The sequence below is a fragment of the Pseudomonas sp. IT-P2 genome (assembly GCF_949767575.1).
GTDB classification, from domain to species: Bacteria; Pseudomonadota; Gammaproteobacteria; order Pseudomonadales; family Pseudomonadaceae; genus Aquipseudomonas; species Aquipseudomonas pharyngis.
The window spans coordinates 1-56101 of the sequence record NZ_CATKQA010000006.1 but is presented as its reverse complement, the minus strand read 5'-3'; the positions used below and the strand labels follow the sequence as shown (position 1 = coordinate 56101).

Here is a 56101-nt window from a genome sequence, read left to right as displayed (position 1 = left end):
GGAGGACAGCAATCGCGCCTTCACCCAGGTCCTGCGAGAGCTTTTGGGCTGACACAAAACCTCTGTTACTGATCGTTCCCACGCTCTGCGTGGGAATGCAGCCCGGGACGCTCCGCGTCCCAAAAGCGGACGCAGAGCGTCCATTGAGGCACTCCCACGCGGAGCGTGGGAACGATCAGAACAGGAGAAGTCAGTTGGACGTTTTGGCCATCTGCTGATCCGACGCCCGCCAGATCAGACGCGTGGTGTCATAACCCTGCTGGCGCGCCTTGCTCAGCAGTTCCTCACGCACCACACCGTTGACGGTCGGCGTGCGGGACAACAGCCACAGGTAGCGACGACTCGGGTCGCCCACGAGGGCGGTCTTGTAGTCATCGCTGACGTACAGCACCCAGTATTGACCCTTCGCCACACCCGGAATCAGGCGCGAGAACCAGGTATCGAACTCGACCCACAGCTTGTCGGTCTTGCCCGGCACCTGTGGATAAGCCGTGCCTTTGACCTCTTCCCACTTCCAGTCTGCCGTCAGACAGCGGTTGTACACCGCGATATTGCCGTCGGGCTTGAGCGAGTAACGGGCTTCGGATTGCGCGCAATTGCGCTGGAAATACATCGGCAGACGCGCCAGCTCGTACCAGGTGCCCTGGTAACGCTTGAGATTGACACTGTTGACCGTCTTCGGCGCCAGCGGATCTTCACCGGACGTGGCGCAGCCAGCCAATACCAGGCCGGCAAAAAGGACAAGCAATAACCGCTTCATTGTTTTTCTCCCGTGGGCGCGAAGCCCCGGTTTACTTCAGGCCTTGGCCGGAAAACATCAGCACTTTGTCACCGGCGTACTGCACGCTGATAAAGCTGTTCTTGTCGCCCCAGGTGCAACTGGACATGCCCAGCGCGCCCGAGCAATCGGTGGGCTTGCCGAGCAGCGTCTCGACTTCGGCCTTGGCCATGCCGGCCGAGAGCTTCGAATAGTTTTCCTGATTGACCTTGCTGCATGCGGCCAACAGCACGCAAAACGACAGAAGGGCGATAGATCGCAGCGACATGGTGTAACTCCTGGAGCGGAAGGGGGATGGCCTGGCGCCAACCAGAAGCTTAGAAGAGAAAACCCCTGTCTGGTTCCCTGGCAGACCGGCTATTTGTTCGCCCGCTCGTCCGGCATTCATCGGTAAATCAGACACTTTGTGGGGCTATTGAGCATTTCGTCGACTTTCACAAAAGCCGCCTAATCTTTGGCGCGCCACGGTCGAAATAAGAGCAGCGCAAAGCCCGATAGTGTGGCAAATTGCCGCCCTTTCTTGACCAGCCCCTTCGCGGTAGCTCTCTTAATGACCAGAAACATGAAATTCAGCCACAAGATCTTGTTGGCTGCCGCCCTTGTGGTGGCCGTTGCATTCGCCTGTTTCATTTTGTTCAACGACTATCGCCAGCGCGAAGCCCTGCAAAGCAGCACCGAAGCGTCGATGCAGGAACTGGGCAGCCTGACCACCAGCAACATCCAGACCTGGCTGGAAAGCCGCATCCAGTTGCTGCAATCGATGGCGCAACAGGTTGTCGCCGACGGCAACGCCCCGGCCAGCCTGAAACGCATCATCGACCTGCCCGCCTACACCGGCAATTTCCAGCTCAGCTACTTCGGCGGCGCCGACGGTGTGATGTTCTCGGTCCCGGCCGGCAACCGCGCACCGGATTACGATCCGCGCGCCCGTGGCTGGTACAAGGCCGCCAACGCTGCGCAACAGACCATCGTCACCGAACCGTACATCGCCGCCTCGTCGGGCAAACTGGTCATCACCGTCGCCACCCCGGTGCAGCGCCAGGGCCAGATGATCGGTGTGGCCGGCGCCGACATTGATCTGTCGAGCGTCAGTGCGATCATCAACTCGCTGAACTTCGGCGGCCACGGTCACGCGTTCATCGTCGGTGCCGACGGCAAGATCCTGATCCACCCGGACAGCAAGCTGGTGCTCAAGACCCTGGCCGAGGCCTACCCCAACGGCGCGCCGAAAGTCAGCCCGGGTCTGAAAGAAGTCGAGTTCGACGGCAAGACCCAACTGATCTCCTTCACCCGCGTCAACGGCGTGCCGTCGGCCGACTGGTACGTGGCGCTGGTGCTGGACAAGGACACCGCGTTCTCGATGCTCAGCGAATTCCGCACCTCGGCGCTGATCGCGATGGTCATTGCCGTAGTGATCATCATCGCCCTGCTCGGCATGCTGATCCGCGTCCTGATGCAGCCGCTGCTGACCATGGGCCGTGCCATGCACGACATCGCCGAAGGCGAAGGTGACCTGACCAAACGCCTGACCATCCACGGCCACGATGAATTCGGTGCGCTGGGGCTGTCGTTCAACCGTTTCGTCGAGCGCATCCACACTTCCATCCGCGAAGTGTCGTCGGCCACCGGCCAGGTCAACGAAGTCGCCCTGCGCGTGGTCGCGGCGTCGAACTCGTCGATGTTCAACTCCGACCAACAGGCCTCGCGCACCAACAGCGTGGCCGCCGCGATCAACCAGCTCGGCGCCGCCGCTCAGGAAATCGCCCAGAACGCCGCCCTCGCCTCGCAACATTCCAGCGATGCGCGCAGCCTGGCCGAAGACGGCCAGCAGGTGGTGGATAAAACCATCCACGCGATGCAGCAGCTGTCGGCGAAGATCAGCGACTCCTGCGGCAACATCGAAACCCTGAACAGCAACACCGTGAACATCGGGCAGATTCTGGAAGTGATCACCAGCATCTCCCAGCAGACCAACCTGCTGGCGCTCAACGCCGCGATCGAAGCGGCCCGTGCCGGTGAGGCCGGTCGCGGTTTCGCCGTGGTCGCCGACGAAGTCCGTAACCTGGCGCACCGCACCCAGGATTCGGCGCAGCAAGTGCAGAAGATGATCGAAGAACTGCAAGTCGGCGCACGTCAGGCGGTCGGCATCATGACCGAGAGCCAGCGCGAGAGCGAAAGCAGCGTCGGCATCGCCAACCAGGCCGGCGAACGCCTGGGCAGCGTGACCCAGCGCATCGGCGAGATCGACGGCATGAACCAGTCGGTGGCGACCGCGACGGAAGAGCAGACGGCGGTGGTTGAATCGATCAACGTTGATATCAATGAGATCAACACGCTGAACCAGGAAGGGGTGGAAAACTTGCAGGCTACTTTGCGGGCTTGTGCGGATCTGGAGCAGCAGGCTGCGCGGTTGAAGCAGTTGGTTGGCAGCTTCCGAATCTAAGTCGTTCGAAGCCGTCTTCGCGCTTGAACCCGCGAAGACGGAACAACGCTAGACACGCTTGTCACCTCAGACTGACTCAGGACTGAATTAAGACTAAACTCAGTCCTAGTCCACTCAGCGAGGCGCAGCCCGTGAAGCTTTCATCCCAGATCAAACCCATCAGCTACCTGAAAAGCCATACCGCCGAAATCGTCAAAACGATTAGCGAAAGCCGTGAGCCGCTGGTGATTACCCAGAACGGCGAAGCGAAGCTTGTAGTCATGGACGTCAAAAGTTTTGAAGAGCAGGAAGAAACAATGGCTCTGCTCAAACTGCTTGCCATGGGAAATCGAGAAATTGAGGAAGGCAAGTACAGGGACGTTGAAGACGTTTTCGCAGAGTTGGACAGGATCGACCCCCAATGAGTTTGAAGGTCGTTATTCTTCAGTCCGCCGAAACAGATCTCAAAGATCTTCGCACCTACCTCATCAAACAGTTCTCACCTCAAACCTGGCATAGCACTTATGCCAGCTTGAAGATCGCTATTCGCAGTCTCGCATCCTTACCCTATTCAGGTTCCATTCCCGAAGAAATAGAAAGGCTGAACCTTGGTCAATATCGACAAGTCATCTCTGGCTTGAATCGCATCATTTATGAAGTCCGAGAGCAAACCATCTATATCCATATCATCGCCGATACGAGAAAAAACCTGCCTGCACTCTTGATGAAGCGTTTGCTTCAAGGCAATCCGTGAGTCTGATGCAGCTTCAGAAACTCGACCCCGGCTGCGAAAGAAACTCCAGCTCCTCAACCGTAGACTCCCGCCCCAACACCGCATTGCGATGCGGAAACCGCCCAAACCGCGCAATCACCTTCTGATGCCGCTCGGCATAATCCAGGTTGTCGGCAAACACCCCACGCTCCGCCTCCGGCTGCTCAGCCACCAGTTCGATGAATCGCGAGACCGCTTCATTCTGCACCGCGAGGTTTTCGCAGTGTTCGAAGACGAGGTAAATGAAGAGTCGCTGGATCGGTTTCAACTGCCGATCGAAGTCTGCGGCAATCCCCTGAGCCACCAGTTTCTGGGCCCGTAGATCACCGGAAAAAGCCTTGGGCGTATCGCGAAAGATCATTCGCGGGAGTTGGTCGAGCAGCAGCACCAGCGCCAGCCAACCTTCGGGATGTTGCGTCCACTCGGTCAATTCGCCAGCGAGGGCCTGATCGACAAAGACCCCGAAACGCTCACGCGCTTCGAGGTCCTGGCTGTCTTTCTTGCCAAACCACAACTTGCCCTTTTCAGCCGTTACATCCTTTGCCGATTCGGACTGACCGAACCACCAATCGAGCAACGGCTGCCAGGGCGCGGTCATGGTTTATTCCTTGTGGTAAGCCGTGGCGCGGGCGACTTCTTCTTTCGAGCCGAGGAACACCGCTACGCGCTGGTGCAGGCCTTCAGGCTTGATGTCGAGAATGCGCTGGTGGCCGTCGGTGGAAGCGCCGCCCGCCTGTTCCACCAGGAACGACATCGGGTTGGCTTCGTACATCAGGCGCAGTTTGCCCGGTTTGGACGGCTCGCGGCTGTCGCGCGGGTACATGAACAGACCGCCACGGGTCAGGATGCGGTGTACGTCGGCAACCATCGCCGCGACCCAACGCATGTTGTAGTTCTTTTTCAGCGGGCCTTCTTCACCGGCCAGCAGCTCCGAAACGTAGCGCTGTACCGGAGCTTCCCAGTGACGCTGGTTGGACATGTTGATGGCGAATTCCTGGGTGGATTCAGGAATGGTGATGTCTTCGTGGGTCAGCACGAAGCTGCCCATTTCGCGGTCCAGGGTGAAGCCTTTCACACCGTGGCCCAGGGTCAGCACCAGCATGGTTTGCGGGCCGTAGATGGCGTAACCGGCGGCAACCTGCTGAGTGCCTGGCTGCAGGAAGGCCTTTTCATCCAGCGCTTCGTTCTGGCTCAGGTATTCGTTCGGGCAGCGCAGCACGGAGAAGATGGTGCCGACCGGGGCGTTGATGTCGATGTTCGACGAACCGTCCAGCGGGTCGAATACCAACAGGTAGGCGCCTTTCGGGTATTTGCCCGGGATCTGGTAGGCGTTGTCCATTTCTTCGGACGCCATGCCGGCCAGGTGACCGCCCCACTCGTTGGCTTCGAGCAGGATTTCGTTCGACAGCACGTCGAGCTTCTTCTGCACTTCGCCTTGCACGTTTTCCGTGCCCATGCTGCCCAGAACGCCGCCCAGGGCGCCTTTGGACACGGCGTGGCTGATTTCTTTACAGGCGCGCGCCACCACTTCGATCAGGAAACGCAGATCGGCAGGAGTGTTGTTGCTGCGGGTCTGCTCAATCAAATAGCGACTCAGGGTAACGCGGGACATGGACGGCTCCGGTGGAATGGGGGGCTAAAAACCCGCGCAGTTTACAGGGAGTCTGAAACCGTAGCGAGCAATGACGCCGGTAACGTGCGTCGGGTGCAATTCCTGCTATCAGACGTGATCGAACCGAGAGAGTTCAGGCACCGGATTCAGCGTAGATGCAAACCCGACGGGTGTGGAGGTCACACCCGTCATATTCAGGACTTGGCCGACGGCTTGCGCAGCAGACTGAAGGCCATCGCCGCCAGAAACAGCACGCTGAGCAGCAGCACCGCCCACAGGCCGAACTTCTTCCAGTTGGTGTCCGCCGTGGCCGAGGTGGTGGCCGTCGAAGTCTGGGTCGCCAACGCTTCGCCCTGCACCGTGGCCTTGCCCAGCGTGGCCAGTTTTTCCGGTTTGAAATCGGGGATCAGCGTGGTCAACGGCAAGTTCGCCGCTTTCACGGTCGGATTGCCCAGCGCCAGGCTGTACGGTCCGTCGCCGCGCGCGAGGAAAATGACCTGAGTGGCGCGCACCGCGTATTTCACGCTCGGTGCCTGTTCGCCGAGACCGCCGCCGCGTTCGTCGACCGTCAGTTTCAACTGCTGCACGGTCTGGCCGTAGAGCTGCAATTCGTTCTGCACCACGTCCTGGCCATTCTGGGTCAGGCGATAGAGCAAGCCGCTGCTCAACGGTTGCCACGGCATACTGCTTTCGCGACGCCCCGACAGTGTCACTGGCGCCAGGCTGTTGGCCTGCTTCAGTTCGACCTGCACCCGCTCGATGTTCAGCCCCATCGGCAACTGCCAGGTGTATTCGCCGGCCTTGCCGCTGCTGCCGGCCAGTGCCGGCGACCAGACCAATGGCAGCGGCAGGTTGCGCGGGTCGCTGCTTTTCAGTTGCGCCGACGTCAGGACCGGCGCCGAAGCCGGCGAATCCCACAGCAGACGCAGATAGCGCGCCGATTGCCCGGGCAGCGCCACTTCATGCTGCTCGACCCGTTCGTCGGCAAAGGTCAGGCGCGCCACCTGGCCCTCGCCCCAGGCTTGCCAGTGCTGCAAGTCGTCGCTGGCCTCGATGCTGAAACGCTGGAAACCGTCGCGCTCGCTGGTCCAGTCGAGGATCAGTTGCTGCAACGGCGCCTTGATCGCACTCGCGTCGAGCAGCCAGCCACGCAGCACTTCCTCGCCCGCTTCCAGTTGGCTGGACGGCTGCACCTCCACCAGCGTGCCGGTGGTGGTGGATTGCACGCGCACACTCGGCGCGCGCTCGGTGGCATCCGCCGAGTTGTACAGCGGGAACCACTTCACCTCATGCAACTGGCCGTCATCGCGGGTCTGCGCTGACTCCCGGGCCAGCGCATAGGCCTGAGGCTCTCCGGCGGCGTTGAACACCCGCAGGTCGCTGAGATCAGTCTGGCGCGCCTGCAACTGCACGCTCAGCGGCAGTTCGAGTCGATACCACGGGCCTGCGCCACTGACCGACAACGGCACCTGCGCGACGAAGTCCGCCGGTTTTTCCTGGGCGCCGGCCGCCATGGCCACGCCCAGCAACAGCCACCCGAGATTAAGCTTGCGACTCAAGACGACACTCCTTCGGTTTCCGGGGCCGGTTGGTCCGACACCGGTGCAGCTTCAACGCGTTTGGGCGGCAGCGGCGCAAAATAGCCCACCACCAGCAACAACACACCAACGCCGATAAACGAGACGATCCGGGCCAGTCCGCCACGGTTGCTCAATTCGACAAAAATCAGTTTGGCCACCACCAGCGCAATCAGCGCCGCGCCGATCAGCCACACTTCGCGGCGATGGCGCAGGTGCCCGCCGATCATCAGCCCGAGCGCCATCAGCGTCCAGACGATGGACAGACCGGCCTGCACCAGCATCGAGTCGAGCAGCAGATCCAGCTCGAACGGAATCCCCGCCCAATGGTGCGCAGCGCGGGTGACCAGCGCAGTGCAGAACGCGAACAGCGAAACGCCGGCAATCAGTTGCGTAACGTATGCCGCGTAATCCTGGCGAATCGAAAGCTCGGCCACGGCGCTGCGCGACCAGACGTAGACACCGAACAACGCAAACAGCAGACCCAGCTCCAGTGGGTTGAGCAGCGGAACGTAAGGCAGCGGCTCGGCGTTGCCATCACTCACGCCATTAGCCAGCCAGAACCAGACCAGCATCAACACCGCCAACGGCGCCGCCGCGTACAGGCGGTATTGGCGAGGGAACGCTGCCACCGGCCATGGCCACTGACGCGGTGCGGCCATCAGCAACAGATACACGCTCGGCAGAATCGCCCAGCCCAGCCAGCGCCAGGCGTTGTACTGCTCGGACAACAGCAGCAGGCCGTAGCGCAACTCCAGCGCCAGCACGCCGATCAGCAGCCAGCAACCGAGCACATGGGCCGTGCTCAAGGCCCGCGCCGGCAGCATCGGTGCCAGACGTCGCAGGCTGATGAAATGCACAACGAACACCGCCGCCCACGCCAGCCAGCCGAAATCCGCCGCCGGGTGATAACGCGAATGCCACGAGACCAACAACACCAGCCCGGCCACCGGAATCAGCAAGGTGCAGAGTAGACCGAGCGACGGCCATTTCAGGCGCAAGGCCAACACCGCCCACAACGCGACCATCAACGCGGCGACCAGCAGCAATAGCGATTTTTCCAGATTCACCGGCGCAAACCGCAGCACTTCGCTGAACCACGCCAGCGCCCACCAACCGGCGCCCCACACCAGCAACACGTCGGACAGTCGCTGCAGGCTCAGCACATCGAACGCCGAAGCGTGATTGCCCAATTGCAGGCGCCACGCCCCGATCATCGCCGCCAGGCCCAGCACCAGTGGCGTCCAGAATCCGCCATGGGCCAGCGGTCGCAGCCCCTCGCTGGACAGCGGCCCCAACAACTCGGGGCCGGCAAGCAGAAACGCCGCGCCGCCGATCAGTTGCAACAGCAGACCGAACACAAAACTCACGCGCTGCTTGAGGTACAGACTGAGCCAGATGATCAGCAAACCACTGGCCGCCCACACCGCACTCGCGGTCTGCCATGGCAGCACGAACAACACCGCCAGATTGATCAGCACCAGACCCGCCAGCAGCACCACCGACAAACCGCGCAGCAGCCGCACATCGCTGCGCACCATCTCGTCGCGCGCCGCCAGCAGCATGCCGGCGATCAGCGCCAGACCGATCAACGAGGCGCTGAGCAGACCGCTCCAACCGGCGCTGAACACGGCCGCCGAATCCTCGCCCGCCCCTTGCAGGCGCAACAGGAACAACGCCCCGCCGAGCAGTTGCACGGCAAACGCGGTGAACAGGAACGTGCGCGATTGCAGGCGCAAGCCGACGAACAAGGTCGCCAGCCCGGCCAATGCCCAACTGATCGCCGTGCCCTGAATGAAGAAGAACAGCGGCGCCAGCAGATACAGGAAGGTCAGCCCCAGGCACGCCAGCACTGGCAAGCCCTGACGCTCCCACAGCGAGGTTTGCTCCGGCGACGCCTTGCGCAATTGATAGAAGCTGAACAACAACGCCGCGCCGAGCATCAATGCCCCCAGCGGCGCGCCGTCGAGCAGGCTGCTTTCGCCGACACGTAACTGGCTGAGAAACGCCAGCGCCGAGCCCAGTTGCAGCAGCAATGCGAAGGCCCGTGCCAACGGCCGTTGCTGACGCAAACCGAGCCAGAAAATCCCCGCGCCCTCCACCGCCCAGGCAGCGGACGTCCAGCGCGCATCCAGCCCCAGCGGAATCGCCAGGCTGGCGAAAATCACCCCGAGCGCCAGGCAAGTCTCGCCCAGCAACATCGCCCGGCCACCCATCAGCACTTTGGCCAGGGCCATGTAGATCATGCCCAGCGCCAGCGCACTGAACGCGGCAGCGAATTCCAGATGCTGGACCAGCGCGAATTGCAGGCCGAAACCCACCAGCGGCGGACCGAACAGCATCGTCCCGTCGACGTAATCGCCCTTGCGCGCCGACCAGTGCAGCAGCGCCTCGCGATCGTCGTCCGCCGGGGCATCCGGCATGTCCAGCAACTTGCGCCGGGCGAACAGCAGGCCAATGGCGAGGTACATCAGGAAGAACAGAATCAGGAACGGTTCGGTACTCCACAGCAGCTCCGGCGTGTACGAACGCAGGCCCCAGGCGAAACCGATGCCGAAGGTGCCCACAAAGCCGATCAGGTTGAGCAGACGCCAGGCCTTGAACCAGGCGATGGCCAGAATGCCGGCGTTGAGCAGCGCGAAATAACTGAACAGCGCGACGTGGTTGCCGGCGCCGGTGGAGGTCAGGATCGGCGCGGCGAAACCGCCCAGTGCGGCGACGCAGGCCAGGGCCAGGGAATCCTGGGTGATGGCCAGAATGGCCGAAAACACCGTCACCGCCACCAGCAAGCCCAGCGCAGCAGACGGATCGAGCAGCGGGTGCAAACGCATCGCCGCAAACACCGTCAGGTACAACACCGCGATCCCGGTGCCCTGCAGCATCAAGGCGTAACTGTTGTTGCGATGGCGCAACCACCAACCCAGCGCCAGCAAGCCCAGCGCTGCTGCCGCGACCCCGGCGTAACGCAATTCGATCGGCACCACCATGCCTTCGGTGGCGTAGCGCAGCAGAAAGGCCAGACCGAAGAACAACAGCACCACGCCGACCCGCAGCACGGTGTTGCCACCGAACAGCCAGTTGCGCGCAGCGCTGATGCCGCGCTCGATGAGGTTCGGGCCACGAGGTTCGGCGGGTTGTCGGGGTTCAGGTTCAGGCGTAACGGCGTCCAGACGCCAGACATCGACCGGCAGCGGCTGACTGGATTCGCTGGCGGCGACGGCAACAGGTTCGAGTTCGGGTGGCAGTTCCCAGACCAGCTCGGGTTCAGCGGCAGAGGGTTGTTCAACTACCGTGACGGGCTCAACGACCGTTGCGCTGGCCGGGGCGACACTCGGTGGCGCTGGCGAATGCGCTGGAGCACCCTCCAGCAGAAACAGTCGCTGTTCGACGCCCTGCAACGCGATCTTCGCGTGATCCAGCTGACGCTGTTGCTCGGCGGCTTGTGAACCGAGCCGCGCGATACGCATCGCCTGGCCGATGGCGAGCCCCAGCAACGCGCCCAACAGCGCATCGCTGAACGACTCGTCGAGCAGCCAGCCGAGCAGCAGCCCGATCAACATGAACATCCATTGCATGGTCGATATCCCTGAGCAGCCCCGTGGCGGGGCGGAACCAAGGCTCAGTATATCGGCCCGGCCCAACAATCGTGGGGCCGGGCGCACATTTGTCGCTAAAAGTTACTCCAGGGCCTTCCAGATATCCGTGGCGTACTCGCGGATCGTCCGGTCGGACGAGAACCAGCCCATGCGCGAGGTGTTCAGCACCGCCGAGCGCCACCAGTTATTGGCGTCGTGCCAGAGCGCATCGACGCGCATCTGCGCCTCCCAGTAGGAGTCGAAATCGGCGCAGACGAAGAACCGGTCGTAATCCACCAGCGAATCGATCAGCCCGGTGTAGCGCGACGTATCGTCCGGCGAAAACACCCCGCTGCGAATCGCCTGCAACACATCGTTGAGGCGATGGGACGCGGCAATGTCCGGCACCGCGCTGAACTCGTGGTTCTGCTTGCGCGCTTCGACCTGCTGGGCACTGAGGCCAAAGATAAACATGTGCTCCGCGCCGATGCTCTCGCACATTTCCACGTTGGCGCCGTCGAGGGTGCCGATGGTCAGCGCGCCGTTCAGGCCGAACTTCATGTTGCTGGTGCCCGAGGCTTCGAAACCGGCGGTGGAGATCTGCTCCGACAGGTCCGCCGCCGGAATGATGCTCTCCGCCAGGCTGACGTTGTAGTTGGGCAGGAACACCACTTTGAGCAGGCCACGCACGGTCGGGTCGTTGTTCACCACCCGGGCGATGTCGTTGGTCAGTTTGATGATCAGCTTGGCCTGGTGATAACTCGCCGCAGCCTTGCCGGCGAAGATTTTCACCCGCGGCACCCAGTCGATTTCCGGCTCGGCGCGGATCGCCTGATACAGCGCGACGGTGTGCATCAAATTGAGCAACTGACGTTTGTATTCATGGATCCGTTTGACCTGCACGTCGAACATCGCCGCCGGGTTGACCGCGATCCCCAGCCGTTCATGGATCAGGTAAGCGAGGGCCTTTTTGCTGTGCAGACGCTGTTCGGCGAAGGCTTTGCGGAACGCTGGTTTTTCGGCGAACGGCTCAAGATCGAGCAGACGCTCTTCAGGGTTGTCCAGCACGTCGGCGCCAAGGGCATCGACCAACATCGACGTCAGCTCCGGGTTGGCCTGATACAGCCAGCGGCGGAAGGTGATGCCGTTGGTCTTGTTGTTGATCCGCTCCGGATACAGCTTGTGCAGTTCAGCGAACACGGTTTTGCGCATCAGCTGCGTGTGCAGCCCGGACACACCGTTGACGCTGTGAGAACCGAGGAACGCCAGGTTGCCCATGCGCACCCGGCGGCCGTTGTCTTCCTCGATCAGCGACACCGCGCGCAGCACGTCGAAATCGTGGATGCCCTTGGCCCGCAGCGAATCGATGTGCTGGGCGTTGATCAGATAAATGATCTGCATATGCCGCGGCAGCATGCGTTCCATCAGCCCCACCGGCCAGGTTTCCAGCGCTTCGGGCAGCAGCGTGTGGTTGGTGTACGACAGCGTGTCGACGGTGACTTGCCACGCCGCGTCCCAGGCCACGTCGTAGACGTCGACCAGTTGGCGCATCAGTTCGGCGACGGCGATCGAAGGGTGGGTGTCGTTGAGCTGGATCGCCGCATGATCGCCCAGGGTCAGCACCGAGGTATGCATGTTGCGGTGACGGCGCAGCAGATCCTGAAGCGAGGCGGCGACGAAGAAGTATTCCTGACGCAGGCGCAATTCCTGCCCGGCTTCGGTGCTGTCCGCCGGGTAAAGCACGCGGGAGATACTTTCGGCCCGGGCCACTTCGGCGACGGCACCGAGATGGTCACCGGCGTTGAAGCGCTCCAGATGCAGGTCTTCCATGGCCCTCGCCCGCCACAGGCGCAAGGTGTTGACGCTCGCCCCGCGCCAGCCGACCACCGGTGTGTCATAGGCAATCGCCCGGACGGTTTCCGCCGGGTGCCAGACTTGCCGGGACTTGCCGCTGGCGTCGGTGACTGTCTCGACGCTGCCGCCAAAGCCGATCGGGTAGACCACCTCTGGCCGCTCGAACTCCCAGGGGTTGCCGAAATCCAGCCAGTGCTCGGTCTGTTCCTGCTGCCAGCCGTCGACGATGGCCTGACGGAACAACCCGTGCTCATAACGAATGCCGTAGCCGTGGCCGGCGATACCGAGGGTCGACATGCTTTCCATGAAGCACGCCGCCAGCCGTCCGAGGCCACCGTTGCCCAGCGCCGCATCCGGCTCCAGGATGCGGATGCGCTCGAGATCGACGCCCAGTTCGGTCAAGGCTTCACGGGCGACGTCCAGCAAACCGAGGTTGCTCAGGCTGTCGTACAGCAAACGGCCGATGAGAAATTCCAGCGAGAGGTAATACACCCGCTTCTGGCCTTTGCGGTAAATCTGCCGGGTGTGGTCCATCCAGTGCTCGACCATGTGATCGCGCGCCGCCAGGGCGATGGCTTCGAACCAGTCATGGTCGAAGGCGTGATCCGGGTCTTTGCCCACCGCATAGGTGAGTTTGGTCAGGACGGCGTCGCGGAATGCGGCCACCTCTGCTTCGCGAACTAGTGGTTCTTGAGTCATCGATAGGACCTCGAGCGAGCGGGGAGTTGTCAGAGCCTAGACGGTCTGACCGACGGTAAGGGCTCTGGTTCGGCAGTTTTTACCGAGAGTGTGAGATCGACCGGCAATACTCTGGCGAATGCCTCAATGAATGCAGGGGCCGTGCCGAATTGTCGGACGATGTGCGCGCATGAAGAAAAAATCTGGCGAAAGGTTGTTCAAAAATCCACCAGTCCCGGTATGATCGCGCGCCCTGATGCACACGCCTGGTAAACACCGATGATGAAGCCCAACCTGATCGCCGCAGCCGAGATCGACCGTCTCGATACCTGGGCCAAATATTCGGCCCCGATGTGCGGCTCGTGCGTTTCCAGCTGCTGCACGCTGCCGGTCGAGGTCAAGATCAAGGATCTGGTGCGTATCGGTGTGGTCGACGAGTTCGAACTGGGCGACCCGCCGAAGAACATCGCCAAGCGTCTGCAAAAGGAAGGGCTGGTCGAGCGCTTCAACCAGAAGTCGGGGATTTTCACCCTGCAGCGCATGAGCAACAACGATTGCTACTACCTGGATCGTAAGAGCCGCCTGTGCACCATTTATGACAAGCGCCCGGACACCTGCCGCAACCACCCTAAGATCGGCCCGCGCCCGGGTTACTGCGCGTACAAGCCGAAGGAAGTGGAGCGGGTGCAGAATTCGCGGTCGATCGAGCGGTTCTGATCCCGACGCCTGATTGATCGTTCCCACGCTCTGCGTGGGAACGCAGCCCGGGACGCTCCGCGTCCCAAGAGCCTAACGCGGAGCGTCCGCTGAGGCATTCCCACGCAGACGGTTCGACGCCTCGACGTGGGAACGAGACTTTCGAAAGCCAGACAAACAAAAACGCCCCCGATCTCTCGACCGGGGGCGTTTTTTTCAGCCTTGGCTAAATCTTACGCCTTGGCTTTCTTGGCAGCGCGGGTACGCTCGCTTTCGTCCAGGATCTTCTTGCGAAGACGGATGGACTTAGGAGTGACTTCGCACAGCTCGTCTTCCTGGATGTATTCCAGAGCCTGTTCCAGGGTGAAGCGAACAGGTGGGACCAGAGCGATGGTTTCGTCTTTACCCGAAGCACGCATGTTGTCGAGCTTCTTGCCTTTGGTCGGGTTCACACCCAGGTCGTTGTCGCGGGAGTTCTGACCAACGATCTGACCGTTGTAGATCTCCTGGCCGTGTTCTACGAACAGCTTGCCACGAGCCTGCAGGGTTTCCAGGGAGTAGGTCAGTGCCTTGCCGGTTTCAACCGAAACCAGAACGCCGTTCTGACGGCCGGACATGTGGCCCGACTTCACTGGAGCGTAACGGTCGAAGATCGAGGTCAGGATGCCAGCACCGTTGGTCAGGGTCAGGAACTGGTTACGGAAACCGATCAGACCGCGAGCAGGGATGTTGTATTCCAGACGAACACGGCCCTTGCCATCCGGCACCATGTTGCTCAGGTCGCCTTTACGCAGACCCATCTCTTCCATGACCTTGCCCTGGGATTCTTCAGGGATGTCGATGGTCACGTTTTCGAACGGTTCCTGCTTCACGCCGTCAACTTCACGGATGATCACTTCAGGACGGCCCAGGGCCAGCTCGAAGCCTTCGCGACGCATGGTTTCGATCAGTACCGAGAGGTGCAGCTCACCACGGCCGGAAACCTTGAACTTGTCAGCCGAGTCGCCTTCTTCAACGCGCAGTGCAACGTTGTACAGCAGCTCTTTGTCCAGACGATCCTTGATGTTACGGGAGGTCACGAACTTGCCTTCTTTACCGCAGAATGGCGAGTCGTTTACCTGGAAGGTCATGGAAACGGTTGGCTCGTCAACGGTCAGAGGCTTCATCGCCTCGACGTTGTTGATGTCGCACAGAGTGTCGGAGATGAACAGCTCGTCGAAACCGCTGATGCAGACGATGTCGCCGGCTGCAGCTTCTTCAACGTCAACGCGGTGCAGACCGTGGTGACCCATCAGCTTCAGGATACGACCGTTGCGGCGCTTGCCGTCGGCGCTGATAGCGACAACCGGGGTGTTCGGCTTGACGCGACCACGAGCGATACGGCCAACACCGATAACACCCAGGAAGCTGTTGTAGTCCAGCGCGGAGATCTGCATCTGGAACGGACCGTCACGGTCAACAGCCGGAGGCGGAACGTGGTCGACTACCGCCTGGTACAGCGCGGTCATGTCTTCGCCCATGGCGGTGTGGTCCAGACCGGCGATGCCGTTCAGGGCCGAAGCGTAAACAACCTGGAAGTCCAGTTGTTCTTCGGTGGCGCCCAGGTTGTCGAACAGATCGAAGATCTGGTCCAGAACCCAGTCAGGACGCGCGCCCGGACGGTCAACCTTGTTGATGACCACGATTGGACGCAGGCCGGCTTCGAAAGCCTTCTTGGTCACGAAACGGGTTTGCGGCATAGGGCCGTCCTGGGCGTCGACCAGCAGCAGCACGGAGTCAACCATGGACATAACGCGCTCGACTTCGCCGCCGAAGTCGGCGTGGCCCGGGGTGTCCACGATGTTGATGTGGTAGCCGTTCCAGTTGATGGCGGTGTTTTTCGCCAGAATGGTAATGCCGCGCTCTTTTTCCTGGTCGTTGGAGTCCATCACGCGCTCGTCGTTGAGCTCGTTGCGCTCCAGGGTGCCGGATTGACGCAGGAGTTTGTCTACCAGGGTGGTCTTACCATGGTCAACGTGGGCAATGATGGCGATGTTGCGTAGATTTTCGATCACTTGTGTATCTCGATCAGAGGATTCGGTTTGCTGACAAGTCTTGGCAGCGATTGACAGTAGTGTCCGGCATGGCCGTTACAGCTTGACGGCGGTGTCGGGGGGCCGGTGACGCAGGCCACAGGCAAACAGCCCCGGGCACTTAGCTCGGTCGATAAACGCGCACATTGGCATGCCCCTCACTGAGCAAATGGTGGGCATGCAGGCGACTCATCACGCCTTTGTCGCAATACAGCAGGTACTGGCGAGTAGGGTCCAGTTCCTTGAAACGAGCGTTCACTGCGTAGAACGGCATCGTCTGTACCTCTATGCCGACGAGCTCCAGCGGGTCATCCTCGGCAGCATCCGGATGACGGATGTCGATGACGATCTGACCGGCCAGCGCTTCGCTGACTTCTTCGATCTGCAAGTCCTGGCCCAACTCGTCGATCACCCGATCGATCGGCACCAGTCTGGCGTTTGCGAGCGCACGCTCGAGCACCGCCATGTCGAATTCCTGCTCTTCGTGCTCGACCCGGCCACGCTTGGCGGCGGTCTTCGGGTTGACCGAGATGACGCCGCAGTATTCCGGCATGTGCCGGGCGAAATCACCGGTACCGATCTGGTCGGCCGTGTCGATGATGTCCTGCTTGTGGGCGACGATCAGCGGCCGCAGGACCAGTTTGTCGGTGACGCAATCGATGACCGACAGATTCGGCAGCGTCTGGCTCGACACCTGGGAAATCGCTTCACCGGTGACCAGCGCATCGATGTGCAGGCGTTCGGCAATGCTCGACGCTGCGCGCAACATCATACGCTTCAATACGACGCCCATATGACTGTCGTCGACCTTGCCGAGAATTTCGCCCAAGACTTCTTCGAACGGAACACTGACAAATAGCACGCGTTGCGAGCTGCCGTACTTCTTCCAGATGAAATGCGCGACTTCCATTACGCCCAATTCGTGGGCACGACCGCCCAGATTGAAGAAGCAGAAGTGCGTCATCAGGCCGCGACGAAGGATCTGGTACGCGGCAACGGTCGAGTCAAATCCGCCGGACATCAGCACCAGCGTTTGCTCCAGCGCACCGAGCGGGTAGCCGCCGATGCCATTGTGCTGGCTGTGAATCACGAACAACCGTTTGTCGCGAACTTCGATGCGGACTTCGATTTCCGGCTGCTTCAGGTCGATTCCGGCGGCACCGCACTCACGGCGCAGCTTGCTGCCGACGTATTTTTCGATGTCCATCGAGCTGAACGCATGCTTGCCCGCACGCTTGCAGCGCACCGAAAAGATCTTCCCGGCCAATGCATCGCCGTAGTGCTGCTTGCACTTTTCGGTGATGTCGTCGAAGTCGCCCAGCGGGTACTCATCGATCTGCAGAAAGTGCGCGATGCCCGGCATGCAGGTCAGGCGCTCGCCCATCTCTTTCAGGGCCTTGGGGTCAGTGACGCGGGTTTCCAGCTCGAGGTTGTCCCACACACCGTTCACCACCACGGCCGGGTCCAGGTCGCGGAGCACGGTGCGGATGTTCTTGGCCAACTGGCGGATGAATTTCGTCCGGACAGGTCGGCTTTTGATAGTGATCTCGGGGAAGACTTTTACGATTAGTTTCATGAAAACAGCGCGCGCTGGGCCAGCCGAAAAAGGGGGGCGCGGATTATAGCGGAAATTGCTCAAGGTTTAACCAGTTAATGTGCAGAAGGTTTTGCACGCACCAAAACGGGTCATTTTTCGATTTGAGCGCTACATTAAAGGGCGAGATTTCCGCCTTTAAGGCGCTTTCGACCTTTAGAAGCGTGAATTTGGGGCAAAAAACCCATGCTGGGGCACTGGCATGCAATTTGCTCCCTTGTGAGGCAGGTTGCCTTGGCAGAGTATTCGCGCCGGCATCACCACTATTAAGGGCATCCACTACCCGCCCTAATTCACCCGGAGGACACTATGTCGAAGTCGGTTCAACTCATCAAAGATCATGACGTCAAGTGGATTGATCTGCGCTTCACGGACACCAAAGGCACTCAGCACCACGTGACCATGCCGGCTCGCGATGCGCTGGAAGACGACTTCTTCGAAGTTGGCAAGATGTTCGACGGTTCCTCCATCGCTGGCTGGAAAGGCATCGAAGCCTCCGACATGATCCTGCTGCCGGACGACGAAACCGCCGTTCTGGACCCGTTCACCGAAGAGCCGACCCTGATTCTGGTCTGCGACATCATCGAACCTTCGACCATGCAAGGTTACGATCGCGACCCGCGCGCCATCGCCCGCCGCGCCGAGGAATACCTGAAGACCACCGGTATCGGTGACACCGTATTCGCCGGTCCAGAGCCAGAGTTCTTCATCTTCGACGAAGTGAAGTTCAAGTCCGACATCTCCGGTTCGATGTTCAAGATCTACTCCGAGCAAGGCTCGTGGATGTCCGACCAGGACGTGGAAGGCGGCAACAAAGGCCACCGTCCAGGCGTGAAAGGTGGCTACTTCCCGGTTCCGCCGTTCGACCACGACCACGAAATCCGTACCTCCATGTGCAACGCACTGGAAGAAATGGGCCTGACCGTTGAAGTTCACCACCACGAAGTGGCAACTGCCGGCCAGAACGAAATCGGCGTCAAGTTCAACACCCTGGTGAAGAAAGCCGACGAAACCCAGACCCTGAAGTACGTTGTACACAACGTTGCCGACGCCTACGGCCGTACCGCGACCTTCATGCCGAAGCCTCTGTACGGCGACAACGGTTCGGGCATGCACGTTCACATGTCCATCTCCAAAGATGGCAAGAACACCTTCGCGGGTGAAGGTTATGCCGGCCTGTCCGACACCGCCCTGTACTTCATCGGCGGCATCATCAAGCACGGTAAGGCCCTGAACGGCTTCACCAACCCGGCCACCAACTCCTACAAGCGTCTGGTGCCAGGCTTTGAAGCTCCGGTAATGCTGGCCTACTCGGCTCGCAACCGTTCCGCCTCGATCCGTATTCCTTACGTCAACAGCCCGAAAGGCCGTCGTATCGAAGCCCGCTTCCCGGATCCGGCTGCCAACCCGTACCTGGCGTTCGCAGCACTGCTGATGGCCGGTCTGGACGGTATCCAGAACAAGATCCACCCAGGCGATGCTGCCGACAAGAACCTGTACGACCTGCCGCCTGAAGAGGCGAAAGAAATCCCGCAAGTTTGCGGCAGCCTGAAAGAAGCTCTGGAAGAGCTGGACAAGGGCCGTGCGTTCCTGACCAAGGGCGGCGTGTTCTCCGACGACTTCATCGACGCTTACATCGCGCTGAAATCCGAAGAAGAAATCAAGGTCCGCACCTTCGTACACCCACTGGAATATGAGCTGTACTACAGCTGCTGATCCGGTAGCGCCGCGCTACGCGGCGTGACAAAAAGAGGCCTCCTTCGGGAGGCCTTTTTTGTGCCCGCAATTTATCGCCTCTGATCGTTCCCACGCTCTGCGTGGGAACGCCTCAAGGGATGCTCCGCGTCCGGTGACGCGGAGTGTCACGGGCTGCATTCCCACGCAGAGCCTGGGAACGATCAACCGAATAATCTCTGGATGTGTGCAGGGTTGGGCCAACCGCCGCGACTGGCCTATGCTGCAACCCATCGTTTTCGTTTCCGGTCGATTTCATGGGTCGCACCCTTCTCTGTATTTTGCTGCTGATCGCCCTGCCCGCTGCCGCGCAGATCTACAAGTACACCGATGCCAGCGGCAACACGGTGTACAGCGATCACGCGCCGGACGGCGTGCAGGCGCAGCCGGTGGAGTTGCCGCCGCTCAACAGCGTCCAGCCTCAGGCACCGAGCGCGCCCTCTTCAGACACCTCCAGTAGTGAGCCTGCGCGCAATGCCTATGAAGTGCTGGAGCTGACCGGTCTGCCCACCGAGGAAGCCCTGCGCGCCAACAACGGCACCTTCACGATCAGCGTGCTGATCAAGCCGCGCCTGCAACCGCCGCATCAATTGCGTCTGCTGCTGGATGATGCGCCTTATGGCCAGCCGAGCAATGTACCGATCCTGCAACTGGTGAACGTCGACCGGGGCGAGCATCGGCTGGCGGTGCAGGTGATCAATGGCGAGGCGATCATTCAGCAGAGTCCGGCGCTGGTGTTCACCGTGCAGCGGGTGCACAAGCCATGACACGGGGATTGATTGCCTTGTGCCTGTCGCTGATCGCGTCTGGCGCATCGGCCGAGGTGTTCACTTACATCGACGCACAGGGCAATCGGGTCTACACCGATCAACCACGGGGCAACGCCAAGCGTGTACCGCTGGCCACCAGCAATCGCATGGCCTCGAACCCGACAGCTGCACCGGTCACGCCTTCGAACAAATCAGCAGAGCCGCCGCTGTTCCACTACGACATGTTGCGGGTGCTGATCCCCGAGCCGGACGCGACCATTCGCAGCAGCGCCGGAGAGCTGATCGTCAGCGTCACCAGCGAGCCGGGCCTGCAAAAAGGTCATTTGTATCGCCTGCTACTGGATGGCCAGGCCGTCGGCGAACCCGGCCTGAGCCCGGTGTTCCCGCTGAGCAACATCGATCGAGGCAGCCACAACCTGTCGGTGAAGATCCTCGACGCTCAGGGCCGAACCGTGGAGAAAACCGCCAACCAGCCGTTCCACATGCAGCGTATTTCCCTGGCGCAGAAACGTCAGGTCAAACCGTGCGTCAGCGCCGACTATGGCGTGCGCCCGGAATGCCCGCTGAAAGACAAACCCGCCGAACCGAAAAATCCTTTCCTGCGTTTCTTCTGACGTCGTTCAGCTTTGCGCACTATATTGGTGCAATACGCTGCACCGTACTCACATTCCAACCCATTTTGGTTCGAAAGTACCCGCCAGAGCGGTTTGACTGCCACGCAAACGAGCGTCAAACGCCCGTTTCAGGGGTTGAACGCTTCTTTTCGGAGCCTTGGTTTGGTTTTTGCATTTTCCTCGCATCAGCGCTGTATCCCTGCGCGCGCCATGCTCCAAAAGAGGTCCTCATGACCATCAGTGACGCACTGCATCGCTTGCTACTCGACAACCTGACCACCGCCACCATCCTGCTCGACAGCGAATTGCGCCTCGAGTACATGAACCCGGCGGCGGAGATGCTGCTGGCCATCAGCGGTCAGCGCAGCCATGGGCAGTTCATCAGCGAGCTGTTCACCGAGTCCACCGAGGCGCTCAATTCGTTGCGCCAGGCGGTGGAGCAGGCGCACCCGTTCACCAAGCGCGAAGCGATGCTCACCGCCCTCACCGGCCAGACCCTGACCGTGGATTACGCGGTGACGCCAATCCTCAGCAACGGCGCGACCCTGCTTTTGCTGGAAGTGCATCCCCGTGATCGCCTGTTGCGCATCACCAAGGAAGAGGCGCAACTGTCGAAACAGGAAACCAGCAAGATGCTGGTGCGCGGCCTGGCCCACGAGATCAAGAACCCGCTCGGCGGCATTCGTGGCGCCGCGCAACTGCTGGCCCGGGAACTGCCGGAAGACAGCCTGCGCGATTACACCAACGTCATCATCGAAGAGGCCGACCGCCTGCGCAATCTGGTCGACCGCATGCTCGGTTCGAACAAACTGCCGTCGCTGGCCCTGTGCAACGTCCACGAAGTGCTGGAGCGGGTCTGCCAACTGGTCGAGGCCGAAAGCCAGGGCTGCATCACACTGGTGCGCGATTACGACCCGAGCATCCCCGATGTCCTGATCGATCGTGAACAAATGATTCAGGCGGTGCTGAACATCGTGCGCAACGCGATGCAGGCCATCAGCAGCCAGAACGAGCTGCGCCTGGGCCGCATCAGCCTGCGCACCCGAGCCATGCGCCAGTTCACCATCGGCCACGTCCGTCATCGCCTGGTGACCAAGATCGAGATCATCGACAACGGTCCGGGCATTCCGGCGGAACTGCAGGAAACCATCTTCTTTCCCATGGTCAGCGGCCGTCCGGACGGTACCGGGCTCGGCCTGGCCATCACCCAGAACATCATCAGCCAGCACCAGGGCCTGATCGAGTGTGACAGCCATCCAGGCCACACCACGTTCTCGATCTTTCTGCCACTGGAACAAGGAGCCACATCGACATGAGCCGTAGTGAAACCGTGTGGATCGTCGATGACGACCGTTCTATCCGTTGGGTTCTGGAAAAAGCCCTGCAACAGGAAGGCATGACCACCCAGAGCTTCGACAGCGCCGATGGCGTGATGAGCCGCCTCGCGCGCCAGCAGCCGGACGTGATCATCTCCGACATCCGCATGCCCGGCGCCAGTGGCCTGGACCTGCTGGCACGGATCCGCGAGCAGCACCCGCGGCTGCCGGTGATCATCATGACCGCTCATTCCGATCTGGACAGCGCTGTCGCCTCCTATCAGGGTGGCGCGTTCGAATACCTGCCCAAGCCGTTCGATGTCGACGAAGCCGTGTCACTGGTCAAACGTGCCAATCAGCACGCCCAGGAGCAGCAAGGCCTGGAAGTCGCCCCGACCCTGACCCGCACCCCGGAAATCATCGGCGAAGCGCCGGCGATGCAGGAAGTGTTTCGCGCCATCGGGCGCTTGAGCCACTCCAACATCACCGTGCTGATCAACGGCGAATCCGGCACCGGTAAAGAACTGGTGGCCCACGCCCTGCACCGCCACAGCCCGCGTGCGGCCTCGCCGTTCATCGCGCTGAACATGGCGGCGATCCCGAAAGACCTGATGGAATCCGAACTGTTCGGCCACGAAAAAGGCGCGTTCACCGGTGCGGCCAACCTGCGTCGCGGCCGTTTCGAACAGGCCGACGGCGGCACGCTGTTCCTCGATGAAATCGGCGACATGCCGGCGGACACCCAGACTCGCCTGCTGCGGGTACTGGCCGATGGCGAGTTCTATCGCGTCGGCGGACATGTGCCGGTCAAGGTCGATGTACGGATCATCGCGGCGACCCACCAGAATCTGGAAACCCTGGTTCACGCCGGGAAATTCCGTGAGGACTTGTTCCACCGCCTCAACGTGATCCGCATCCACATCCCGCGCCTGTCGGACCGTCGCGAAGACATCCCGACCCTGGCCAAGCATTTCCTCAGCCGCGCCGCGCAAGAGCTGGCGGTGGAGCCGAAGCTGCTGAAAAGCGAGACCGAGGAATACCTGAAGAACCTGCCGTGGCCAGGCAACGTGCGCCAGCTGGAAAACACCTGCCGCTGGATCACCGTGATGGCGTCCGGGCGCGAGGTGCATATCAGCGACCTGCCGCCGGAACTGCTGAGCCTGCCGCAGGACTCGGCGCCAGTGACCAACTGGGAACAGGCGCTGCGCCAATGGGCCGATCAGGCCCTGGCACGCGGGCAGTCGAGCCTGCTCGACAGCGCGGTGCCGGCGTTCGAGCGAATCATGATCGAAACGGCTCTGAAGCACACCGCCGGGCGTCGTCGCGACGCTGCGGTGCTGCTGGGCTGGGGCCGGAACACCCTGACCCGCAAGATCAAGGAACTCGGCATGAAGGTCGATGGCGGGGATGATGACGAGGGCGATGAAGGCTGAGATTCAGCGCCAACCTGCACCGCCGCAAGGCACCGTGACCCTTAATCGGGCACGGTCACCGGTCCGGGCTTGCACTGTAAACCGCTGAAAATCCCAACCTGTAAAAAGACGAAGGCCCCGTACTACGGGGCCTTCGTCATTGTGTGGGGCTTTTTTGTTTCAAAACGAGAAAAACTGGCACGCCCCCTGCAATAACTCCATCAGGTGATTCGATTCACCCACCCTTTCGGGGGCCTTGGTACAGGCAGGCCGGGGATTCCCCTCTTTACACCGGACTCATCGAGTCCACCCTTTTGGGGCCCTTGATACAGGCAGGTCAGGGGTTCCTTCTTTACACCGGCTCAGAACGCGATGCGATGAGCCCGCCCGTTTCGGGAACCTTGGTACAGGCAGGCCGGGGATTCCCTCTTTTATTGCTCCCGGAGATGGATCTCCAGCCGCCAGCGGTCATCGACCGCCTGGCCGGCCCAGTCGCCCTGCAGCGGCCGCGCCGCCACCAGCGTCAGCAACAATCCACCGTCACTCAAGCGCGTCCGCCAGTTCACGTCCTTGCCGTTGAACTTGAGCCGGCCTTTCTGCGCCTGGCCTTCGGCCTCGAACAGCAACGCGAGGCTGCCATCGACGATCTCGCCGTGCAGCTTCGGCTCGTTGTTGAACCACACCGCCAGACCGCCATCGATCACCTCGACCTGCTGCAAAACGGTCGGGTCAGGCGTGGTCAAACGGCCGATCATCATCCCGACCATCACACCGACGATCGCCAGTGAGGCCATCACCCGCGGGAATAGTTTCGAACGCGGATCCGCTTGCGGCGTAGAATGCGCGTCATCTTTACCTTCGGAGCCGTGCATGTTTCACGTCATCCTTTTTCAACCGGAAATTCCGCCGAACACCGGCAACGTTATCAGGCTGTGCGCCAACAGCGGCTGCCACCTGCATTTGATCGAACCGCTGGGTTTCGAGATGGACGACAAGCGCTTGCGCCGCGCCGGTCTCGACTACCACGAGTATGCCACCTTGCAGCGCCATGCCGACCTCGCCAGTTGCCTCGAAAGCCTCGGTCATCCACGGCTGTTCGCCTTCACCACCAAGGGTTCGCGGCCGTTTCACGATGCCGCGTTCGTCCCCGGCGATGCGTTCATCTTCGGCCCGGAAAGCCGTGGCCTGCCGCCGGAAGTGCTCGACGCCCTGCCCGGCGAACAGCGCTTGCGCCTGCCGATGCGCGAAGGCTGCCGAAGCCTGAACCTGTCCAATACCGTGGCAGTGGCCGTTTATGAAGCGTGGCGGCAGAACGACTTCAAATAACACCCTTGGATTGATCGTTCCCACGCTCTGCGTGGGAATGCAGCCCGTGACGCTCCGCGTCACTGGACGCGGAGCGTCCCTTGAGGCATTCCCGCGCGGACGGTTCGACGCCTCGACGTGGGAACGATCAGCCAAGAAAAAAGCGCCTGTAACGGCGCTTTTTTCGGTGTTGCATCGACCGCTTACTGAACAGTCGGAGTTTCGCCGGATTCCTGCATGCGCTGCAGCTCTTGCGCGTACAGGGCGTCGAAGTTCACCGGGGCCAGCATCAGGGCCGGGAACGAACCGCGGGTCACCAGGCTGTCCAGGGTTTCGCGCGCGTACGGGAACAGGATGTTCGGGCAGAACGCACCCAGGGTGTGGCTCATGGAAGCCGCGTCCAGGTTCTTGATCAGGAAGATACCGGCCTGTTGCACTTCAGCGATGAAGGCCACTTCTTCACCGTTTTTCACGGTGACGGACAGGGTCAGCACGACTTCGTAGAAATCACCTTCCAGGGCTTTCTGGCGGGTGTTCAGATCCAGAGAGACCGCCGGATCCCACTGCTGGCGGAAGATCGCCGGGCTTTTCGGGGCTTCGAAGGACAGGTCGCGTACGTAGATGCGCTGCAAGGAGAATTGCGGTGCAGTTTCTTCTTCGCTGGCTGCAGTGTTCTGTTGGTCAGTCATCTCAGATCCTTTCTGATCTTGGGTCTTTTAGGGTTCTTTACGTGTGCAGCAGGTCAGGCCTTGAGCAGCGCGTCGAGCTTGCCGGCGCGCTCCAGGGCATACAAATCATCACATCCGCCGACGTGGGTATCGCCGATCCAGATTTGCGGCACGGACGTGCGTCCGGCCTTCTGGGCCATGGCGGCGCGCACCTGCGGCTTGCCATCGACCTTGATCTCTTCGAAGGCCACGCCTTTGTTCGCGAGCAGGTACTTGGCGCGCGAGCAGTAAGGGCAGTAATCGCTGGAGTAGACGATGACGTTGCTCATGTCACTTCACCAACGGCAGGTTGTCGCCTTTCCAGCTGGAAATCCCGCCGGACAGCTTGGCAGCGGTAAAGCCGGCCTTCATCAGCTCGCGGGCGTGGGTGCCGGCGGTCTGGCCCAGCGCGTCGACCAGAATGATGGTCTTGGCCTTGTGTTTTTCCAGCTCGCCGATGCGGGCGGCCAGTTTGTCCTGGGGAATGTTCACCGCGCCAACGATGTGACCGGCGGCGTAGTCCTTGCTCGGACGGATGTCCACCACCACGCCGGCTTCCTTGTTGACCAGTGCGGTCAGCTCGCCCGTGCTCAGGCTTTTACCGCCGCCCTGCACCGTATGCGCCAGCAGCAAAGCCAGCAGTACGACGAAGATACCGACAAGAATGTAGTGGTTAGTGGCAAATTCAATCAGGTGAGCAACCATCGAAGGAGGTTCCAGGGCGTTAAAATGTCGGCCAGTATACACAGCCACTATGGTCGGCCAAACCCCGTCCGGCGGTGACGCCGCCGGAACTTCGCTTTAAACTCCAACTCCCTTTTCCATCGCCCTCTTCTTATTAGCCACGAGTGGATTCCATGACTACCACGCCTAAACCTTTGGTCCTGATGATTCTCGACGGCTTCGGTCACAGCGACAGCCCCGAATCCAACGCCGTCTATGCGGCCAAAAAGCCTGTGCTGGATCGCCTGTGGGCCACCGTGCCGAATGGCTTGATCTCGGGCAGCGGCATGGACGTCGGTCTGCCGGACGGCCAGATGGGCAACTCTGAAGTCGGCCACATGAACCTCGGCGCCGGCCGCGTGGTGTATCAGGACTTCACCCGTGTGACCAAAGCGATCCGCGACGGCGAGTTCTTCGAGAACCCGACCATCTGCGCCGCCGTGGACAAGGCCGTGGCCGCCGGCAAGGCCGTGCACTTCATGGGCCTGCTGTCGGATGGCGGCGTTCACAGCCACCAGGATCACCTGATCGCCATGGCCGAACTGGCCTTCAAGCGCGGCGCCGAAAAGATCTACCTGCACGCCTTCCTCGACGGCCGTGACACGCCGCCGAAAAGCGCCGCCTCGTCGATCGAACTGCTCGATGCGACCTTCCAGGCCCTCGGCAAGGGCCGCATCGCCAGCCTGATTGGTCGCTACTACGCCATGGATCGCGACAACCGTTGGGATCGCGTGGCCCAGGCCTACAATCTGATCGTTGACGGCAAGGGCGAATTCAACGCCGCCACCGCCCAGGAAGGGCTGGAAGCCGCTTACGCCCGTGGCGAGAGCGACGAATTCGTCAAGGCCACCAGCATCGGTGAGCCGGTGAAAGTCGAAGACGGCGATGCCGTGGTGTTCATGAACTTCCGCGCCGACCGCGCCCGCGAGCTGAGCCGCGTGTTTGTCGAAGACGGTTTCCAGGAATTCGAGCGCGCACGCCAGCCAAAAGTGCAGTACGTGGGACTGACCCAGTACGCCGCCAGCATCCCGGCCCCCGCAGCCTTTGCCCCGGGCAGCCTGGAAAACGTGCTCGGCGACTATCTGGCGAAAAACGGCAAGACCCAACTGCGCATCGCCGAAACCGAGAAGTACGCCCACGTGACCTTCTTCTTCTCCGGCGGCCGCGAAGAACCGTTCCCGGGCGAAGAGCGCATCCTGATCCCGTCGCCAAAAGTCGCCACGTATGACTTGCAGCCGGAAATGAGCGCTCCGGAAGTCACTGATCGCATCGTCGAGGCCATCGAGAACCAGCGCTACGACGTGATCGTGGTCAACTACGCCAACGGCGACATGGTCGGCCATAGCGGCGTGTTCGAAGCCGCAGTGAAAGCCGTGGAATGCCTGGACACCTGCGTCGGCCGCATCGTCGAAGCCCTGGAAAAAGTCGGCGGCGAAGCGCTGATCACCGCCGACCACGGCAACGTCGAGCAGATGGCCGACGAATCCACCGGGCAAGCGCATACCGCGCACACCACCGAACCGGTGCCGTTCATCTATGTCGGCAAGCGTGACCTGAAAGTCCGCGAAGGCGGCGTGCTGGCGGACGTGGCGCCAACCATGCTGAAACTGTTGGGCCTGGAAAAACCGGCGGAAATGACTGGCACTTCGATTCTGGTCTGATATCAAAAACGCCCTGTAATCAGCCTGAAACGGCTTTTTATGACGAACGCCTCAAAGCAGTTGGCTTTGAGGCGTTTTTTTTGCCGCGTCGGGCGGGCATACTAGGCCGTCCCTTACCCTGGTGCCGCCCGCCTCTATGCTTCGCGTCCTGATCGCCCTCGCTCTGACATGCCTGCTCCAACCGGCCTTCGCGGATGAGCGCGCGCAAACCCAACAGCAACTGGACGCCACGCGCCAGGACATTGCCGAGCTGAAAAAACTGCTGGGCAAGCTCCAGGAGGAAAAATCCGGGGTACAAAAGGAGCTCAAGGGCACCGAAACCGAGATGGGCAAGCTCGAGAAGCAGGTCGAAGCCTTGCAGAAAGAGCTCAAGAAGAGCGAGTCCGAGCTGCAGCGGCTCGATGCGGAGAAAAAAAAACTCCAGAGCGCGCGCACTGAACAGCAGCGACTGATCGCCATCCAGGCCCGCGCCGCCTACCAGAACGGTCGCCAGGAATACCTCAAGCTGCTGCTCAACCAGCAGAATCCCGAGAAATTCGCCCGCACCCTCACCTATTACGACTACCTGAGCCAGGCTCGCCTGGAACAGCTGAAGAGCTTCAACGAAACCTTGCGCCAACTGGCCAATGTCGAAAAGGACATCGGCGTGCAGCAGGCGCAGTTGCTGGCGCAGCAAAGCGATCTCGACACTCGGCGCGAAGCGCTCGACAAGGTCCGCAAGGAGCGCCAGCAGGCCCTTGCCAAGCTCAATGACGACGTGAAAGCCCGAGACCAGAAACTGGCCGCCCGCGAGCAGGATCAGGCAGACCTGTCTAAAGTCCTTAAAACCATTGAAGAAACCCTGGCCCGCCAGGCTCGTGAGGCAGAAGAAGCGCGACAGAAAGCGCTCATCGCCCAGCAGGAAGCCGAAAAAAAGCGCTTGCGTGAGGCCGAGGCGGAAAACTCCGACGCCCCACGCAAGCCGGTCAGATCGACACCCGGCGCCCTGGTATCCAGCGGCGGCGAGACCTTCGGTGGCCCTTTTGCATCAAGTCGGGGAAAACTTCCATGGCCGGTTGATGGTCGACTGCTGGCACGCTTCGGCGAAACCCGTGGCGACGATGCCCGCACCAAGTGGGACGGCGTGATGATCAGCGCCTCCGCCGGCAGCCAGGTGCATGCCGTACACGGCGGGCGCGTGGTGTTCGCCGACTGGCTGCGCGGTGCCGGGCTGCTGGTGATCCTCGATCACGGCAACGGTTTTCTGAGTCTTTACGGTCACAACCAGACGCTACTGAAGTCGGCAGGTGACGTGGTAAAAGCCGGCGAGTCCATCTCCACTGTGGGTAACAGTGGCGGCCAGGACACACCAGCGCTGTATTTCGCAATTCGTCAGCAGGGTCACCCGAGTGATCCGGCGCAATGGTGCCGTGCGCAAGGATAAGCACGCCATCTAATTCAGGAGTTCGTTCGACATGCTGCATTTGTCCCGCCTTACCTCGCTGGCCCTGACGATCGCCCTGGTGATCGGCGCGCCTCTGGCGTTTGCCGCTCAACCGGCTCCGGCCGTCGCTCCGGCAGGTACTGCCGCGACTTCCAAGGCGCCGTTGCCGCTGGAAGAGCTGCGCACCTTTGCCGAGGTCATGGACCGGATCAAGGCCGCCTATGTCGAACCGGTGGACGACAAGACCCTGCTGGAAAACGCGATCAAGGGCATGCTCAGCAACCTTGATCCGCACTCCGCCTACCTGGGCCCTGAAGACTTCGCCGAGTTGCAGGAAAGCACCAGCGGTGAGTTCGGTGGTCTGGGCATCGAGGTCGGCGCCGAAGACGGCTTCATCAAGGTCGTGTCGCCAATCGACGACACTCCGGCGTCGAAGGCCGGCATCCAGGCCGGCGACTTCATCGTCAAGATCAACGGCGCACCGACCCGCGGCCAGACCATGACCGAAGCCGTGGACAAGATGCGTGGCAAGATCGGCCAGAAGATCACCCTGACCCTGGTGCGCGACGGCGGCACGCCGTTCGACGTGACCCTGGCCCGCGCGGTGATTCAGGTGAAGAGCGTCAAGGCACAGCTGCTCGAATCCGGCTATGGCCTGATCCGCATCACCCAATTCCAGGTCAAGACCGGCGAAGAGGTTTCCAAGGCCCTGGCCAAGCTGCGCAAGGACAACGGCAAGAAGCTCAACGGCATCATCCTCGACCTGCGCAACAACCCGGGTGGTGTGCTGCAGGCAGCGGTGGAAGTGGTCGATCACTTCATCACCAAAGGCCTGATCGTCTACACCAAGGGCCGAATCGCCAATTCCGAACTGCGCTTCTCCGCCACCGGCAAGGACGAAAGCGAAGCGGTGCCGATGGTCGTGCTGATCAACGGTGGCAGCGCTTCGGCCTCGGAAATCGTCGCCGGCGCCCTGCAGGACCAGAAACGCGCCGTGGTCATGGGCACCACCAGTTTCGGCAAGGGCTCGGTGCAGACCGTGCTGCCGCTGAACAACGACCGCGCGCTGAAGATCACCACGGCGCTGTACTTCACACCGAACGGCCGTTCGATCCAGGCCCAGGGCATCGTCCCGGACATCGAAGTGCGCCGCGCCAAGATCACCAACGAGGCGGACAGCGACTACTTCAAGGAAGCCGATCTGCAAGGTCACCTGGGCAACGGCAATGGCGGCGCGGACAAACCGACCGGCTCCGGCGGCAAGGCCAAGGCGATGCCGCAGGATGACGATTACCAGTTGGCCCAGGCCCTGAGCCTGCTCAAAGGCCTGAGCATCACGTCCGGCCGTTGAGGATGTCTTTGCGTTTCCTCTTCGTCCTGCTGTGCTGTCTGGCGGGTGCTGCTCACGCAGAACCTGCCAGACCCACACCTCAAAAAGCCTACCTGACACTGATCATCGACGACCTGGGGCAGAACCTGCCCCGGGATCGCCGGGTGCTGGCCCTGCCCGGGCCGGTCACCACCGCGATCATGCCCGACACCCCGCACGCCACCGAATTCGCCCGCGAAGCCCATCGCGCCGGCAAGGTCGTGATCCTGCACATGCCGATGGACCCGGCCACCGGCCCGTTCGCCTGGCATCCCGAGCTGCCCATCGAAGAACTCGAAAAACGCCTGAATGCCGCGTTCAAAATGGTCCCCTACACCGCCGGCATCAACAACCACATGGGCAGTCGCATGACCGCACAGCCGGTGGCCATGGCGTGGTTGATGGGGGAGTTGCAGCGCCGCCACAAGTTCTTCGTCGACAGCCGCACCAGCGCCCGGACCGTGGCTGCGCAGCAGGCGCAGAAGATCGATCTGGCGAGTGTTTCGCGGGATGTGTTTCTCGATGACGAGCGCACAGAAGCGGCGATCCTGACTCAATTGCAGACAGCGATCAGTCTGGCGCACAAACAGGGTTCGGCCGTGATGATCGGGCACCCTTATCCACAGACGCTGGCAGTGCTGGAGCGGGAACTGCCGAAGTTGAAAGCCCAAGGTATTGAGTGGATCGACATCAAGCAGATGATCAGTGTGCGCAGCAATCGCGCCACGGCCGCGCATGGCAAAGACGGGATTTATCGGTAACAAACCGACACACGCCCATAAATAGTTACCGCCTGGCGCCTGCCCTCTTTCCGGATAGTCAGACCTGCCACAGGTCGCAACTCTTTCGAGTTGCCATTCAATTATCAGGATTGACTATGACTACCAACGACAGTGCTTCATTGCGAGACAGGCCAATGGAGCCGATCAGGCTCGACAACCTGCTGATCAACTTCACCAGCGAATTCAACCGTATCTGGAACAGCAACGGCACACGGGCCAGGCCCGCCACCTTCTGGCGCCCTGCGCCGGCTCCCGATCTTCTGCCGGGATACTTTCCGCTGGGAGACATCCTCGTCCCCAACAACACCTCCATCAACGGCGAAATTGTCGCCGCAGTGGTCTGCGAGGCAACGTTACAAGACCACGGTAACACCAGGGGCAAAGCACTCAGCCGACCCACCGACTTCGAACTTGTCTGGAAAGAATCCGGATCGGGAGCTGCTATGCGCACTTCGATCTGGCGTCCGATTGCGCCGCAAGGCTATGTCGCACTGGGTATGACCTGCTCCAGCGATCACGGCAAACCCTCACTCAACGCCATCCGTTGCGTCAGGGCCGATCTGGTCGTTGCTGCCGACCTCGGCGATCTGCTCTGGGATGACAAAGGCAGCGGTGCAAAGCTGAACTTCAGCGCCTGGAGCATTGATCCCCCGACCGCCGCGGCGGGCGAAATCTGCTTTGCGCCCGGTACCTTTATTGGCGCCCCGAGCCACAACAAACCGACAACCGGCCCTTTCGCGTATGCACTACGGATACCGATTCCGGTTCAAGTCAGCGCACCTGCAGAAGCTCCGGTACTGACTGCACACATCAATCCCGAAAGCGCAGTGGCGAAGGTCACGCAGACTGCCCGCCTGCCGTGGTTTGCAGTCAGCGATCACGCTCAACCCAATGATGGATTTCTCCACTCGCGTTACTACGATCTGAAAAGAACCGACCAATATGTGCTGGTCGGGTACGGCCGAAATACCACGGAGCAGGCTCAGTCGATCAAATGGAAAGCGCCAAGGGCGCAAAATGCAGCGGCCATGCGGCTATTCAATCGCCATACCGCCGTGGAATTCACCAAGGCCTGGCCGGCTGCGATGCCCAGTGATATCCGGGCAACAAAGTTCTCGGCGTGCCTGCCGCGGGATTTCACTCACACCGAAACGTCCTCCAGCGAGTGGAGCGAATCAGGCTCTCGGGTCGTCATCGCCATGGCGGCAAAACTCAAATCGGTCGCGGTGTATCAGATGGAAAGCCACTACGAGCTGGTACGGGAGGATGGCACTGAAGTCACCGTCCCGCTTGGTTACACCGATGACACCCGTCTTGTCATGAGTGAATACCCACCAGAAACCGTCGAGACAGTAACCCCGATGCCTGTCATGGCGGCAAACCCGTCGACGGAAACCATCACGAGCGGCGCCGACGTTGTTGCGCAATCGTCGCCGGGCTCGTCGACCGCTACAGATAGCGCCCCATGATTTCGTCGACCACGCCTTCCTTGCGCATCTGATCGAGCGCGGTTTGAAGCTTGGCAACGGCTTCGTCCGGTACGTCCTTGTTCAGTGCCAGATACAACTCGGCGCTGTTGAAGCGCAGTACGGTTTTCAGCCCGGTCACGCCATCCTGCCGCGCCAGATAGCGCCCGGCCGGGTCGCCGGTGGCCCACAGGTCGATCTGGCCGCTGACCAGTTTTCTGGCGTTGTCCTGATCACGCAGCACCACTGCCGGCTTCAACCCCTGCTTGGTCAGGGTCTCGGCAATCGCATCGCCCTTGTAGGCGCCGATCTTGTATTTGCGCGCGTCGTTGAGGGTTTCGAGGGTGATCTTGCTGTCGGCCTTGGCCAGCATGACCCAGTCGTCCGGGCCTATCGGGCCGACCCACTTGAAGAGTTTTTCGCGATCCGGAAGCCGCGCCATGACGAACGCACCGTAACCGGGATTCTCCAGTGCCAGCTTGTAGACCCGCTCCCAGGGGAAGCGCAGGGTCAGGCTGTAACTGATGCCGGCACGCTTGAACATCTCGCGCACGATATCCGTGGCGATACCGTTGATGTTTTCGTCCTGGGCGAAATTCTTGCCGTTCTTCGCCATGTTGTACGGCGGGAAGTTTTCGGTGAGGAGCACCAGATCGGTGTCGGGACTTTCTTCGGCGTGGCCGGTGTTGATCAACAACACGGAGGCACTGGCGAGGGCGAGAAGCAGGCGTTTGATCATGTCGGGCTACCGAAATCCATGGCGTGCCCAAGAGTGCCTTGGGTACGCCATGCTGTCTACTGGCGTTATGACTTCATACCGATAAGATCTTCCATACCTGGAAAACCAGGCCATGGGTAGTACATAACTAACACCGCCCCGCTCTTGATCCCTGGTTTATTGGCGTTACCAGCACCACCGTGGTGTTTTAACCGATAACTCAAGAGCGTTAACGATGTATTCAATCAAATTACTGTTGTTCGCCACATTAGGATTGTTCTGTGCCACCTGCATGGCGACCAATCACGACTACGGCGAAGGCGTTAAGCGTCTGTTACCTGCAATCCCCCTGGATAACCGCGATGGCTCACGCGATCACTGGCAGGGTATCGGTCGCCTGACGACCGCCCACACTTGCACCGCTACCTTGCTTGATACACTGGAAAAAACTGGCGTCCAGCGCCCTCCGGCTTATGTTCTGACTGCTGGCCATTGCATCAACTTGTCCAACGGCCAAATCATGCAAAACCAACCCCTACAAGGAACCATGACGTTCAACTACTTTGACGATGTCGAAAAACATAAAACCTACAACCTGAAAAATGTGAAATGGCGCAGCATGCAAGGTGTCGACATCGCCATCGTCCAACTTGACGTCAGCCTGAAAACACTTATGGAAGATGGTATAAAACCTCTAAAACTGGCCACAGGCACACCAGCCCTGAATTCGGAGGTTCTGGTTGTGGGAGCGCCACAGTATCGAACGCTGGAAATGACAGCTTGTACGCTTAAATCCGCTCCGGACATCATTGAAGGAGATTGGGTGTGGCGTAATAACTTCAAGACTCGCTGCAAGAGTATTAAAGGAGGCGTCTCAGGGGCACCGCTGCTTGATCGCTACACCAATGAAGTCATTGGTGTCGTAGGTACAGGTAATGAGTATCCGCCTATATCCCCTTGCGACCTGGATGAACCCTGTATACCAACGAAAAAAGGTTACTCTGCAATCGAAGGTAATCTTTACGGAAGTTTTGTACCCCACCTGAGAAGCTGCTTCCGATCTGGCTTTCTATTTGAAAATTACTGCGAACTCTATCCGACATTCAATGTAGAAACAGACAAGCGAACCTCCGCCAAATACAAGAAAATCAAGATGTCGAAAAGCGGCGCTGCCATAGCACCGACTTGGGATTACCGGTTCTCTATCGACACAGCGTTCTATCGTCACAAGACAGTCCGCGTGGCAAAAAAATGCGAAAGCCCCTTGAACTACTCCGCCGCGATCAGTTCCGAAAACTCCATCATCAATACCAAGATAGGTTCCAGAACCGGGCGTTATTTCCTTTGCATCATTGGCACAAACTCTTCCAGGCCAGAGTTACCGCCAGGACTCTTACGAAATGCCTTGTCGCTGCCTATCGTTCTGATTGAGGACGAAATCGTTCCGCTTCCTGATCTCAACCTGAAAAAAAGACCCACTTATATTTTGGTGACTTCGGAAGGGGCAAGCAAAATGTACTCCTACAAAGTCGGTCCATCCGACAGCATTGACTGTCAAGCCCCCGATGGATTCAGCCCAAAGTCGGAGTATATGGAAGTCTATCTTCACAAAAAGGATTTGCCTGCCACTCTATGCAGTGTTGCGTATGACCGATCAGATGACAGGTCAGAGGTAAGGGTTGACCAGTTCGACACGCTTTAACTCTCCAGACCTGCATCCCCTTTGAAGCGACTACTCCAAAGGGGATGCTTGCTAGCGCATCACGATGCCGCGATGGGCCATGTAAGCCTTGGCTTCCTGAACGGTGTATTCGCCGAAGTGGAAAATACTCGCCGCCAGCACCGCGCTGGCGTGGCCTTCAAGGATGCCGTCAGCCAGATGCTGCAGGTTGCCGACGCCGCCGGAAGCGATCACCGGAATGCCCAGCGCATCACTGATGGCGCGGGTCACGCCGAGGTCGAAGCCGTTTTTCATGCCGTCCTGATCCATGCTGGTCAGGAGGATTTCACCGGCACCCAGGCCTTCCATTTTCTTCGCCCACTCGACCGCGTCGAGGCCGGTCGGCTTGCGACCGCCGTGGGTGAAGATCTCCCAGCGCGGGGTTTCGCCCGGGCCCGAAACCTTCTTCGCATCGATGGCGACGACAATGCATTGCGAGCCGAAATGCTGCGCCGCTTCGCCGACAAATTCCGGGTTGAACACGGCAGCGGTGTTGATCGACACCTTGTCCGCACCGGCGTTGAGCAGGTTGCGGATGTCCTGCACGGTACGTACGCCACCGCCGACGGTCAGCGGGATAAACACCTGGCTGGCCATGCGCTCGACGGTGTGCAGCGTGGTGTCACGGCCATCGACACTGGCGGTGATGTCGAGAAAGGTAATCTCGTCGGCACCCTGCTCGTCGTAGCGACGGGCGATTTCCACCGGGTCGCCGGCGTCACGGATGTTCTCGAACTTCACACCTTTGACGACCCGGCCGTTGTCCACGTCCAGGCAAGGGATGATACGTTTGGCCAGCGCCATGGTCAGTCCTCAGCCTTGGTACGAGTCGCAGAAAGCTTGCGCTTCGGCGACGTCGAGAGTGCCTTCGTAGATCGCCCGGCCGGTGATGGCGCCGATGATGCCCGGTGCCTTGGCATCGAGCAGCGACTTGATGTCACCGAGGTTGTGAATGCCGCCGGAAGCGATCACCGGGATCCTGGTGGCAGCCGCCAGCGCCGCGGTGAACGGTACGTTGCAGCCCTGCATCATGCCGTCTTTGGCGATGTCGGTATAAACGATCGAGGACACGCCGTCGGCTTCGAACTGTTTGGCCAGGTCGATGACCTGCACGGTGCTGATTTCAGCCCAGCCATCGGTGGCGACAAAACCGTCTTTGGCATCCAGACCAACGATGATCTTGCCCGGAAACGCACGGCAGGCTTCAGCAACGAACGCCGGATCCTTCACCGCTTTGGTGCCGATGATCACGTAGCTGACGCCCGCCTTGACGTAGTGCTCGATGGTTTCCAGCGAACGGATGCCGCCGCCGATCTGGATCGGCAGGGTCGGGTAGCGCTTGGCGATCGCGGTCACCACTTCGCCGTTGACCGGCTGGCCTTCGAAAGCGCCGTTCAGGTCGACCAGATGCAGACGACGGCAGCCGCCCTCCACCCACTTGGCAGCCATGCTCACCGGGTCATCGGAGAACACTGTGGAATCTTCCATGCGGCCCTGGCGCAGACGTACGCAGGCACCGTCTTTGAGATCGATAGCGGGAATAATCAGCATGCTTTTTCCTTCGTCAAAAGAGCTGCAAGCTGCAAGCCATAAGCTGCAAGCGCGCACGCGTGTGTACTTCTTGCAGCTTGCAGCTTGAAGCTTGCCGCTGCCCTAATTCTTCTCGAGCGCCCACAGGTCGCTTTCGATGCTTTCAAACCGCTCCTTGAGGTGGGTCTGCACATCGAAAATCGCCCTGTTGTAATAGTGCGGAGCAATTTCGCGGGTAAACAGCTCAAGAATTTCCGCCGCCTCGAACGAACCCAGGTCCAGTTCGAAACGATCCTCCATGAACCGCTGAATCTTGCGGCTGGCCTCGTTCTCCTGCTCGGGAGTGAGGGTCAGAATCGGCGGCTTGGATTTCTTGACGGCCATTTACCAGCGACCGTCCCACGCAGCGAAGTTCTGCAGCAATTGCAGGCCATGAGTATGGCTCTTCTCCGGGTGGAACTGCACGGCGAAACGCGAACCTTCGGCCAGTGCCGCGGCGAAATCGACGCCGTAATGACCGCTGCCGACCACCTGCCGCGGGTTGCCGGCGGCGATGTAGTAGCTGTGCACGAAGTAGAAACGCGCCAGGTCCGGAATGTTGTGCCACAGCGGGTGATCCACCGCCTGCTTCACTTCGTTCCAGCCCATGTGCGGGACTTTCAGGTGCTCGCCGTCTTCATGCAGGTCTTTGCCGAAGAACTTCACCGCGCCCGGAAACAGGCCGATGCAGTCGACGCCGTCGTTCTCTTCGCTGCTGTCGAGCAAGGCTTGCATGCCGACGCAGATGCCGAGGAACGGACGATCCTGGCTGACTTCACGCACCAGCGAGTCGAAACCGAGGCGACGGATCTCCGCCATGCAATCGCGAATCGCACCGACACCGGGGAACACCACGCGGTCGGCTTCGCGGATCACTGCCGCATCGCTGGTGATCAGCACCTTGCCGGCACCGACGTGCTCGAGGGCCTTGGCCACCGAGTGCAGGTTGCCCATGCCGTAGTCGATAACTGCAACCGTCTGCATTACAGGACGCCCTTGGTCGAAGGCATCTGGCCGGCCATGCGCTCGTCCAGCTCGACGGCCATGCGCAGTGCGCGGCCGAAAGCCTTGAACACGGTTTCGATCTGGTGGTGAGTGTTGGTGCCGCGCAGGTTGTCGATGTGCAGGCTGACCAGCGCGTGGTTGACGAAGCCCTGGAAGAATTCCTGGAACAGGTCGACGTCGAAGCCGCCAACGGTGGCGCGGGTGTACGGCACGTGCATCTGCAGGCCTGGGCGGCCGGAGAAGTCGATCACCACGCGCGACAGCGCTTCATCGAGCGGCACGTAGGCGTGGCCGTAGCGACGGATGCCTTTCTTGTCGCCAATGGCTTGCGCGAAGGCCTGGCCGAGGGTGATACCGACGTCCTCCACCGTGTGGTGGTCGTCGATATGCAGATCGCCCTTGCATTGGATATCCAGGTCGATCAGCCCGTGACGGGCGATCTGATCCAGCATGTGCTCAAGAAAAGGAACACCGATATCGAATCGGGCCTTTCCGGTGCCATCAAGGTTGATCGAGGCTTTGATCTGGGTTTCCAGAGTGTCGCGCTCGACAGACGCCTTACGTTCGGCCATCACCAGCTCCGCAAAATCATTGGGCGAAAAAGGCAGCCATTATAGGGGCGCGGGGCCGAAACAGAAACACGATAGGTGGAATGACTGACGGATAGAACCCCGCGCTGTCGGGGATAGACATGTCCATACAAGCGTTCAATGGCACTGATCGCTCCCACGCTCTGCGTGGGAGTGCAGCCCCGGACGCTCTGCGTCCACTTCGAATGTGACGCAGAGCGTCACAGGGAGACATTCCCACGCAGAGCGTGGGAACGATCAGGTGTAAACGAACTTAGTGGAACAGAACAGCCGTCTTCTGCAGGGTCACCCACACACCCCACGCCAACGGAATCCCCACCACCAGCCACGCAGCGATCGCCAACGGCTTGCTGCCCGGCGCGGCTTTCCACTCCAGCACGGTGCTGCCGTCAGCACCCTTGTCGTGGCCCAGCGCCTGTTCGGCAGCCAGTTCGGCGTCGGTCATGAAGTACTTGTCGGCCACCGGGCGTACCAGCAGGTTGCACAGGAAACCCAGCACCAGCAGGCCGGCGAGGATGTACAGGGTGATGTCGTAAGCGGCGGCGCGTTCAACGCCGATGCTCAGCTGATACTCACGCAGGTAGTTCACCAGCACCGGACCCAGCACGCCAGCGGCAGCCCAAGCGGTCAGCAGACGACCGTGGATCGCGCCCACCATCTGCGTACCGAACAGGTCGGCCAGATACGCCGGAACGGTGGCGAAACCACCGCCGTACATCGACAGGATGATGCAGAACGCCGCCACGAAAAGCGCAACGTTGCCCAGGTGACCGAGGTTCGGGATCAGCGCGTACAGCGCAAAACCCAGTGCGAAGAACACGAAGTAAGTGTTCTTGCGGCCCAGGTAGTCCGAGAACGAGGCCCAGAAGAAACGACCACCGATGTTGAACAGGCTCAGCAGACCGGTGAAACCGGCCGCAATTGCAGCGATGGAAGCCAGTTGACCGGCGTCCAGCTGACCGAACGGCAGATCGTTACCCAGCAGCTTGCCACCGAACACTTCCTGCAACAGTGGCGAAGCCATGCCGAGGATGCCGATACCGGCGGACACGTTCAGGCACAGCACCAGCCACACCAGACGGAATTGCGGGGTTTTCCACGCCACGTTCACGTGAACGTGACGGTGGGTGATCATCGCGTTCGACGCTTTCTTCGCCGGTGCAGTCCAGCCTTCAGGCTTCCAGCCGGTTGGCGGTACGCGGTAAGCCAGCGCGCCACCGATCATGAACACGAAGTAGATCGCGGCCATGGCCACGAAGCTCTGCCACACGCCGACACCGGTTGGCGAAGCGAAGTGACTCATCAGAGCGGTCGCCAGTGGTGCACCAACCATCGCGCCACCGCCGAAGCCCATGATCGCCATGCCGGTCGCCATGCCGCGCTTGTCCGGGAACCATTTGATCAGGGTCGAGACCGGCGAGATGTAGCCCAGACCCAGACCGATACCGCCGATCACGCCGGAGCCTATCCACATCAGCCAGATCTGGTGGGTATAGATACCCAGCGCAGAAATCAGCAGACCGCCGCACCAGCACAATGCCGATACAACGCCGGCCTTGCGTGGTCCTGCGTGTTCAAGCCAGCCACCCCAGATCGCTGCCGAGCAGCCGAGGAAGATGAAGAACAGGGTGTAGATCCAGCCGAGCATGGAGATCGGCCAGTCGCATTGCGACGAGAAGACTTGTGCGATGAAGCTCATGTCCGGTGCGCAAGCCACCGGAGCGGTGACGCCCAGCGCCTTGGACAGCGGCAACCAGAACACCGAGAAGCCGTAGGCCATGCCGATGCACAGGTGAATGGCCAGAGCGGCCGGCGGGACCAGCCAACGGTTGAAACCGGGCTTGGCGATGATGCGTTCCTTGGACAGGAACCCGGGCTGATCGGCTTTGAAGCCGTCCGCCGTAATGGTCGTGCTCATTGTGTATCCCCCAATTATTAGTATGGTTCGCCAGCCACTGCCCACCCCGGCCTTTATGCACGCAGGCATGACCGTTTTTTGCGGGTGAAGCTCCTTGAAAGCGCGACGTTAAGTCGCAGATGGGCGGACGAACGGGCGAAGGTTACCATTTGCACGTGACAGAAAAACCAAACTGATATCACCTTTTTCATGTCATCTGATCTCAGGACGCCCGGGAACCCCGATGCCGATCGTTGTCGAAGCGCTGTATATCGCGGTTCTGCAGCCTTGACGTGGCACCGCAACAGCGCGGGTTGATGCAGCGCTATACTCCCCGGCTAAATTACGAATTCGACTACTTACAAGGACTCGCCCATGAAAGCGTTCGGCAAAATCCTGGGTCTGGTACTTCTCGGGCTGTTGCTGATCATTGTGGCGGCGGGCTTAGCCCTGACCCACCTGTTTGATCCCAACGACTACAAGGACGAGATCCGCCAGATAGCCCGCGACAAGGCCCACATCGAGCTGACGCTCAATGGCGATATCGGCTGGAGCCTGTTCCCGTGGCTCGGCCTGGAACTGCACGAGGCCAGCGTCGCGACCCTGGCCAAGCCTGCAGAACCGTTCGCCGACCTGCAGATGCTCGGCCTGTCCGTGCGCGTGCTGCCGCTGCTGCGCCGTGAGGTGCAAATGAGCGACGTGCGCGTCGAAGGCCTGAACCTGCGCCTGAACCGTGACAAGAATGGTCACGGCAACTGGGAAGACATCGGCAAGGTGCCGCCCAAGGCCGGCAGCACACCAGCGCCGACCACCACGGCCGAAACCGCCCCCGAGGCCCCTGCGCAACCGGAAAAACCGGCCCAGCCGATCCGCCTCGACATCGACAGCCTGACCGTCAACAACGCCCGCGTGGAATACAACGACGAGCTGACCGGCAAGCAATTCAGCGCCGAAAGCATCCAGTTGAGCACCGGCGCGGTTCACGATTCGACCAACATCCCGGTCAAGGCCACCGCGTTCCTCGGCACCAACCAGCCAGTGCTGCGGGTGCGCACCGAGCTCAACGGCGAGCTGCGCTTCGAGCGCGCCCTGCAACGCTACAAGTTCGAAGACCTGAAGCTGTCCGGCGAAGTTGCCGGCGATCCGCTGCAAGGCAAGACCGTGACCTTCGCCGCGCAAGGGCAATTGCTGCTGGACAAGGCCGCCAACGTCGCCGAATGGACCGGCATCAAGCTTTCGGTCAATCAGCTGCGTGCCTTGGGCGAACTGAAGGCCAACGACCTGGACAAGACGCCACAGATCACCGGCGGGATTTCCATCGCCCAGTTCGACCTGGCGAAATTCGTCGACAGCATCGGCCAGACCCTGCCAGCCATGGCCGAAGGCAGCCTGAGCAAGGTTGAACTGGTCAGCCGTGTCGCCGCGACGCCGACCAGCCTGGCGCTGGACAACATCAACCTGAAACTTGACGACAGCAGCTTCAGCGGCCGTATCGCCGTCGAAGATTTCGCCAAGCAATCGCTGCGGGCGGTCCTCAAGGCCGACACCTTTAACGTCGACCGTTACCTGCCGCCGAAATCGGAAAAAGCCAACAACGCTACCCAGGTCCGCCAGGCCGAAGTCGCCAGCACCGAGGCCGATGCCATGGCCGGGGCCGGCAGCACCCCGCTGCCGGAAAAACCGAGCAAAAGCGCCTGGAGCACCGAGCGCCTGTTCCCTGTCGAGCGCCTGAGCAAGCTCGACGTCAACGCTGACCTGACCTTCGGCCAGTTGACCCTCGACAAATTGCCGATCCAGAACGCCGCACTGAAAGCCACCGGCCAGGGCGGCCTGCTGACCCTGGAGAACCTGCGCGGCGAGCTGTACAACGGCGACTTCGAAGCCAAGGGCACGCTGGATGTGCGCCAGACAGCACCGGTGCTGAACCTGCAAACCCGGATCAACCGCGTGCCGGTGGAGAAGATCCTCGAAAGCCAGGGCAAGAATCCGCCGGTCAAGGGGCTGGTCAATCTCACCAGCACCGTTACCGGCAGCGGCAATAGCCAACAGGCGCTGATCGAAACCCTCAACGGTAACGCCAGTTTCGTGATCAACAACGGCGTGCTGCTCAACGCCAACCTTGAGCAGCAACTGTGCAAGGGCATCGCCACCCTCAACCGTAAATCCCTGAGCGGTGAGCCGCGCGGCAAGGACACGCCGTTCCAGGAACTCAAGGGCAACCTGACCTTCCGCAACGGGGTGGCCAGCAACCCGGACCTGAAAGTGCGCATCCCCGGCATGAGCGTCAACGGTGACGGCGATATCGACCTCAAGGTGCTGGGCATGGACTATCGCGTCGGCATCATCGTCGAAGGCGACACCAGTGCCATGCCGGACCCGGCCTGTCAGGTCGGCGACAAATTCGTCGGCATCGAATGGCCGCTGCGTTGCCGTGGCCCGCTGGAACTGGGCGCCAAAGCCTGCCGCGTGGACAACGAACGCATGGGCCAGGTCGCGACCAAACTGGCCGGCGACAAGATCAGCGAAAAAATCGACGAAAAACTGGGTGACAAAGTCAGCCCGGAACTGAAAAACGCATTGAAGGGGCTGTTCAAGCGATGAGAGCGGAGCAGTTTTCCACGGCGGTGCTGGAATGGTTCGACCGCCACGGCCGCCATGATTTGCCCTGGCAACAGAACATCAACCCGTACCGGGTGTGGGTGTCCGAGATCATGTTGCAGCAGACCCAGGTCAGCACCGTGCTCAATTACTTCGACCGCTTCATGGCCGCCCTGCCGACGGTCGAAGCCCTCGCCGAGGCGCCGGAAGACGAAGTGCTGCACCTGTGGACCGGGCTGGGTTACTACACCCGCGCGCGCAATCTGCAGAAGACCGCGAAGATCGTCGTCAGCCATTACGGCGGCGAGTTTCCCCGGGATGTCGAGAAGCTCACCGAGCTGCCGGGCATCGGCCTGTCCACTGCTGGCGCGATCGCCAGCATCAGCATGGGCCTGCGCGCGCCGATCCTCGACGGTAACGTCAAACGGGTGCTGGCGCGTTTTACCGCGCAGGAGGGTTACCCCGGCGAGCCGAAGGTCGCCAAGCAACTGTGGGCCAACGCCGAGCGCTTCACGCCGCAGGATCGGGTCAACGCCTACACCCAGGCGATGATGGACCTGGGCGCCACGCTCTGCACCCGCAGCAAACCGAGCTGCCTGCTGTGTCCGCTGAAAAACGGCTGCGAAGCACACATGCTGGGGCTGGAAACGCGCTACCCGATCCCCAAGCCGCGCAAGGCCATCCCGCAGAAACGCACGCTGATGCCGCTGTTGGCCAACGAGGACGGCGCGATTCTGCTTTATCGGCGCCCGTCCAGCGGATTGTGGGGTGGTTTGTGGAGTCTGCCGGAACTCGACGACCTCGACGATCTGCAACACCTCGCCGCGCAGCACTCGCTGGAACTGGGCGAGCAGCAGGCACTGCCGAGCCTTGTCCACACCTTCAGCCACTTCCAGCTGTCCATAGAACCCTGGCTGGTTCAGGTGCAGGAGGCCGGCGGTCACGTGGCCGAGGCCGACTGGCTCTGGTATAACCTCGCCACCCCGCCGCGCCTGGGCCTCGCCGCCCCGGTCAAGACCTTGCTCGAACGCGCGGCCACCGTCTTGAATGCAGGAGAGTCGACATGACACGCACCGTAATGTGCCGCAAGTACAAAGAACAACTCGAAGGTCTGGAGCGCCCACCGTACCCGGGCGCCAAGGGCCAGGACATTTTCGAACACGTCTCGGCCAAGGCCTGGGCTGACTGGCAGAAACACCAGACCCTGCTGATCAACGAAAAACGCCTGAACATGATGAACGCCGAAGACCGCAAATTTCTTCAGGGCGAAATGGACAAGTACTTCTCCGGCGAGGAATACGCTCAGGCCGAAGGCTACGTTCCGCCCGCAGAGTAAACCCCGCGAAATCGGGGGTCGGATCGTAAGCGACGGAATTAATTTAAGAAATTTTAAAAAAGTGTTTGACGTAAATCCGAAAAACCCTTTTAATGCGCCCCGTTGCCCAGATAGCTCAGTCGGTAGAGCAGGGGATTGAAAATCCCCGTGTCGGCGGTTCGATTCCGTCTCTGGGCACCAAATACCGAAAACCCTGAATCGCAAGATTCAGGGTTTTTTTATGCCTGCGATTTGATCACGGCCCGATTTCGCCCTTCTTGCAGGCCGGAATTGGCGATACGTTGCTCAACCCTTACGGAAGAGGGTCATCCCCGCGATGAACCAGAAAAGAACCCGCGTCCCCCTGCCCCATCCTGCGCCACCCGTAAAACGCACCGACTGGCTGATGATCGCTCTCGGCATCGTACTGACCCTCTGCGTAGGCCTGATCACTTATGAAACGGTGAACGGCCTGATTCAGGGACGCATCAGCAACATGGCGCGGGGGAAACACTTCGCCGTGTATTCACAGGCCGAACAGTCCCTCGACTTCTGGTTCACTGTTGCCACGCACTGCCTCTTCGCACTCTTCCTGTCGGGCGCTGCCTGGCTTCTGATCTGGATGGGACGCACCGCGACGGTCACGCCCCCCGGGCGTGACCGTCGGCGACGTTAGCTGTTGTCGTTCCAGTGGAACACCAGATTGCGCGCAGCACCGCCGCCTACTTGCGCCACATCCCGACGCGTTTCACCCTTGCGGGTGGCGACGACCGTGTACTTGCCTGGCGGTAACTGAACGTACACCAATGGCCCGGTTTGATTGAGCGTCAGCACGGTTTCACCGGGGGTTTTCTGGATCGCCACGTCGACATCGGCGGTGTATTCGTTTTGCGTACCGACAGCGAAGGTCATGTGCAGGTTGTAGCCCGCGGATTGCTGAATGGCTTTCGACTCATCTTCACCAATCCCGCCGGCCAGATAACGAACACCGTTTTGCTCTTGCTGCTGAACCTGCACAGCGGAATTGTTGATCGGCTCCAGACTTTCAGCCTGCGCCATGAGCGGAAACAGTAATATCGCCGCAGCGGCGACGGGCAGCACGAATGAAAGAACGCGTTTCATGAGGACGACTCCCGGGTTCTCGCGGAACCCAATCGTTACCTCTTTTTAGATTTTGTCTTGCGGAGTGGGTTTTAGAACGATTGGGAGTTGCGGTTGATACGAAAAGGACTACAGAAACTCCACCGACGATTCGCGCCGCATTGCGTCTCGAATCAGCGATTGCCTGATCAGCCTGCGAATTGGGTACTCACTGCGTTCCAATTCGTTGCATACCCACCCGCTTGAAGTTCATCCTCGACCCGTCCCCGAAAGTCTGGATCGCCATGAACCTACAAAGCGCGACGCTGCCACTCGGTCAGTTGTCAGCAGAAAGCGAGCCCTTCCAAGAGCCCGCCGCCGACGGCTATCTGCTCGGCGGTTTCACCTGGCGTCACGTCTCACCGGATCCACAACGCCCGGTTGTGATCATCAACGCCGCCACATCCGTGCGTTGCCGCCACTACTCGCGCTTCGCGGCGTATCTGTTCGCCAATGGGTTCGACGTGATCATTTACGACTACCGCGGCATTGGTGAATCGCGGCCAAAGTCGATGAGGCATTTGCAGGCTTCGTGGACGGATTGGGGCGCGCTGGATTTCGAAGCGATGCTCACACGCGCACAGAGGGAGTTTCCCGGTCAGCCGATCGATGTGGTCGGGCACAGCTTCGGCGGCTGCGCAGCAGGCCTGGGGGCGTCCGGGAAGATAATCCGACGACTGGTGACCGTCGGCGCGCAGTTCGCTTACTGGCGCGATTACGCGCCCGAGCATCGCTGGCGGATGTTCGGCAAATGGCATCTGCTGATGCCGCTGGTCACGCTGTTCTGTGGATATTTTCCGGGCAAGCGACTTGGCTGGCTGGAAGACACGCCCGCCGGCGTGGTGCGCGACTGGAGCACACCTGCCGCACGTTATGAGCGGCGTCCGAGCGGTAGAACGATCCGCAACCTGCCCTTCGCCAACGTCCGGGCCAAAGCCCTGGCAATCAGCATCAGTGACGATCCCTACGGCACGATTCCCGCCATCGAACGCCTGCTCGCCTACTTCCACAACGCGCAAAAGACCCACCTGCGAATCGAGCCGCAGGACATCGGCGAACAGCAAGTCGGACATTTCGCCTTTTTTCGCAGCGCATACCAAGCCACACTATGGCCCATCGCTCTGACCTGGCTGCAGACCGGCGAACTGGCCTGCGACACACCGGGGCGCGAAATCCCACGCAGCCAAGCCCTTTAACGCACCACGGAACACACACCATGGCTTCCGCCAACAAACAGCAAAAACGCGCCGCCCGGGCCAAGACCAAGGCCAAGCAGAACCGCACCAAACGTGCGGAAGCGCCGGTCGAGCTGGACCCGAACGACGACCGCATCGATTTCGAGTCGGTAGACCTCACCGAACTGTTCAAGAAAATGATCGACGCCGAAAAGATCAGCCAGCAGGCCATGTGCACCGCGTTCCTCGAGGACCCGCTGCTGGAGCTGGTGTACGAGCAGGAAGGCGAAGAAGGCGCGATGGACTTCATCCTCGCCGCGCTGATCGAGTACCGCCAGTGGTCCACCGAGACCGACGAGGCCGGCGCTCTGGCGTGGATCGAATCGCCGGATTTCCAGAAAGACTATGTGGCCGCGTCCGACGCAATCGCCGCACAAACCCAACAGAAAAACTGAGTTCCCATGGCATCCCTGAACAAACAGCAAAAACGCGCCAAACGAGCCAAGGCCAAAGCCAAGCAGATCCGCATGGTCGGTCGCAAACCCCTGGCGCAGGACGATGACCTCGGCCACCTGGCCGAGCCGATCCCGGAATACACCTTGGCGATGTTCAGCAAGATGCGCGACGCCGAAGCCGTCAGCCGCAATGAAATGCTCCTGACGCTGCTGCGTGAGCTGGCGTTCATCATCGTCGATCATCCTGAACTGCTGGACATGGAAAACGCCGAGAACGAAGGCATGGCCGCCACTCACCTGGCCGCCGACATGCTGATCGACTACCGCATGTGGGCCGATGGCATGGATCGCGAGACCGCCCAGGCGTGGCTGAGCGAACCGCAGTTCATCAGCGATTTCGGGATTGCGCTGGACACCTACGGCCAGTCGGTGGAAGCGCAGGAAGAGAAGAGCGAATAAACCGCTCGCAGTAACAAAAACGGCCGCTTGTCATCACTGACAGCGGCCGTTTTGCGTTACGCGTTGCGGATCAGTTCAAAACTGCCGCACCACGGTTTTCCACCTTGCGACGACGAGCTACCAACAGACCGGTAGCTACGACGACCAGACTCAGCAGGCCGGTCGCGAGGATTTCCACGCGGTGGGCCTCCTGGAACAGCATGATGGTCAGGGCTGCCACGATGAACACGATCACCGCGTAGGTCAGGCCCGGGAACAACCACATGCTGAAGACGATTTTTTCGCCGCGAGCCATGCGTTGTTTACGCATGCGCAGTTGCGAAATCGCGATCACCAGGTACACCAGCAGCGCGATCGCGCCGGAGCTGGCCAACAGAAACTCGAATACCGCCGCCGGGGCCACGTAGTTGGCGAAAGTGCACAGGAATGCCGCGCCGGTGGACAGCATCACCGCCCAGTAAGGGGTACCGCTTTTGTTGGTGCGGGTCGCCATGGCCGGAGCATCGCCACGCTTGCCGAGGGAGAACAGCATGCGCGAAGAGGTGTACAGCGCCGAGTTCAGGCAGCTGGTCACAGCAACCAGAACCACGATATCAACGATCATCTTGGCGTTCGGGATGCCCATGCGCTCAAGCACAGTCTGGTAGGAACCGACGCTGGCCAGAACCGGGTCATTCCATGGCACCAGGGCCACGACGATGAAGATCGACACGAGGTAGAACAGGCCGATCCGCCAGATCACCGAGTTGGTGGCCTTGGAGATCTGCTTGCCAGGGTTCTTCGATTCCGCGGCCGCAATGGTCACGATCTCGGTACCCATGAAGGAGAACATGGTGGTCAGGATCGCGCCCAGTACCGCGCCCATGCCGTTCGGCAGGAAGCCCTGGGTGTCGAAGATGTGCGACACGCCGCTGACCTGGCTGTTCGGCAGGAAGCCGAAAATGGCCGCAACGCCGAGGATGATGAAACCGATGATCGCCACGACTTTGAGCAGGGCGAACCAGAATTCGAACTCACCGTAATTTTTCACGCTGAACAGGTTGGTCACGGTCAGCAGCATGGTGATGATCAGCGCGAACGCCCAGATATCCACACCCGGGAACCACGCGTGCAGGATGGTTGCGGCGGCGTTGGCTTCCAGCGGAATCACCAAAACCCAGAACCACCAGTACAGCCAGCCGATGGTGAAACCGGCCCAATGGCCAATGGCGCGGTCGGCGTAAGTCGAGAACGAGCCGGTGTCAGGCGAGGCAACCGCCATTTCGCCGAGCATGCGCATCACCAGCACAACCAGCGCGCCAGCAGCGGCGTAAGCCAGCAGAACGGCTGGACCGGCAGCGGCGATGGCGTGGCCGGAGCCGACGAACAGACCTGCACCGATCACCCCGGCGATCGACAGCATGGTCACATGACGCGGTTTGAGCCCCTGTTCGAGGCCATTGGAGCTTTGGGTACTGCTCATTGGAACTACCTTTGCGAGGAAAGCGATTGCGTCCGGCCCGTCTGGCGTTCCTTCTCGTAAAAAGAATCCAACGGGGCGTTCCGGATTCTGCACGCAATAAATGCGCCAAAATGTTTCAAACTCTTCTGCCGTGCGGTTTTCCGCGCGACCGGACAGTCATCGCAAGTCCTTGAGAATAATGGCCTTTCGCCAAAACGTTACCCTGCGACTCACTTTTCAAACGAACGAGCGCACCAGAAACACACTGAAAAAGTGCGGGATGCACAATAAAGGGGCGAATGAGGAACGATCGGCCGGATAGCGCTTCCAACACCCCGCCAAAGGTGGCAACATCGCGCCTTTTTTTACGCGACACCCACGGGAATCCACGTTCAAACACCCGTTCGGTTGTTGATGGGGCGACAGTCTGCTGCGCCGATGCGACAACCTGCCACACGCCATCCGTTTACCGCTCGTAGCGCTGTTGGCTGCCATTGAAACGCTATGCTAGCTTGGCCGCCTCGCCAGGAAGGCCAACCAACAGCAGGAGCGCAACATATATGAGGAACGCACATGGCTGAGGCCACGCCCGCGCTTGAAATCCGCAACTTGCACAAACGCTACGGACAGCTTGAGGTGCTCAAAGGCATCTCGCTGACCGCCCGCGACGGCGATGTGATCTCGATCCTGGGTTCCTCCGGTTCCGGCAAGTCCACGTTCCTGCGTTGCATCAACCTGTTGGAAAACCCGCATCAGGGCCAGATCCTGGTGGCCGGGGAAGAACTCAAGCTCAAGGCCGCCAAGAATGGCGAACTGGTTGCCGCCGACGGCAAGCAGATCAACCGCCTGCGCTCCGAGATTGGTTTTGTGTTTCAAAACTTTAATCTGTGGCCGCACATGAGCGTGCTCGACAACATCATCGAAGCCCCGCGCCGCGTGCTCGGCCAGAGCAAGGCCGAAGCCATCGAAGTCGCCGAAGCGCTGCTGGCCAAGGTCGGCATCGCCGACAAGCGCCACGCCTATCCGGCGCAACTGTCCGGCGGCCAGCAACAGCGCGCGGCGATTGCCCGCACGCTGGCGATGCAGCCCAAGGTGATCCTGTTCGACGAGCCCACCTCCGCCCTTGACCCGGAAATGGTCCAGGAAGTACTTAATGTCATCCGCGCATTGGCCGAAGAAGGCCGCACCATGCTGCTCGTGACCCACGAGATGGGCTTTGCCCGTCAGGTCTCCAGCGAAGTGGTGTTCCTCCACCAGGGCCTGGTAGAAGAGCAAGGATCGCCACAGCAGGTGTTCGAAAACCCGCTTTCGGCGCGCTGCAAACAATTCATGTCCAGCAACCGCTAACGGAGCTACCCGCATGCAGAACTACAAAAAGGTCTTCCTGGCCGCCGCCGTCACCCTCGCGTTCAGCGCCGGTGCCATGGCCGAGACCCTGAAGATGGGCATCGAAGCGGCTTACCCGCCGTTCAACAACAAAGACGCCAGCGGTAACGTCGTCGGCTTCGACAAAGACATCGGCGACGCCCTGTGCGCCAAGATGAAAGTTGAATGCTCCGTCGTCACTTCGGACTGGGACGGCATCATCCCGGCCCTGAACGCCAAGAAGTTCGACTTCCTGATCTCCTCGATGTCGATCACCGACGAGCGCAAGCAAGCGGTGGACTTCACCGACCCGTACTACTCCAACAAGCTGCAATTCATCGCGCCGAAAAACGTCGACTTCAAAACCGACAAGGCTGCGCTGAAAGGCAAGGTGATCGGCGCCCAGCGTGCGACCCTGGCTGGCACCTTCCTGGAAGACAACTTCGGTGACGACATCACCGTCAAGCTGTACGACACCCAGGAAAACGCCTACCTCGACCTGACTTCCGGTCGTCTGGACGGCATCCTCGCCGACAAATACGTCAACTACGAGTGGCTGAAAAGCGACGCCGGCAAAGCCTATGAATTCAAGGGCGACCCGGTAGAAGAAAGCGACAAGATCGGTATCGCTGTACGTAAAGGCGACCCGATCCGCGAGAAGCTGAACGCCGCGCTGAAGGAAATCGTTGCCGACGGCACCTACAAGAAGATCAACGACAAGTACTTCCCGTTCAGCATCTACTGATCCTGACCTGCCGGATCGGCGCCGTTACATGACGGTGCCGATCCCCGGCCTTGCCTGCCGCGATTTGAAAAGAAATCCATGATTATCGACCTCTACGGATTCGGCCCGGCGCTCTTCGCCGGCGCGCTGATGACCGTCAAACTGGCACTCTCGGCCCTGTGCCTGGGGCTGGTGCTCGGTCTGCTCGGCGCCTTGGCCAAGACTTCCCCGTACAAGCCGTTGCAGTGGCTTGGCGGAACCTATTCGACCCTGGTGCGCGGCGTCCCGGAATTGCTCTGGGTGCTGTTGATCTACTTCGGTACGGTCAACGCCATGCGCGCGCTCGGTGAGCTCCTCGGCAATCCCGAACTGGAACTCAGCGCCTTCGCCGCCGGCGTCATTGCGCTGGGCCTGTGCTTCGGCGCCTACGCCACGGAAGTGTTTCGCGGCGCAATCCTCGCCATTCCCAAAGGCCACCGCGAGGCTGGCGTGGCCCTGGGCCTGTCGAAATGGCGGATCTTCACCAAATTGATCATGCCGCAAATGTGGCGCATCGCCCTGCCCGGCCTGGGCAACCTGTTCATGATCCTGATGAAAGACACCGCGTTGGTGTCGGTCATCGGCCTGGAAGAAATCATGCGTCACGCGCAGATCGGCGTGACCGTGTCCAAGCAGCCATTCACCTTCTATATGGTGGCGGCGCTCATGTACCTGTGCCTGACCGTGCTGGCGATGATCGGCATGCACCTGCTGGAAAAACGCGCCGCACGCGGCTTCGCGAGGAGCGCTCAATGAATTGGGAAGTCATCATCAAGTGGCTGCCGAAACTGGCCCAGGGCGCGACGCTGACCCTGGAGCTGGTGGCCATCGCTGTGATCGCCGGTTTGCTGCTGGCAATTCCGCTGGGCATCGCCCGTTCTTCGAAGCTGTGGTACGTGCGCGCTGTGCCCTACGCCTACATCTTCTTTTTCCGTGGCACGCCGTTGCTGGTTCAGCTGTTCCTGGTCTACTACGGCCTGGCGCAGTTCGACGCGGTGCGTAACAGCTCGATGTGGCCGTACCTGCGCGATCCGTTCTGGTGCGCTACCGCGACCATGACCCTGCACACGGCCGCGTACATCGCCGAGATCCTGCGCGGGGCGATCCAGGCGATTCCGCCGGGCGAGATAGAAGCGGCGCGGGCGCTGGGCATGTCCCGGCCGAAAGCGCTGTTCTACATCATCCTGCCGCGTGCCGCGCGTATCGGCCTGCCAGCCTACAGCAACGAAGTGATCCTGATGCTCAAGGCCAGTGCCCTGGCCAGCACCGTGACCCTGCTGGAACTGACCGGTATGGCGCGCACGATCATTGCCCGCACTTACCTGCCGGTGGAGATTTTCTTCGCCGCTGGCGTGTTCTATCTGGTGATGGCCTACGTGCTGGTTCGCGGTTTCAAACTGCTGGAACGCTGGCTGCGCGTCGATGCGTGCCAGGGGCGCTGATTCTTCCGACGTGCTGACGGGCGAGGCCCTGCTCGCCCGTTTCACGGCACTGGATACATTTCTCACAGCGCATCAGGCGCTGTGGAAGCCCCGCCCGTTCACTCATCTGCAACTGCCATGGGAAGCGTCCTACCCGGAACTAGCCTCGTGGCTACGCGGGCGGTCGCTGGAAGATGCGGAAAACGCCCACAACCAACCTGCCGAACTCCTGAATGCGCCGGAGCCGTTTGCTTCATTGGCGGCGCTGTCGCTTGAGTTGAGTTCGGTCGGTGAATTGCCTGCGCATTCGCTGGAAGCCGCCGGTCATCGCTTGAATGTGGATGTGCCGGGACGCAAATGGCAGCAGATCGAGGCCTTCGCCAGCCGCTTGTCGTTTGCCGCGCAACCGAAGCACTGGCTGGATTGGTGTTCGGGCAAAGGCCATTTAGGTCGGCGTCTGCTCGGCGCTGGGCAGCAACTCACCTGTCTGGAATACGACCCGGCGCTGGTTGCCAGCGGTCAGGCGCTGAGTCAGCGTTATCACTTGCATGCGCTGCATGTCGAGCAGGATGTGCTTGCGGCGAACACCGCTTTATTGCTGGACGCCGAACACACACCTGTCGCCCTGCATGCTTGTGGCGATCTGCATGTACGCCTGATGCAATTGGCCTCCGCCGCTGGCTGCCGACAACTGGCGATCGCACCGTGCTGCTACAACCGGATCAGTCGCACCGAATATCAGGCGTTGTCCTCCGCAGGTTCACGCTCCGCCCTACAGCTCTCGCTGGAAGATCTGTCCCTGCCGATGAGCGAAACCGTCACCGCCGGTGCCCGCGTCCGACGTCAGCGTGACACCTCCATGGCCCGCCGACTGGCTTTCGATCTGTTGCAACGGCAAGTGCGTGGCGTCGACGAATACTTGCCGACGCCGTCCCTGCCGAGCGCCTGGCTGGACAAACCGTTCGCTGATTACTGCCGCGATCTGGCAGCGTTGAAAGAGTTATCCACAGTTGGCGCGCCAGATTGGGTAGCACTGGAAGCTGCCGGTTGGCAGCGATTGGCCGAAGTTCGCAACCTGGAACTGCTGCGTGGACTGTTCCGACGGCCGCTGGAGCTTTGGCTGAATCTGGATCGGGCACTTTTCCTCACCGAACAGGGATACGTCGTACGTCTCGGCACCTTCTGCGAAGCGCCGCTCACACCGCGCAATTTCCTGTTGCTGGCCGAACGCGTTTAATCCTCCACAGCCTGTGGATAACTCTGTTGATGGAATTATCGTGGATCCAATATCCACGGCTGTTTCAGGCCATTAACAGCGCTGGTCATTTTTTGTTCATATAAATAAAAAACCGGCAAAACAGGGATTTGCGATTCAAATGAGAACCCGTCCACAAAATCCCCTCTAAGCCCGTCCTCTTCAAAGCCTGTTGTGCATAAGCCCTCGACCAAAAGGACATAACCGCCGAATCGCGGACGCCGGCAATGGACAATTGCACCGGCCATCTGCCCTTGCTATACAGACCTGTGCCGTGCAGGTAGCGCACGCCCGAACAAGAAAAGTCTGACCGACAGGAAGCGACCGTGACGTTCATTTCTTACGCACAGAATTTCGAGGACGTTCGCCTCTGGCGCGCCCTGCAGTATTTTGAAAACGGTTTTTATATCGACGTCGGCGCCAATGACCCGATCCACGACTCGGTCACCAAGGCCTTTTATGATCGCGGCTGGCAAGGCATCAACGTCGAGCCAATGCAGAACTACTACGACGCACTCCGCCAGCATCGCCCCCGCGACACCACGCTGCAATGCGTGGCCAGCGACCAGCCGGGCGAACTGACTTTCTACGGCATTGCCGACACCGGCCTGTCCACCGCTGACCCGGTCGTTGCGCAAGAACGCAAAAACCTCGGCATGGACGTGCAAAGCTTCACTGTCAACGCACGCACACTGACCTCGATCTGCGAAGAACACGCCGCCGAGCGGCCGATCCACTTCCTGAAAATCGACGTCGAGGGCCACGAAGAAACCGTCCTGCGCGGCATGGACTTCAGCCGCTTCCGCCCCTGGATCATCCTCATCGAAACCCCATGGGAGCGCGACCACACCTGGGAACACCTGGTGACCGACGCCGGCTACACCAACGTCCTGTTCGACGGCCTCAACAGCTTCTTCCTGGCCAACGAACAAATCAACCTCAAACCCGCGTTCGACCTGCCACCGTGCAACCTCGACAACTTCCAGCTGTGCAAAGGCCACAACCTCGCCCACCCGGTAAACCCGGCCCTGGAAACCGCCCTGCAACGCGCCGAACAAGCCGAAGCCCAACTGCGCGCCATGCAAAACAGCCGCGCCTGGCGCGCTGTACAAAAACTGCGCAACGTCCTGCGCCGGGCGTGATTCGCAGAGCGCGCAAAAATAGTCTGAATTCAGGGGTTTACAGAAGCACCCGAGTCGCTATAATCGTCGCCCACACGCCGGTATAGCTCAGATGGTAGAGCAACTGACTTGTAATCAGTAGGTCCCGGGTTCGATTCCTGGTGCCGGCACCAAGTTCAAAGCCCCGCAATGCGGGGCTTTGTCGTTTCTGGGGTCTTAGACTTACCTCACGTCAAAACGTGAAAGTGTCCACAAAGTGTCCACACTTCATTTTTTTGCCTCTCTCGAACCAAACCAGCTACATCCACCCTCCGCATCCGCCGCAATCATTGCCCGGCCGATACTCATCGCTTCTTCAAGCAAATCGATCGCCTCCCGAAACATCTCGGGCCTGTCAGTTCCTCCAGCCAGCACACCGCCCTCGATCACGTCCTGCCTGACGCTATCAGCCAACTGATGAAAGCGGACGATTTGCCTCGCTTGGTCTTTACTCAGCACCCCCAGCTTCGTGACGTTCGCTTGGAAAACCCGGTTGAATTGGCCATCAATGCGGATTTGATAAAACTCGGGACTAGTGTTGAACGCATTCATCACTGCTGACCGACGATAAAGCAATTTCGCCTCGCAAAACTTGAACTGACGCTGCCAAGTGGCAGCGTCAGACATTTCCTCAGAGGATCGCTGTTGGTAAACAGGTTCAAAAAGCCTGTTTATAGACACGCCGTGATACCTCCCAAGGGCTACAAGTCCTTGCGCCGTTGCCTACGGCTACGCCAGAATCCGCCGGCTTGTGCGCCTCGGGCTAACTGGTAAGTTGGTTGTGTCACTGACTCCCAGTGACCGGGTATAGCAGCCCGGTATGCCTCGGAAGCACAAGTATCATCTGGTCAGGCAATCGCCTGTGCTCAATGGTGGCTGTGTGCATGGCACCTTCGGGTGCGCCGGATTCCGAGAGCTTACCGGTCTGCTACTTGCGCACAGCCGCCACCCTTTCGAAGAGCAGCGAAGGGAACGCGGCTTCACCAGAGGAAAGCTCTTATGTTCAAGGTAACGCCGAATCCGCCGGTCACCGAACCGACGTCCATCCCCGATCCGACATCGCCCTACGAATGCCCCGGTTCTAAAAAATTCAACGAAGCCGCCGAGCGCCCCCTCGACTACTACCTGGGCCCGCCCACCGCT

General features: G+C 60.5%; 53 protein-coding genes and 2 tRNA genes (1 of these 55 cut by a window edge). 32 read left to right on the top strand and 23 right to left on the bottom strand.

The features are described from left to right. Positions 1–52 carry the final stretch of a formimidoylglutamate deiminase gene (locus tag ACM6JM_RS04630; RefSeq protein WP_414881385.1) on the top strand. It extends 1313 nt beyond the left edge of the window, so only the last 52 of its 1365 coding nucleotides appear in the window; its start codon lies beyond the left edge, outside the window; its stop codon occupies positions 50–52. Positions 53–190: 138 nt separating this feature from the next. Here ACM6JM_RS04630 and ACM6JM_RS04625 read toward each other — a convergent pair whose 3' ends face one another. Together ACM6JM_RS04625 and ACM6JM_RS04620 are read right to left on the bottom strand one after the other, a co-directional pair. Beyond that, entirely contained in the window at positions 191–760 is a 570-nt protein-coding gene (locus ACM6JM_RS04625; protein WP_039764712.1) for a lipocalin family protein, read from the bottom strand. Between the two features lie 31 nt (positions 761–791). Continuing rightward, positions 792–1046 (bottom strand): hypothetical protein, encoded by a 255-nt coding sequence (locus ACM6JM_RS04620; protein WP_007952486.1) that lies wholly within the window; start codon positions 1044–1046, stop codon positions 792–794. Positions 1047–1328: 282 nt separating this feature from the next. On the opposite strand from ACM6JM_RS04620, the gene ACM6JM_RS04615 reads away from it, so the two are divergent. The 3 genes from ACM6JM_RS04615 to ACM6JM_RS04605 all read left to right on the top strand — a co-directional run bounded on the left by ACM6JM_RS04615 (position 1329) and on the right by ACM6JM_RS04605 (position 3954). Continuing rightward, positions 1329–3221, top strand: a complete 1893-nt coding sequence (locus ACM6JM_RS04615; RefSeq protein WP_203546252.1) for a methyl-accepting chemotaxis protein — start codon at positions 1329–1331, stop codon at positions 3219–3221. A 131-nt stretch (positions 3222–3352) separates the two neighbouring features. Beyond that, a complete protein-coding gene (locus tag ACM6JM_RS04610; protein WP_039764708.1) occupies positions 3353–3625 on the top strand; it encodes a type II toxin-antitoxin system Phd/YefM family antitoxin in 273 nt (90 codons plus the stop codon). Next, positions 3622–3954, top strand: coding sequence for a type II toxin-antitoxin system RelE/ParE family toxin (locus ACM6JM_RS04605; protein ID WP_039764706.1), 333 nt, complete (start codon positions 3622–3624; stop codon positions 3952–3954). Before ACM6JM_RS04610 ends, ACM6JM_RS04605 begins: the two co-directional genes overlap by 4 nt. Positions 3955–3967: 13 nt before the next feature. Here the strand turns inward: ACM6JM_RS04605 and ACM6JM_RS04600 are convergent, their stop codons facing one another. The 5 genes from ACM6JM_RS04600 to ACM6JM_RS04580 form a co-directional block, all read right to left on the bottom strand. Beyond that, a complete protein-coding gene (locus tag ACM6JM_RS04600; RefSeq protein ID WP_085647994.1) occupies positions 3968–4570 on the bottom strand; it encodes a DUF924 family protein in 603 nt (200 codons plus the stop codon). A 3-nt stretch (positions 4571–4573) separates the two neighbouring features. Further along, positions 4574–5584 carry a class 1 fructose-bisphosphatase gene (locus tag ACM6JM_RS04595; protein ID WP_007952492.1) on the bottom strand — a complete coding sequence of 337 codons (1011 nt, stop codon included), beginning with the start codon at positions 5582–5584 and terminating at the stop codon, positions 4574–4576. A 194-nt stretch (positions 5585–5778) separates the two neighbouring features. Beyond that, entirely contained in the window at positions 5779–7143 is a 1365-nt protein-coding gene (locus ACM6JM_RS04590; RefSeq protein WP_414881384.1) for a DUF3999 domain-containing protein, read from the bottom strand. Then, positions 7140–10736: a DUF2339 domain-containing protein gene (locus ACM6JM_RS04585; RefSeq protein WP_414881383.1), complete on the bottom strand. Its 3597-nt coding sequence runs from the start codon at positions 10734–10736 to the stop codon at positions 7140–7142. The genes ACM6JM_RS04590 and ACM6JM_RS04585 overlap by 4 nt, the downstream gene beginning before the upstream one ends. Positions 10737–10838: 102 nt before the next feature. Beyond that, positions 10839–13289, bottom strand: coding sequence for a glycogen/starch/alpha-glucan phosphorylase (locus ACM6JM_RS04580; protein ID WP_039764697.1), 2451 nt, complete (start codon positions 13287–13289; stop codon positions 10839–10841). A gap of 258 nt (positions 13290–13547) precedes the next feature. Here ACM6JM_RS04580 and ACM6JM_RS04575 point away from each other — a divergent pair, with 258 nt between their 5' ends. Continuing rightward, positions 13548–13985, top strand: a complete 438-nt coding sequence (locus ACM6JM_RS04575) for a YkgJ family cysteine cluster protein (RefSeq protein ID WP_007952500.1) — start codon at positions 13548–13550, stop codon at positions 13983–13985. 212 nt (positions 13986–14197) lie between these two features. Here the strand turns inward: ACM6JM_RS04575 and typA are convergent, their stop codons facing one another. Together typA and thiI are read right to left on the bottom strand one after the other, a co-directional pair. Next, positions 14198–16018, bottom strand: coding sequence for a translational GTPase TypA (typA, locus tag ACM6JM_RS04570; protein ID WP_007952502.1), 1821 nt, complete (start codon positions 16016–16018; stop codon positions 14198–14200). A 139-nt stretch (positions 16019–16157) separates the two neighbouring features. After that, a complete protein-coding gene (gene thiI / locus ACM6JM_RS04565) occupies positions 16158–17612 on the bottom strand; it encodes a tRNA uracil 4-sulfurtransferase ThiI (protein WP_039764696.1) in 1455 nt (484 codons plus the stop codon). 327 nt (positions 17613–17939) lie between these two features. Between thiI and glnA the strand changes: the two genes are divergently transcribed. The 5 genes from glnA to ntrC all read left to right on the top strand — a co-directional run bounded on the left by glnA (position 17940) and on the right by ntrC (position 23497). After that, positions 17940–19346, top strand: coding sequence for a glutamate--ammonia ligase (glnA, locus tag ACM6JM_RS04560; RefSeq protein WP_011332032.1), 1407 nt, complete (start codon positions 17940–17942; stop codon positions 19344–19346). 275 nt (positions 19347–19621) lie between these two features. Next, the gene (locus ACM6JM_RS04555) at positions 19622–20131 is read left to right on the top strand and encodes a DUF4124 domain-containing protein (protein ID WP_039764695.1); all 510 of its coding nucleotides are present in this window, start codon (positions 19622–19624) and stop codon (positions 20129–20131) included. Further along, positions 20128–20748: a DUF4124 domain-containing protein gene (locus ACM6JM_RS04550; RefSeq protein WP_414881382.1), complete on the top strand. Its 621-nt coding sequence runs from the start codon at positions 20128–20130 to the stop codon at positions 20746–20748. Before ACM6JM_RS04555 ends, ACM6JM_RS04550 begins: the two co-directional genes overlap by 4 nt. A gap of 230 nt (positions 20749–20978) precedes the next feature. Continuing rightward, positions 20979–22064, top strand: coding sequence for a nitrogen regulation protein NR(II) (gene glnL, locus ACM6JM_RS04545; RefSeq protein ID WP_007952516.1), 1086 nt, complete (start codon positions 20979–20981; stop codon positions 22062–22064). Next, positions 22061–23497 (top strand): nitrogen regulation protein NR(I), encoded by a 1437-nt coding sequence (ntrC, locus tag ACM6JM_RS04540; protein ID WP_007952518.1) that lies wholly within the window; start codon positions 22061–22063, stop codon positions 23495–23497. The genes glnL and ntrC overlap by 4 nt, the downstream gene beginning before the upstream one ends. Before the next feature lie 410 nt (positions 23498–23907). Here the strand turns inward: ntrC and ACM6JM_RS04535 are convergent, their stop codons facing one another. Further along, entirely contained in the window at positions 23908–24348 is a 441-nt protein-coding gene (locus ACM6JM_RS04535) for a hypothetical protein (protein WP_414881381.1), read from the bottom strand. Between ACM6JM_RS04535 and ACM6JM_RS04530 the strand changes: the two genes are divergently transcribed. Then, positions 24347–24802 (top strand): tRNA (cytidine(34)-2'-O)-methyltransferase, encoded by a 456-nt coding sequence (locus tag ACM6JM_RS04530; protein WP_007952520.1) that lies wholly within the window; start codon positions 24347–24349, stop codon positions 24800–24802. The genes ACM6JM_RS04535 and ACM6JM_RS04530 overlap by 2 nt on opposite strands. 182 nt (positions 24803–24984) lie before the next feature. Here the strand turns inward: ACM6JM_RS04530 and secB are convergent, their stop codons facing one another. Genes secB through ACM6JM_RS04515 form a run of 3 tightly spaced genes read right to left on the bottom strand, consistent with a single transcriptional unit; the run spans position 24985 to position 26193 of the window. Next, positions 24985–25470, bottom strand: a complete 486-nt coding sequence (gene secB / locus ACM6JM_RS04525; protein ID WP_039764689.1) for a protein-export chaperone SecB — start codon at positions 25468–25470, stop codon at positions 24985–24987. Positions 25471–25523: 53 nt separating this feature from the next. After that, on the bottom strand, positions 25524–25778 hold the full coding sequence (gene grxC, locus ACM6JM_RS04520) for a glutaredoxin 3 (RefSeq protein WP_039764687.1): 255 nt from the start codon (positions 25776–25778) through the stop codon (positions 25524–25526). A 1-nt stretch (position 25779) separates the two neighbouring features. Then, positions 25780–26193 carry a rhodanese-like domain-containing protein gene (locus ACM6JM_RS04515; RefSeq protein WP_007952524.1) on the bottom strand — a complete coding sequence of 138 codons (414 nt, stop codon included), beginning with the start codon at positions 26191–26193 and terminating at the stop codon, positions 25780–25782. Between the two features lie 152 nt (positions 26194–26345). Between ACM6JM_RS04515 and gpmI the strand changes: the two genes are divergently transcribed. The 5 genes from gpmI to ACM6JM_RS04490 all read left to right on the top strand — a co-directional run bounded on the left by gpmI (position 26346) and on the right by ACM6JM_RS04490 (position 32915). Further along, positions 26346–27872 (top strand): 2,3-bisphosphoglycerate-independent phosphoglycerate mutase, encoded by a 1527-nt coding sequence (gene gpmI / locus ACM6JM_RS04510; protein ID WP_039764684.1) that lies wholly within the window; start codon positions 26346–26348, stop codon positions 27870–27872. A gap of 136 nt (positions 27873–28008) precedes the next feature. Next, positions 28009–29295: a murein hydrolase activator EnvC family protein gene (locus ACM6JM_RS04505; RefSeq protein ID WP_039764683.1), complete on the top strand. Its 1287-nt coding sequence runs from the start codon at positions 28009–28011 to the stop codon at positions 29293–29295. Between the two features lie 31 nt (positions 29296–29326). Continuing rightward, entirely contained in the window at positions 29327–30646 is a 1320-nt protein-coding gene (locus ACM6JM_RS04500) for a S41 family peptidase (RefSeq protein ID WP_011332024.1), read from the top strand. Positions 30647–30648: 2 nt separating this feature from the next. Further along, entirely contained in the window at positions 30649–31425 is a 777-nt protein-coding gene (locus ACM6JM_RS04495; protein WP_039764681.1) for a divergent polysaccharide deacetylase family protein, read from the top strand. Between the two features lie 116 nt (positions 31426–31541). Next, a complete protein-coding gene (locus ACM6JM_RS04490; RefSeq protein WP_414881380.1) occupies positions 31542–32915 on the top strand; it encodes a Vps62-related protein in 1374 nt (457 codons plus the stop codon). Here the strand turns inward: ACM6JM_RS04490 and ACM6JM_RS04485 are convergent. Continuing rightward, positions 32896–33651 carry a substrate-binding periplasmic protein gene (locus ACM6JM_RS04485; protein ID WP_163973865.1) on the bottom strand — a complete coding sequence of 252 codons (756 nt, stop codon included), beginning with the start codon at positions 33649–33651 and terminating at the stop codon, positions 32896–32898. The two genes, ACM6JM_RS04490 and ACM6JM_RS04485, sit on opposite strands and share 20 nt — an antisense overlap. A gap of 214 nt (positions 33652–33865) precedes the next feature. On the opposite strand from ACM6JM_RS04485, the gene ACM6JM_RS04480 reads away from it, so the two are divergent. Further along, positions 33866–35332 (top strand): trypsin-like serine peptidase, encoded by a 1467-nt coding sequence (locus tag ACM6JM_RS04480; RefSeq protein ID WP_414881379.1) that lies wholly within the window; start codon positions 33866–33868, stop codon positions 35330–35332. Positions 35333–35383: 51 nt separating this feature from the next. On the opposite strand, the gene hisF is transcribed toward ACM6JM_RS04480, so the two are convergent. From hisF to ACM6JM_RS04450, 6 genes are all read right to left on the bottom strand, one after another. Continuing rightward, a complete protein-coding gene (gene hisF / locus ACM6JM_RS04475) occupies positions 35384–36154 on the bottom strand; it encodes an imidazole glycerol phosphate synthase subunit HisF (RefSeq protein ID WP_007897430.1) in 771 nt (256 codons plus the stop codon). 9 nt (positions 36155–36163) lie between these two features. Further along, positions 36164–36901, bottom strand: coding sequence for a 1-(5-phosphoribosyl)-5-[(5-phosphoribosylamino)methylideneamino]imidazole-4-carboxamide isomerase (gene hisA, locus ACM6JM_RS04470; RefSeq protein ID WP_056787231.1), 738 nt, complete (start codon positions 36899–36901; stop codon positions 36164–36166). Between the two features lie 102 nt (positions 36902–37003). Continuing rightward, the gene (locus ACM6JM_RS04465) at positions 37004–37264 is read right to left on the bottom strand and encodes a DUF2164 domain-containing protein (RefSeq protein WP_414881378.1); all 261 of its coding nucleotides are present in this window, start codon (positions 37262–37264) and stop codon (positions 37004–37006) included. Next, a complete protein-coding gene (hisH, locus tag ACM6JM_RS04460) occupies positions 37265–37903 on the bottom strand; it encodes an imidazole glycerol phosphate synthase subunit HisH (RefSeq protein WP_007952546.1) in 639 nt (212 codons plus the stop codon). It lies immediately after the preceding gene. After that, positions 37903–38496 carry an imidazoleglycerol-phosphate dehydratase HisB gene (gene hisB, locus ACM6JM_RS04455; RefSeq protein WP_039764670.1) on the bottom strand — a complete coding sequence of 198 codons (594 nt, stop codon included), beginning with the start codon at positions 38494–38496 and terminating at the stop codon, positions 37903–37905. The genes hisH and hisB overlap by 1 nt, the downstream gene beginning before the upstream one ends. A gap of 271 nt (positions 38497–38767) precedes the next feature. Beyond that, complete coding sequence (locus ACM6JM_RS04450; RefSeq protein WP_039764668.1) at positions 38768–40432, bottom strand: OFA family MFS transporter; 1665 nt, start codon at positions 40430–40432, stop codon at positions 38768–38770. A 354-nt stretch (positions 40433–40786) separates the two neighbouring features. On the opposite strand from ACM6JM_RS04450, the gene ACM6JM_RS04445 reads away from it, so the two are divergent. From ACM6JM_RS04445 to ACM6JM_RS04425, 5 genes are all read left to right on the top strand, one after another. Beyond that, on the top strand, positions 40787–43012 hold the full coding sequence (locus ACM6JM_RS04445) for an AsmA family protein (RefSeq protein WP_414881377.1): 2226 nt from the start codon (positions 40787–40789) through the stop codon (positions 43010–43012). Next, complete coding sequence (mutY, locus tag ACM6JM_RS04440) at positions 43009–44076, top strand: A/G-specific adenine glycosylase (RefSeq protein ID WP_039764665.1); 1068 nt, start codon at positions 43009–43011, stop codon at positions 44074–44076. The genes ACM6JM_RS04445 and mutY overlap by 4 nt, the downstream gene beginning before the upstream one ends. After that, positions 44073–44345 (top strand): oxidative damage protection protein, encoded by a 273-nt coding sequence (locus ACM6JM_RS04435; RefSeq protein WP_007952551.1) that lies wholly within the window; start codon positions 44073–44075, stop codon positions 44343–44345. The genes mutY and ACM6JM_RS04435 overlap by 4 nt, the downstream gene beginning before the upstream one ends. Before the next feature lie 104 nt (positions 44346–44449). Continuing rightward, positions 44450–44525, top strand: a tRNA-Phe gene (locus tag ACM6JM_RS04430). A gap of 136 nt (positions 44526–44661) precedes the next feature. Then, positions 44662–45000: a hypothetical protein gene (locus tag ACM6JM_RS04425; protein ID WP_039764663.1), complete on the top strand. Its 339-nt coding sequence runs from the start codon at positions 44662–44664 to the stop codon at positions 44998–45000. On the opposite strand, the gene ACM6JM_RS04420 is transcribed toward ACM6JM_RS04425, so the two are convergent. After that, complete coding sequence (locus ACM6JM_RS04420) at positions 44997–45446, bottom strand: hypothetical protein (protein ID WP_074689501.1); 450 nt, start codon at positions 45444–45446, stop codon at positions 44997–44999. The two genes, ACM6JM_RS04425 and ACM6JM_RS04420, sit on opposite strands and share 4 nt — an antisense overlap. A 263-nt stretch (positions 45447–45709) precedes the next feature. Here ACM6JM_RS04420 and ACM6JM_RS04415 point away from each other — a divergent pair, with 263 nt between their 5' ends. From ACM6JM_RS04415 to ACM6JM_RS04405, 3 genes are read left to right on the top strand one after another with little or no spacing between them, the layout of a single operon-like run. Further along, complete coding sequence (locus ACM6JM_RS04415; protein WP_414881401.1) at positions 45710–46660, top strand: alpha/beta fold hydrolase; 951 nt, start codon at positions 45710–45712, stop codon at positions 46658–46660. 20 nt (positions 46661–46680) lie between these two features. Next, positions 46681–47094 (top strand): hypothetical protein, encoded by a 414-nt coding sequence (locus tag ACM6JM_RS04410; protein ID WP_197869358.1) that lies wholly within the window; start codon positions 46681–46683, stop codon positions 47092–47094. A 6-nt stretch (positions 47095–47100) separates the two neighbouring features. Next, complete coding sequence (locus tag ACM6JM_RS04405) at positions 47101–47553, top strand: hypothetical protein (RefSeq protein ID WP_039764661.1); 453 nt, start codon at positions 47101–47103, stop codon at positions 47551–47553. Between the two features lie 70 nt (positions 47554–47623). Here ACM6JM_RS04405 and gabP read toward each other — a convergent pair whose 3' ends face one another. Continuing rightward, positions 47624–49015, bottom strand: coding sequence for a GABA permease (gene gabP / locus ACM6JM_RS04400; RefSeq protein WP_039764660.1), 1392 nt, complete (start codon positions 49013–49015; stop codon positions 47624–47626). Positions 49016–49567: 552 nt separating this feature from the next. Here gabP and ACM6JM_RS04395 point away from each other — a divergent pair. From ACM6JM_RS04395 to ACM6JM_RS04365, 7 genes are all read left to right on the top strand, one after another. Then, positions 49568–50341, top strand: a complete 774-nt coding sequence (locus tag ACM6JM_RS04395; protein WP_007897462.1) for an ABC transporter ATP-binding protein — start codon at positions 49568–49570, stop codon at positions 50339–50341. A 13-nt stretch (positions 50342–50354) separates the two neighbouring features. After that, positions 50355–51104: an ABC transporter substrate-binding protein gene (locus ACM6JM_RS04390; protein WP_039764659.1), complete on the top strand. Its 750-nt coding sequence runs from the start codon at positions 50355–50357 to the stop codon at positions 51102–51104. A gap of 78 nt (positions 51105–51182) precedes the next feature. After that, on the top strand, positions 51183–51878 hold the full coding sequence (locus ACM6JM_RS04385) for an ABC transporter permease (protein ID WP_039764658.1): 696 nt from the start codon (positions 51183–51185) through the stop codon (positions 51876–51878). Then, the gene (locus tag ACM6JM_RS04380; protein WP_039764656.1) at positions 51875–52564 is read left to right on the top strand and encodes an ABC transporter permease; all 690 of its coding nucleotides are present in this window, start codon (positions 51875–51877) and stop codon (positions 52562–52564) included. The genes ACM6JM_RS04385 and ACM6JM_RS04380 overlap by 4 nt, the downstream gene beginning before the upstream one ends. Further along, positions 52545–53780 (top strand): methyltransferase, encoded by a 1236-nt coding sequence (locus tag ACM6JM_RS04375; RefSeq protein WP_074689497.1) that lies wholly within the window; start codon positions 52545–52547, stop codon positions 53778–53780. The genes ACM6JM_RS04380 and ACM6JM_RS04375 overlap by 20 nt, the downstream gene beginning before the upstream one ends. Positions 53781–54124: 344 nt before the next feature. Then, complete coding sequence (locus ACM6JM_RS04370; RefSeq protein WP_414881376.1) at positions 54125–54940, top strand: FkbM family methyltransferase; 816 nt, start codon at positions 54125–54127, stop codon at positions 54938–54940. A 76-nt stretch (positions 54941–55016) separates the two neighbouring features. After that, positions 55017–55092 (top strand) — tRNA-Thr (locus ACM6JM_RS04365). A 94-nt stretch (positions 55093–55186) separates the two neighbouring features. Here ACM6JM_RS04365 and ACM6JM_RS04360 read toward each other — a convergent pair. After that, positions 55187–55585, bottom strand: a complete 399-nt coding sequence (locus tag ACM6JM_RS04360) for a hypothetical protein (protein WP_039764651.1) — start codon at positions 55583–55585, stop codon at positions 55187–55189. Positions 55586–56101: the final 516 nt, after the last annotated feature.

Coding starts and splice junctions, on each gene's coding strand:
- ACM6JM_RS04515 (WP_007952524.1), bottom strand. CDS start 26,193: ATGGTTGCTCACCTGATTGAATTTGCCACTAACCACTACATTCTTGTC.
- ACM6JM_RS04360 (WP_039764651.1), bottom strand. CDS start 55,585: ATGTCTGACGCTGCCACTTGGCAGCGTCAGTTCAAGTTTTGCGAGGCG.
- ACM6JM_RS04535 (WP_414881381.1), bottom strand. CDS start 24,348: ATGCACGGCTCCGAAGGTAAAGATGACGCGCATTCTACGCCGCAAGCG.
- ACM6JM_RS04425 (WP_039764663.1), top strand. CDS start 44,662: ATGAACCAGAAAAGAACCCGCGTCCCCCTGCCCCATCCTGCGCCACCC.
- ACM6JM_RS04505 (WP_039764683.1), top strand. CDS start 28,009: ATGCTTCGCGTCCTGATCGCCCTCGCTCTGACATGCCTGCTCCAACCG.
- ACM6JM_RS04555 (WP_039764695.1), top strand. CDS start 19,622: ATGGGTCGCACCCTTCTCTGTATTTTGCTGCTGATCGCCCTGCCCGCT.
- hisB (WP_039764670.1), bottom strand. CDS start 38,496: ATGGCCGAACGTAAGGCGTCTGTCGAGCGCGACACTCTGGAAACCCAG.
- ACM6JM_RS04375 (WP_074689497.1), top strand. CDS start 52,545: ATGCGTGCCAGGGGCGCTGATTCTTCCGACGTGCTGACGGGCGAGGCC.
- ACM6JM_RS04480 (WP_414881379.1), top strand. CDS start 33,866: ATGTATTCAATCAAATTACTGTTGTTCGCCACATTAGGATTGTTCTGT.
- ACM6JM_RS04625 (WP_039764712.1), bottom strand. CDS start 760: ATGAAGCGGTTATTGCTTGTCCTTTTTGCCGGCCTGGTATTGGCTGGC.
- ACM6JM_RS04530 (WP_007952520.1), top strand. CDS start 24,347: ATGTTTCACGTCATCCTTTTTCAACCGGAAATTCCGCCGAACACCGGC.
- ACM6JM_RS04495 (WP_039764681.1), top strand. CDS start 30,649: ATGTCTTTGCGTTTCCTCTTCGTCCTGCTGTGCTGTCTGGCGGGTGCT.
- ACM6JM_RS04395 (WP_007897462.1), top strand. CDS start 49,568: ATGGCTGAGGCCACGCCCGCGCTTGAAATCCGCAACTTGCACAAACGC.
- ACM6JM_RS04585 (WP_414881383.1), bottom strand. CDS start 10,736: ATGCAATGGATGTTCATGTTGATCGGGCTGCTGCTCGGCTGGCTGCTC.
- ACM6JM_RS04435 (WP_007952551.1), top strand. CDS start 44,073: ATGACACGCACCGTAATGTGCCGCAAGTACAAAGAACAACTCGAAGGT.
- secB (WP_039764689.1), bottom strand. CDS start 25,470: ATGACTGACCAACAGAACACTGCAGCCAGCGAAGAAGAAACTGCACCG.
- ACM6JM_RS04445 (WP_414881377.1), top strand. CDS start 40,787: ATGAAAGCGTTCGGCAAAATCCTGGGTCTGGTACTTCTCGGGCTGTTG.
- ACM6JM_RS04405 (WP_039764661.1), top strand. CDS start 47,101: ATGGCATCCCTGAACAAACAGCAAAAACGCGCCAAACGAGCCAAGGCC.
- gabP (WP_039764660.1), bottom strand. CDS start 49,015: ATGAGCAGTACCCAAAGCTCCAATGGCCTCGAACAGGGGCTCAAACCG.
- glnA (WP_011332032.1), top strand. CDS start 17,940: ATGTCGAAGTCGGTTCAACTCATCAAAGATCATGACGTCAAGTGGATT.
- ACM6JM_RS04600 (WP_085647994.1), bottom strand. CDS start 4,570: ATGACCGCGCCCTGGCAGCCGTTGCTCGATTGGTGGTTCGGTCAGTCC.
- ACM6JM_RS04595 (WP_007952492.1), bottom strand. CDS start 5,584: ATGTCCCGCGTTACCCTGAGTCGCTATTTGATTGAGCAGACCCGCAGC.
- ACM6JM_RS04420 (WP_074689501.1), bottom strand. CDS start 45,446: ATGAAACGCGTTCTTTCATTCGTGCTGCCCGTCGCCGCTGCGGCGATA.
- ntrC (WP_007952518.1), top strand. CDS start 22,061: ATGAGCCGTAGTGAAACCGTGTGGATCGTCGATGACGACCGTTCTATC.
- mutY (WP_039764665.1), top strand. CDS start 43,009: ATGAGAGCGGAGCAGTTTTCCACGGCGGTGCTGGAATGGTTCGACCGC.
- ACM6JM_RS04450 (WP_039764668.1), bottom strand. CDS start 40,432: ATGAGCACGACCATTACGGCGGACGGCTTCAAAGCCGATCAGCCCGGG.
- ACM6JM_RS04615 (WP_203546252.1), top strand. CDS start 1,329: ATGACCAGAAACATGAAATTCAGCCACAAGATCTTGTTGGCTGCCGCC.
- ACM6JM_RS04575 (WP_007952500.1), top strand. CDS start 13,548: ATGATGAAGCCCAACCTGATCGCCGCAGCCGAGATCGACCGTCTCGAT.
- ACM6JM_RS04605 (WP_039764706.1), top strand. CDS start 3,622: ATGAGTTTGAAGGTCGTTATTCTTCAGTCCGCCGAAACAGATCTCAAA.
- ACM6JM_RS04390 (WP_039764659.1), top strand. CDS start 50,355: ATGCAGAACTACAAAAAGGTCTTCCTGGCCGCCGCCGTCACCCTCGCG.
- hisH (WP_007952546.1), bottom strand. CDS start 37,903: ATGCAGACGGTTGCAGTTATCGACTACGGCATGGGCAACCTGCACTCG.
- ACM6JM_RS04500 (WP_011332024.1), top strand. CDS start 29,327: ATGCTGCATTTGTCCCGCCTTACCTCGCTGGCCCTGACGATCGCCCTG.
- ACM6JM_RS04385 (WP_039764658.1), top strand. CDS start 51,183: ATGATTATCGACCTCTACGGATTCGGCCCGGCGCTCTTCGCCGGCGCG.
- gpmI (WP_039764684.1), top strand. CDS start 26,346: ATGACTACCACGCCTAAACCTTTGGTCCTGATGATTCTCGACGGCTTC.
- ACM6JM_RS04490 (WP_414881380.1), top strand. CDS start 31,542: ATGACTACCAACGACAGTGCTTCATTGCGAGACAGGCCAATGGAGCCG.
- ACM6JM_RS04380 (WP_039764656.1), top strand. CDS start 51,875: ATGAATTGGGAAGTCATCATCAAGTGGCTGCCGAAACTGGCCCAGGGC.
- ACM6JM_RS04550 (WP_414881382.1), top strand. CDS start 20,128: ATGACACGGGGATTGATTGCCTTGTGCCTGTCGCTGATCGCGTCTGGC.
- glnL (WP_007952516.1), top strand. CDS start 20,979: ATGACCATCAGTGACGCACTGCATCGCTTGCTACTCGACAACCTGACC.
- ACM6JM_RS04465 (WP_414881378.1), bottom strand. CDS start 37,264: ATGGCCGTCAAGAAATCCAAGCCGCCGATTCTGACCCTCACTCCCGAG.
- thiI (WP_039764696.1), bottom strand. CDS start 17,612: ATGAAACTAATCGTAAAAGTCTTCCCCGAGATCACTATCAAAAGCCGA.
- ACM6JM_RS04580 (WP_039764697.1), bottom strand. CDS start 13,289: ATGACTCAAGAACCACTAGTTCGCGAAGCAGAGGTGGCCGCATTCCGC.
- ACM6JM_RS04485 (WP_163973865.1), bottom strand. CDS start 33,651: ATGATCAAACGCCTGCTTCTCGCCCTCGCCAGTGCCTCCGTGTTGTTG.
- ACM6JM_RS04410 (WP_197869358.1), top strand. CDS start 46,681: ATGGCTTCCGCCAACAAACAGCAAAAACGCGCCGCCCGGGCCAAGACC.
- grxC (WP_039764687.1), bottom strand. CDS start 25,778: ATGAGCAACGTCATCGTCTACTCCAGCGATTACTGCCCTTACTGCTCG.
- hisA (WP_056787231.1), bottom strand. CDS start 36,901: ATGCTGATTATTCCCGCTATCGATCTCAAAGACGGTGCCTGCGTACGT.
- ACM6JM_RS04415 (WP_414881401.1), top strand. CDS start 45,710: ATGAACCTACAAAGCGCGACGCTGCCACTCGGTCAGTTGTCAGCAGAA.
- hisF (WP_007897430.1), bottom strand. CDS start 36,154: ATGGCGCTGGCCAAACGTATCATCCCTTGCCTGGACGTGGACAACGGC.
- ACM6JM_RS04620 (WP_007952486.1), bottom strand. CDS start 1,046: ATGTCGCTGCGATCTATCGCCCTTCTGTCGTTTTGCGTGCTGTTGGCC.